Annotated in this window: 51 protein-coding genes and 1 pseudogene (1 of these 52 cut by a window edge); 12 read left to right on the top strand and 40 right to left on the bottom strand. The window is 36.4% G+C overall.

The genetic code is table 11. The features are described 5' to 3' along the window. On the bottom strand, positions 1–85 hold the 5' portion of the coding sequence (locus GTR01_RS10935; RefSeq protein WP_160137874.1) for a bacteriocin-like protein. It extends 200 nt beyond the left edge of the window; the window shows 85 of its 285 coding nt (coding positions 1–85); it begins with the start codon at positions 83–85; its stop codon lies beyond the left edge, outside the window. A 436-nt stretch (positions 86–521) separates the two neighbouring features. Between GTR01_RS10935 and GTR01_RS10930 the strand changes: the two genes are divergently transcribed. Then, the gene (locus GTR01_RS10930) at positions 522–1,313 is read left to right on the top strand and encodes an XRE family transcriptional regulator (RefSeq protein ID WP_160137873.1); all 792 of its coding nucleotides are present in this window, start codon (positions 522–524) and stop codon (positions 1,311–1,313) included. Between the two features lie 109 nt (positions 1,314–1,422). On the opposite strand, the gene GTR01_RS10925 is transcribed toward GTR01_RS10930, so the two are convergent. The 3 genes from GTR01_RS10925 to GTR01_RS10915 form a co-directional block, all read right to left on the bottom strand. Continuing rightward, complete coding sequence (locus GTR01_RS10925; protein WP_160137872.1) at positions 1,423–2,820, bottom strand: alkaline phosphatase; 1,398 nt, start codon at positions 2,818–2,820, stop codon at positions 1,423–1,425. Between the two features lie 77 nt (positions 2,821–2,897). After that, positions 2,898–4,097, bottom strand: coding sequence for a GTP-binding protein (locus GTR01_RS10920; protein ID WP_160137871.1), 1,200 nt, complete (start codon positions 4,095–4,097; stop codon positions 2,898–2,900). A gap of 6 nt (positions 4,098–4,103) precedes the next feature. Then, positions 4,104–4,442 (bottom strand): MerC domain-containing protein, encoded by a 339-nt coding sequence (locus GTR01_RS10915; RefSeq protein WP_160137870.1) that lies wholly within the window; start codon positions 4,440–4,442, stop codon positions 4,104–4,106. 88 nt (positions 4,443–4,530) lie between these two features. Here GTR01_RS10915 and GTR01_RS10910 point away from each other — a divergent pair, with 88 nt between their 5' ends. After that, on the top strand, positions 4,531–4,923 hold the full coding sequence (locus GTR01_RS10910) for a Fur family transcriptional regulator (RefSeq protein ID WP_160137869.1): 393 nt from the start codon (positions 4,531–4,533) through the stop codon (positions 4,921–4,923). Positions 4,924–4,943: 20 nt separating this feature from the next. Here the strand turns inward: GTR01_RS10910 and GTR01_RS10905 are convergent, their stop codons facing one another. Then, positions 4,944–5,819, bottom strand: a complete 876-nt coding sequence (locus GTR01_RS10905) for a helix-turn-helix domain-containing protein (RefSeq protein ID WP_160137868.1) — start codon at positions 5,817–5,819, stop codon at positions 4,944–4,946. 146 nt (positions 5,820–5,965) lie between these two features. On the opposite strand from GTR01_RS10905, the gene GTR01_RS10900 reads away from it, so the two are divergent. Then, a complete protein-coding gene (locus GTR01_RS10900; RefSeq protein ID WP_160137867.1) occupies positions 5,966–7,234 on the top strand; it encodes a M24 family metallopeptidase in 1,269 nt (422 codons plus the stop codon). Positions 7,235–7,422: 188 nt separating this feature from the next. Here the strand turns inward: GTR01_RS10900 and GTR01_RS10895 are convergent, their stop codons facing one another. Both GTR01_RS10895 and GTR01_RS10890 read right to left on the bottom strand, forming a co-directional pair. Continuing rightward, complete coding sequence (locus GTR01_RS10895; RefSeq protein ID WP_160137866.1) at positions 7,423–7,905, bottom strand: hypothetical protein; 483 nt, start codon at positions 7,903–7,905, stop codon at positions 7,423–7,425. A 456-nt stretch (positions 7,906–8,361) separates the two neighbouring features. Further along, positions 8,362–8,865, bottom strand: coding sequence for a GNAT family N-acetyltransferase (locus GTR01_RS10890; protein ID WP_160137865.1), 504 nt, complete (start codon positions 8,863–8,865; stop codon positions 8,362–8,364). A 154-nt stretch (positions 8,866–9,019) separates the two neighbouring features. Here GTR01_RS10890 and GTR01_RS10885 point away from each other — a divergent pair, with 154 nt between their 5' ends. After that, the gene (locus GTR01_RS10885; protein WP_160137864.1) at positions 9,020–9,523 is read left to right on the top strand and encodes a hypothetical protein; all 504 of its coding nucleotides are present in this window, start codon (positions 9,020–9,022) and stop codon (positions 9,521–9,523) included. Positions 9,524–9,762: 239 nt separating this feature from the next. Here GTR01_RS10885 and GTR01_RS10880 read toward each other — a convergent pair whose 3' ends face one another. From GTR01_RS10880 to GTR01_RS10820, 13 genes are all read right to left on the bottom strand, one after another. Further along, positions 9,763–9,990, bottom strand: a complete 228-nt coding sequence (locus GTR01_RS10880; protein ID WP_160137863.1) for a hypothetical protein — start codon at positions 9,988–9,990, stop codon at positions 9,763–9,765. Positions 9,991–10,208: 218 nt separating this feature from the next. Further along, the gene (locus tag GTR01_RS10875) at positions 10,209–11,729 is read right to left on the bottom strand and encodes a TSUP family transporter (protein WP_160137862.1); all 1,521 of its coding nucleotides are present in this window, start codon (positions 11,727–11,729) and stop codon (positions 10,209–10,211) included. 4 nt (positions 11,730–11,733) lie between these two features. Then, entirely contained in the window at positions 11,734–14,607 is a 2,874-nt protein-coding gene (locus GTR01_RS10870) for a TonB-dependent receptor (protein ID WP_160137861.1), read from the bottom strand. 413 nt (positions 14,608–15,020) lie between these two features. Then, positions 15,021–16,694 (bottom strand): assimilatory sulfite reductase (NADPH) hemoprotein subunit, encoded by a 1,674-nt coding sequence (cysI, locus tag GTR01_RS10865; RefSeq protein WP_160137860.1) that lies wholly within the window; start codon positions 16,692–16,694, stop codon positions 15,021–15,023. Positions 16,695–16,726: 32 nt separating this feature from the next. Beyond that, on the bottom strand, positions 16,727–18,436 hold the full coding sequence (locus tag GTR01_RS10860) for a sulfite reductase flavoprotein subunit alpha (RefSeq protein ID WP_160137859.1): 1,710 nt from the start codon (positions 18,434–18,436) through the stop codon (positions 16,727–16,729). Next, positions 18,426–19,271 carry a uroporphyrinogen-III C-methyltransferase gene (gene cobA, locus GTR01_RS10855; RefSeq protein WP_160137858.1) on the bottom strand — a complete coding sequence of 282 codons (846 nt, stop codon included), beginning with the start codon at positions 19,269–19,271 and terminating at the stop codon, positions 18,426–18,428. Before cobA ends, GTR01_RS10860 begins: the two co-directional genes overlap by 11 nt. 25 nt (positions 19,272–19,296) lie before the next feature. Next, positions 19,297–20,208, bottom strand: a complete 912-nt coding sequence (gene cysK, locus GTR01_RS10850; protein ID WP_160137857.1) for a cysteine synthase A — start codon at positions 20,206–20,208, stop codon at positions 19,297–19,299. Between the two features lie 27 nt (positions 20,209–20,235). Continuing rightward, a complete protein-coding gene (gene epsC, locus GTR01_RS10845; RefSeq protein WP_160137856.1) occupies positions 20,236–21,066 on the bottom strand; it encodes a serine O-acetyltransferase EpsC in 831 nt (276 codons plus the stop codon). Positions 21,067–21,071: 5 nt separating this feature from the next. Continuing rightward, positions 21,072–22,310, bottom strand: coding sequence for a sulfate adenylyltransferase subunit 1 (locus GTR01_RS10840; RefSeq protein WP_160137855.1), 1,239 nt, complete (start codon positions 22,308–22,310; stop codon positions 21,072–21,074). A gap of 105 nt (positions 22,311–22,415) precedes the next feature. Next, on the bottom strand, positions 22,416–23,324 hold the full coding sequence (gene cysD / locus GTR01_RS10835; protein WP_160137854.1) for a sulfate adenylyltransferase subunit CysD: 909 nt from the start codon (positions 23,322–23,324) through the stop codon (positions 22,416–22,418). A 13-nt stretch (positions 23,325–23,337) separates the two neighbouring features. Then, positions 23,338–24,051 (bottom strand): phosphoadenylyl-sulfate reductase, encoded by a 714-nt coding sequence (locus GTR01_RS10830; protein ID WP_160137853.1) that lies wholly within the window; start codon positions 24,049–24,051, stop codon positions 23,338–23,340. Between the two features lie 80 nt (positions 24,052–24,131). Beyond that, positions 24,132–24,548: an RrF2 family transcriptional regulator gene (locus tag GTR01_RS10825; RefSeq protein ID WP_160137852.1), complete on the bottom strand. Its 417-nt coding sequence runs from the start codon at positions 24,546–24,548 to the stop codon at positions 24,132–24,134. 105 nt (positions 24,549–24,653) lie between these two features. Continuing rightward, on the bottom strand, positions 24,654–25,508 hold the full coding sequence (locus GTR01_RS10820; RefSeq protein WP_160137851.1) for an AraC family transcriptional regulator: 855 nt from the start codon (positions 25,506–25,508) through the stop codon (positions 24,654–24,656). Between the two features lie 89 nt (positions 25,509–25,597). On the opposite strand from GTR01_RS10820, the gene GTR01_RS10815 reads away from it, so the two are divergent. Together GTR01_RS10815 and GTR01_RS10810 are read left to right on the top strand one after the other, a co-directional pair. After that, entirely contained in the window at positions 25,598–26,581 is a 984-nt protein-coding gene (locus GTR01_RS10815; RefSeq protein WP_160137850.1) for a polysaccharide deacetylase family protein, read from the top strand. 43 nt (positions 26,582–26,624) lie between these two features. Further along, a complete protein-coding gene (locus tag GTR01_RS10810; protein WP_160137849.1) occupies positions 26,625–27,017 on the top strand; it encodes a DoxX family protein in 393 nt (130 codons plus the stop codon). Between the two features lie 61 nt (positions 27,018–27,078). On the opposite strand, the gene GTR01_RS10805 is transcribed toward GTR01_RS10810, so the two are convergent. The 11 genes from GTR01_RS10805 to GTR01_RS10755 form a co-directional block, all read right to left on the bottom strand. After that, positions 27,079–27,579: a GNAT family N-acetyltransferase gene (locus GTR01_RS10805; protein ID WP_160137848.1), complete on the bottom strand. Its 501-nt coding sequence runs from the start codon at positions 27,577–27,579 to the stop codon at positions 27,079–27,081. A 396-nt stretch (positions 27,580–27,975) separates the two neighbouring features. Next, complete coding sequence (locus GTR01_RS10800; protein WP_160137847.1) at positions 27,976–28,131, bottom strand: hypothetical protein; 156 nt, start codon at positions 28,129–28,131, stop codon at positions 27,976–27,978. A gap of 86 nt (positions 28,132–28,217) precedes the next feature. Beyond that, the gene (locus tag GTR01_RS10795) at positions 28,218–29,270 is read right to left on the bottom strand and encodes a hypothetical protein (RefSeq protein ID WP_160137846.1); all 1,053 of its coding nucleotides are present in this window, start codon (positions 29,268–29,270) and stop codon (positions 28,218–28,220) included. A 19-nt stretch (positions 29,271–29,289) separates the two neighbouring features. Continuing rightward, complete coding sequence (locus GTR01_RS10790) at positions 29,290–30,273, bottom strand: DUF2931 family protein (RefSeq protein WP_228452214.1); 984 nt, start codon at positions 30,271–30,273, stop codon at positions 29,290–29,292. A 58-nt stretch (positions 30,274–30,331) separates the two neighbouring features. Beyond that, a complete protein-coding gene (locus GTR01_RS10785; RefSeq protein ID WP_160137844.1) occupies positions 30,332–32,047 on the bottom strand; it encodes a phospholipase effector Tle1 domain-containing protein in 1,716 nt (571 codons plus the stop codon). A 443-nt stretch (positions 32,048–32,490) separates the two neighbouring features. Then, positions 32,491–34,647 (bottom strand): zinc-dependent metalloprotease, encoded by a 2,157-nt coding sequence (locus GTR01_RS10780; protein ID WP_160137843.1) that lies wholly within the window; start codon positions 34,645–34,647, stop codon positions 32,491–32,493. An 81-nt stretch (positions 34,648–34,728) separates the two neighbouring features. Then, positions 34,729–35,994: an NAD(P)/FAD-dependent oxidoreductase gene (locus GTR01_RS10775; protein ID WP_160137842.1), complete on the bottom strand. Its 1,266-nt coding sequence runs from the start codon at positions 35,992–35,994 to the stop codon at positions 34,729–34,731. A 14-nt stretch (positions 35,995–36,008) separates the two neighbouring features. Then, complete coding sequence (locus GTR01_RS10770) at positions 36,009–37,007, bottom strand: 4-hydroxyproline epimerase (RefSeq protein WP_160137841.1); 999 nt, start codon at positions 37,005–37,007, stop codon at positions 36,009–36,011. Then, complete coding sequence (locus GTR01_RS10765) at positions 37,004–38,488, bottom strand: aldehyde dehydrogenase (NADP(+)) (protein ID WP_160137840.1); 1,485 nt, start codon at positions 38,486–38,488, stop codon at positions 37,004–37,006. Before GTR01_RS10765 ends, GTR01_RS10770 begins: the two co-directional genes overlap by 4 nt. A gap of 15 nt (positions 38,489–38,503) precedes the next feature. Then, a complete protein-coding gene (locus GTR01_RS10760; RefSeq protein WP_160137839.1) occupies positions 38,504–39,409 on the bottom strand; it encodes a dihydrodipicolinate synthase family protein in 906 nt (301 codons plus the stop codon). Positions 39,410–39,497: 88 nt separating this feature from the next. Then, complete coding sequence (locus tag GTR01_RS10755; RefSeq protein WP_160137838.1) at positions 39,498–40,382, bottom strand: AraC family transcriptional regulator; 885 nt, start codon at positions 40,380–40,382, stop codon at positions 39,498–39,500. Between the two features lie 187 nt (positions 40,383–40,569). Between GTR01_RS10755 and GTR01_RS10750 the strand changes: the two genes are divergently transcribed. The 3 genes from GTR01_RS10750 to GTR01_RS10740 all read left to right on the top strand — a co-directional run bounded on the left by GTR01_RS10750 (position 40,570) and on the right by GTR01_RS10740 (position 45,100). Next, positions 40,570–41,964 carry an aminopeptidase P family protein gene (locus GTR01_RS10750; protein ID WP_160137837.1) on the top strand — a complete coding sequence of 465 codons (1,395 nt, stop codon included), beginning with the start codon at positions 40,570–40,572 and terminating at the stop codon, positions 41,962–41,964. Positions 41,965–41,976: 12 nt separating this feature from the next. Then, positions 41,977–44,148, top strand: coding sequence for a S9 family peptidase (locus tag GTR01_RS10745; protein WP_160137836.1), 2,172 nt, complete (start codon positions 41,977–41,979; stop codon positions 44,146–44,148). A 346-nt stretch (positions 44,149–44,494) separates the two neighbouring features. After that, entirely contained in the window at positions 44,495–45,100 is a 606-nt protein-coding gene (locus tag GTR01_RS10740; protein WP_160137835.1) for a DNA-3-methyladenine glycosylase, read from the top strand. A 3-nt stretch (positions 45,101–45,103) separates the two neighbouring features. Here the strand turns inward: GTR01_RS10740 and mug are convergent, their stop codons facing one another. The 8 genes from mug to GTR01_RS10700 form a co-directional block, all read right to left on the bottom strand. Beyond that, positions 45,104–45,607: a G/U mismatch-specific DNA glycosylase gene (gene mug / locus GTR01_RS10735; protein WP_160137834.1), complete on the bottom strand. Its 504-nt coding sequence runs from the start codon at positions 45,605–45,607 to the stop codon at positions 45,104–45,106. Positions 45,608–45,706: 99 nt separating this feature from the next. Further along, positions 45,707–46,408, bottom strand: a complete 702-nt coding sequence (locus tag GTR01_RS10730) for a LytR/AlgR family response regulator transcription factor (RefSeq protein ID WP_185155118.1) — start codon at positions 46,406–46,408, stop codon at positions 45,707–45,709. Next, positions 46,389–47,462 (bottom strand): sensor histidine kinase, encoded by a 1,074-nt coding sequence (locus GTR01_RS10725; protein WP_160137833.1) that lies wholly within the window; start codon positions 47,460–47,462, stop codon positions 46,389–46,391. Before GTR01_RS10725 ends, GTR01_RS10730 begins: the two co-directional genes overlap by 20 nt. A gap of 115 nt (positions 47,463–47,577) precedes the next feature. Then, positions 47,578–47,973 carry a DoxX family protein gene (locus GTR01_RS10720; protein ID WP_160137832.1) on the bottom strand — a complete coding sequence of 132 codons (396 nt, stop codon included), beginning with the start codon at positions 47,971–47,973 and terminating at the stop codon, positions 47,578–47,580. A 121-nt stretch (positions 47,974–48,094) separates the two neighbouring features. Then, complete coding sequence (locus tag GTR01_RS24595; RefSeq protein ID WP_228452213.1) at positions 48,095–50,005, bottom strand: enoyl-CoA hydratase-related protein; 1,911 nt, start codon at positions 50,003–50,005, stop codon at positions 48,095–48,097. Positions 50,006–50,738: 733 nt separating this feature from the next. Then, positions 50,739–51,242 (bottom strand): TlpA family protein disulfide reductase, encoded by a 504-nt coding sequence (locus tag GTR01_RS10710; RefSeq protein WP_228452212.1) that lies wholly within the window; start codon positions 51,240–51,242, stop codon positions 50,739–50,741. A 1-nt stretch (position 51,243) separates the two neighbouring features. Next, positions 51,244–51,672 carry a rhodanese-like domain-containing protein gene (locus GTR01_RS10705; protein ID WP_160137830.1) on the bottom strand — a complete coding sequence of 143 codons (429 nt, stop codon included), beginning with the start codon at positions 51,670–51,672 and terminating at the stop codon, positions 51,244–51,246. A gap of 73 nt (positions 51,673–51,745) precedes the next feature. Next, the gene (locus tag GTR01_RS10700) at positions 51,746–52,021 is read right to left on the bottom strand and encodes a hypothetical protein (protein WP_160137829.1); all 276 of its coding nucleotides are present in this window, start codon (positions 52,019–52,021) and stop codon (positions 51,746–51,748) included. Between the two features lie 126 nt (positions 52,022–52,147). Between GTR01_RS10700 and GTR01_RS10695 the strand changes: the two genes are divergently transcribed. The 3 genes and pseudogenes from GTR01_RS10695 (at position 52,148) to GTR01_RS10685 (ending at position 55,868) form a co-directional block, all read left to right on the top strand. After that, the gene (locus tag GTR01_RS10695; RefSeq protein ID WP_160137828.1) at positions 52,148–53,251 is read left to right on the top strand and encodes a hypothetical protein; all 1,104 of its coding nucleotides are present in this window, start codon (positions 52,148–52,150) and stop codon (positions 53,249–53,251) included. A 125-nt stretch (positions 53,252–53,376) separates the two neighbouring features. Next, positions 53,377–55,056 carry an FAD-binding dehydrogenase gene (locus GTR01_RS10690; protein WP_160137827.1) on the top strand — a complete coding sequence of 560 codons (1,680 nt, stop codon included), beginning with the start codon at positions 53,377–53,379 and terminating at the stop codon, positions 55,054–55,056. Between the two features lie 9 nt (positions 55,057–55,065). Continuing rightward, a pseudogene (locus GTR01_RS10685) lies at positions 55,066–55,868 on the top strand (SDR family oxidoreductase). Between the two features lie 73 nt (positions 55,869–55,941). Here GTR01_RS10685 and GTR01_RS10680 read toward each other — a convergent pair. Continuing rightward, on the bottom strand, positions 55,942–57,543 hold the full coding sequence (locus tag GTR01_RS10680; RefSeq protein ID WP_160137826.1) for a T9SS type A sorting domain-containing protein: 1,602 nt from the start codon (positions 57,541–57,543) through the stop codon (positions 55,942–55,944). Between the last annotated feature and the right edge of the window lie 128 nt (positions 57,544–57,671).

Raw genomic sequence — 57,671 nt, 5'->3', positions numbered from 1 at the left:
CTAGTAAACCTCCGATTGGATCAAGTAATCCTTCTCCTGAAATTGATTTTAGTTCGTTTCTGTCTAGTTTTTTGAAATTTTTCATGATTAAAATTTTATATGATTAATACATAGCAAATATATGATAAATAATAATAAACTCATATTGTTTTGAATAAAATAATTAAACAATTTTATTATTTAATATTTCGTTAATATAAATGGGTAATTTTAAAAATATCGTTTTTTATTTGTATCTGTTTGATTTACTAAATTTTAAAAAACATATTTCAAATTTTAAATTTTAGAGTTAATATTTTTAATGTAAATGAACTTTTTTATGGTTAATATTTAATATTTGTTAAAATGAGGTTTTTGGTCTCAAAAATGAGTAGTGAATCTGTAAAAACGAGCTACTTTTTGAGTCAATTTAGATAGCTTTCGTTAAGAAGTAATAAAATTCTCCAAATTTTACGGTAAAAGCTGTCTTGATTATTGATAACAGGAAGCAAATTCGTATTTTTGCGGACATACTTCTATCAATGTCAATTTTTTCAAATAATATACGCTCTTTAAGAGCCAAGAGAAAGCTTTCTCAACAAAATGTAGCTGATGAGCTTGCCATCTCTCGAGTGAGATATTCTAAATACGAAAATGGAATTTCAGAACCTCCCATGGAGCTTCTTATAAAAATAGCCAAGTATTTTCATGTGAGCATAGATCTGTTACTATCAGTGGATCTTCAGAAATATTCCACAGAAGACATGCTCAAGCTTCCGGATAACAGAATTGTTCTTCCTGTAGCGGTGGATGATCTTGGAAATGATACCATAGAAATTATTCCACAGAAAGCTTCTATGGGATATTTGGAAGGATACAGTGATGTGGGATATATTGAGAGTCTTCAGCGCATTGCCCTTCCTTTTTTAAATAATGGAAAATATAGAGCTTTTCCGGCAGATGGAGATTCGATGCCACCCTTCAGAAATGGTTCCTATATTGTAGGAAAATATGTAGAGGGAATTGATGAGCTAAAACCTGGAAAGACTTATGTTTTCATCACCCAAAATGATGGTATTACCTATAAACGTTTTAAGGAAAATAAAGGAAACGCGATTTGTGTAAGTGCAGATAATACCTTCTATGAGCCTTATGATATTCCGTTTGAAGATATTGTTGAAATCTGGCAGTATGCTTCAGGAATTTTCCCGGAAGATTTTGAACCTGGAGATTATGAAAGTTACAATTTCAAGGAAATGTTCAGAGAACTAAGGCAAGATATCAAAGAATTAGATAAAAAAGTGTCTACACGCCGTAGAAAGTCTTCAAAATAAACGAATTTATCAGTTCGTCTTACCAAGCAAACAGGCTCTTCAAAATGAATTGGAGAGCCTGTTTTAAAACCAGCTAAAATGTAAAATATGATGTTAAAATACGTCCAATTTATATGGGAGAAGCCTTAATCATTAGATTATGCAGATCTGTATTTTTAATATAAGGCTGTAAGTACTGGCTTCCTGGCCCATAGGCCGCCACTTCTACATAATCTCCTGAATGATCCATGCTGATCCAGCCTACAGAATTTCTGCTTTTCTGAATGTCTGAATACAATTTAAAGGGTAGTTTTTTATAATTATAAAGTCCTTCTTCTTCTTTTTCCAAACCATTGTAAAAGCTTTGCAAATGTTTAGCTTCATCATCATTCAAAACCAGTTTGTTGGCTTCATATATCCAGTCTTTAATGTCTTTAGTGGAATGATCTTTATGGATTTTATTCAGGATATATTCATTGGTATATTGATAGGATGAGATACTGTTGAAGTTTTTGGTAGCGTCTTTTCCATAGATTGTTCCGGGATTGGCATTTCCATGATCTGTGGTGATAATTACCAAAGTATTTCCATCTTTTTCAGCAAAATCCATAACTGCTTTTACGGCTTCATCAAATGCCAGTTGATCATGAATCAATGCTGCGATATCATTGGCATGGGCGGCCCAGTCTACTTTTCCGCCTTCTATCTGAAGAACAAAGCCTTCTGTATGTCCCTTCATCTGATCAATCGCTATCGTAGCCATCTCTGCTAAAGTAGGGGTATTTCTGAATTCAGGAAGATGAGTTCTATCAATGCTGTAAGGCAAAGCTCCCGTATTGAATATTCCTAATATCTTCTCTCCTTTTTTTATGGTTTTTAAATCCGTACGATCTTTCAGGATTTGATAATTCTTTTTTCTATAGGTGGAATAGAGATCTTTTTGATCTTCCCTTTTTAATGGATTGAAAAATTCATCTCCACCTCCCATCAAAACATCTATTTCTAGTTCTGCATACATTTCTGCAATTTGAGGCTCGGCATTTCTTTTTGAGGAATTGACACAAAATCCTGCAGGTGTGGCATGCGTTACAGTAACAGTAGTAACACAACCGATCTTTTTTCCTGCTTTTTTATATTTTTGCCATATTGGGAGGTGGTTTTCGCCATTAGCTCCTATATTTAATACTCCGTTTTGTACTCTTATTCCGCCTCCAAAAGCTGAACTGGCTGCTGCAGAATCCGTTACAATTGAACTTGCAGAAGCAGTATCCATTAATGCTCGTGAAACCTTTTTGTGATGATATAAACTGAGCCAATGACTCTCTTTCCCCACTATATTTCTGGAATAAAGATCAGCCATTGAAAGGGTTCCAAGACTCATTCCATCACTGATCATGAATATAATATTTTTGGCTTTTCCGGTTGCGGGAGATTCAATATTCCTCTTAAAACTCCAAAGTTCAGAGGGCGATAAGGATAATAAACCCGAAAGCAATGCTGAACCTTTTAAAAATTTTCTTCTATCCATATATTGTATCAATAAAGCACTAAATTATTATATATTTTTATTTAATGAAACTTTGTTGCATTAAATGATTGTTAATTTTAAATATGTTCTGGAAATGGGTCTTCAAAATCTGTTTTTTGGTCAAATAATTCTTTTTCCTGGTCATTAATTAGGCAATCTCTGAGATCTTGTAAGATTTGTTCTTTATTAAGATATTGACCAATAAAAACCAGTTCATTGATTCTGTCACCCCAATTTTTATCCCATCTATTTTCAATAAATTCCTGATTTTCCACAAAAGAAGGATATTGCACCCTATGGCTCATCGGCATACTACTCCACCAGACTCCAGCTTTTTCCAAACGAAATGAACCACCTGCCTGAGAAAAGTTAAGTGCATCATTCGGTCTGGAAGCTAGCCAGAAAAGTCCTTTGGCTCTTAATATACCTTCGGGATAATGGTTAAGGTATTCCCAAAGTCTTTCCGGATGAAATGGTCTTTTATCTCTAAATACCAAAGAACCTATACCATATTCTTCTGTTTCAGGAATATGATGATCTGCCTGCAATTCTTTTTGCCAACCTGCTGAAGATTGCGCTTTATCAAAATCAAATAGTTTGGTATTTAAGATTTGTTTGGGATCAATTTGACCAAATTCTGACTCGATAATACTAGCTTCCGGATTAAGTTTTTTTAGGGCAGATTTTAAAAATCCGAGTGTTTCCGGATCAATCAAATCGGTTTTATTTAAAATAATAACGTTAGCAAATTCAATTTGGTCAGTAAGGAGGTTTACAATGGTACGGTAATCTCCGTCAATATCAGTAAGATCACGATCTGTTAATCGTTCATTAGAGGCAAAATCTTTCATGAAATTGAAACAGTCCACTACGGTAACCATGGTGTCTACATAGCTGAAACGGGAAAGGTCTATTCCACTTTCTTCATCAATATAAGTGAAGGTTTGTGCTACAGGAATAGGCTCACTAATGCCTGTGCTTTCAATCAAGAGATAATCGAAGCGGTTTTCATGGGCTAAGCGCTCTACTTCTACCATAAGATCTTCTCTTAATGTACAACAGATGCATCCGTTACTCATTTCTACCAGCTTTTCCTCAGTTCTTGAAAGGGTATTCTGATTTTCTACCAGTCTTGCATCGATATTAACTTCGCTCATATCATTGACAATAACGGCTACTTTCAAGCCTTGTTTATTATGAAGCACATGGTTTAATAAAGTTGTTTTTCCGGCTCCTAGAAAACCACTAAGTACGGTAACGGGAAGTTTCTTTTTCATATCTTCTTAGTGTTTGTGATTTTTAAAGTTGATAAGATGTGCCGTAATCAGTCCTGCCGCACCAATATAGATCAAGGGCAGATGAATTTCAAATATAAAGTCAATTAATATTGAACCCGCGATACATCCAATGGAAGCCCAAAATAGAATTTGTAGCCAATTATTGGTCATTTGTTTGGTTTGTCTGTATACGACAAGTGTTCCAATCAGAAGAAACGTCAGATCAATATATGGATTATGCGATATTCCTAAGGGAATGATAAGTAATAATGGGAAGACAATACAATGAATCAGGCATAGTACTGCTGCTGAGATTCCTACTGCATCAAGAATTTTAGACTTCATAAAGATCAGAATTTAAATTTGTTATTGTAACTTTGTTGCAAAGGTATATATAAAAATTTAAATAACGCAACTTTGTTGCATTAAAAATATGAAACAAGTTAGAAATACTCACGCAAAAACTGAAATTTTAAACCTTATTAATGGTTCTGAGGTGGCTCTAAGTCATTCTGATATTCAGAAGAAGTTAGGTGATTTGTGTAATAGAGTTACTATTTATAGGGTTTTGGAAAGACTTGAAAACGAGGGAGCTATTCACAGAATCGTAAATGTAGATGGGGTTGTTAATTTTGCAAAATGCAGTGGAAAATGTACTCATGAGCAACATTTTCATAATCATGTTCATTTTAATTGTAAAAAATGTCATTCGGTGACATGTATTGAAAACGCGATTCCTGAAATTAGCTTACCGGAACATTTTATTGCTGAGGAATACAATTTTATTATCAGTGGGGTGTGTCCAAAATGTACAATGGATGCATAAATAACTTTTAGATCTCTATTTTAATTTCCTCTGTAAGCAGAAGGAGTCATACCGGTATATCTTTTGAAAAACCGGCAAAATAGTGATGAATCAGAAAAATTTAGTATATCTGTAATTTCCATTACTGACAGATTGGTTGTTTTCAGTAACGATTTGGCTTGTGCTACAACGGCTTCATTGATCCAAGCCAGGATAGACTTCCCTGTTTGTTTACGGATGATGGTAGTCAAATACTTACTGGTGAGATACATTTTCTGCGCATAAAAGGAAACGCTTCTTTCTTCTTTATGATGATGGTATAATAGATCAAAGAAAACAGCTGTTAATTCCGCTGCTCTTGTATGTTGTTGATTCTGTTCATTATTGATATTATATACCTCTTTTATTTCTGTCAAAAGAGCTAATAAAAGGAATTGAAGAATATCTGCTTTACTCCTGCTTTCCTCTCTATGATAATGCATAGAAATACTTGCATGATGCTTTCTAAAGATCTCAAAATCCTTATCATTTAACCCGATACATGAGGTCTGCCTTATCTCGTTAAAAAGCATGTAGTTATTCGAAAGAGAATCTCTGGAAATACAATCAGGATCGAAAAAAATAGTGTCTATATGCAGATCTTCTGATATGTCTATCGGTTCCATCATAGAACCGGGAAGCACAACCATCAGCGTATTGGGCTCTAATCTTCTTTTTTGAAAATTTATTTTCAATTCAGCTCTTCCTTTTATACAGATGGCGCAGATAAAACCATTGACCGTATGCGGATAATTTGTTAATCCTTTTCGTACAGAATCTTCTGCTCTGTTTACTACGATTCCTTCTACGTTCTGCAAACTTATTTTCTCGGATACATAAGGTATACTGTAATTTTCAACATCTTCCACTCTTTTCATATCGTAAATTAAATTCTAGGTAAAGAAGGTTCTTATTTTTCAAAAAAACAAACGTATTGCACATTTATTCTTCTTTTGGGATAATATCCTTTGTTCACCGGTCCACTTACTTTGCATCAGCTTTAATAATTAATAAAGAAAGAGTTATGAAAACAAAAATGGAAATACCATTGCCTTTATCATTGAAAGAGCGTGATCGTCGTTGGGATATTGCACGCATCATCATGAGAAAAAATGAACTGGACAGCCTTATTATCTACGGAGATCGAGAATCTGCAGCACCTGCTCCGTTTTGTATGGATCATTATTTTACCAATGACAGACTTGGGTCTGTTGTGATTTTTCACAAAGAAGAAAAGCCAATTGTTGTCACTTTTGCTTCTATGATGGTAGCGGATCATATGCAGGCTGCCTTTCGTGGAGATCAGCAATGGATTGAGCCTGAACAAATCTATGTTGGTAAAACGGGTGCTCATATTGGAAATATCCTTAAAGAAATGGGACTTTCAGATACACCCAAGATTGGAATTATTGGTTTGGAACCTTATCCACCCTTTTACTTTGACGGAGCGCTCCCCCATCGTACATGGAAAGGGATTATGGAAGTCTTTCCCAATGCTGAAATAAAGCCTGTTTACATGGATTTTTTCAAGCTTACAGCTCCAAAAAGTAATGAAGAGTTAGCTTTAATCAGACATGCTGCCTATATTGGGGAAGCCATGAGTGAAGCCATGAGAATGACTGTTAAACCCGGTGTAAGCGAAGCTGAAGTAGCAGCAGCTATTACTTCAACATGTATTTCAATGGGTGGATTTACGGCTGAAATATTAATGGGATCCGGGCCTGAATATATTGGCTGGGGGCCGCCAGCGTGGCAATATCGGTCACAGCCTCCTAGAATCATTAAAGAAGGAGATATTGTTTTGTCTGAGATCTTTGCGTTGTATGGGATGTATGAAACACAGCATCAGGCTGCAGTGGCTGTTGGGAATATACATCCGAATCTTGAACGTGCTGCTCTTGTTGCGCGTGCGTGTTATGAAGCAGGAGTTGATGTTTTGAAATCGGGAATAACTTTTGGCGAAGTTGTGGATGTCATGGAAAAGCCGCTTTTAGAAGCTGGCGGATGGCATGTACATCCTTTAATACATAGTATAAATCCTTATGGTTCGATTGGATTTGGAACTGCTCCGGGGATAGAAATATTACCACAAGCCACCCGATACGGAAATGTGGGAAGATTACCCAACCCTGGCAGAGATTTAGTATTACAGGAAGGAATGTGTTTTGCTTTTGAGCCCAATTGTGCTTTTGGAAACCATCTTGCCAATATCGGAGGAACTGTAATTGTAGGCAGTGACAGAGGGATTGAACTCAATATAAACTCTACTCATCTGATGAGGGCAGAATATTAGTGAAAATTGCAAGATAAAAAAGTTTTTCTAAAAAAATAGACTTTCCTATAGGAAGGATTGTTTCTATCTAATTAAAATGCCACGAATGCCCTAATTATTGTATTTGTGGCAAAAAATAATAGTGTCATAAGGGCATAAAAAAGCCTCCTTAAAACTATTTTAAAGAGGCTTTATTTTTTTGATATCTGCTATAAAGGAGAGATATACACTTCTATTTTAGTTCCGTCATAGTTGAACGTTCCATCGGAATTGATTTTCCCAAGAACCCATTTCATATCTACCGGAACAGACCATGCGGAACCTAGTGCAAATCCGTTGACGGATCTGATTTCATTGCCGTTTCCTGTTGTAATGGCTGAATGAAACCATGTTTTGTCTATAGGTCTGTAGAAACCAATGGCTTTTCCTTTAGGAATTGGAGAATATCCATCCCACTTTTTTCCTCCGGTATAGTTGAAGGTTTCTAACCATTTCTGGCCTGCAGAACCTGCTAATTGATCAGGGCTGATGCTGGCTCCTCTCATGTAAAGGGCATAAGCAACCACATCGTGGCATACTCCATTGCTGTACTTTGAAATATTTTCTGCTCCTGAAAGAACGGCGTGAGCGACGGGAGCTCTTTCAGATAAAGATAACTGAGCCTTCCTAGCTCCTTCTGGTGTTACTGACATATTAATGTGATTTGTTTGGTTAGCGTAAAGATAAGCTTTTTTAAATTAATGGAAATTAAGTATTGATAATGAATGGATTATAATAGAGGCTGAATATAAATATTGGTGTTTTTCATTCGTATTATTGAATTTTAATTTAGGTGGGTTTTTATGTATGTGTCTGGATTATTGCGTGTTAAAGCTGAATTTAATCATGTAAATAAGAATCCTGAGTTTCTTGATATTGATTTTAAGAATGTTAAAGCATTTCCAATTCCTGTTTTTATGTTGATGGGAAGACACGATTATACCACTCCATCAGAACCTGCGGCGCAATGGCTTAAAAATGTAAAATTTCCTTTTAAAAAAGGAATATGGTTTGAAAATTCATCCCATCTGATTCCTTTTGAAGAACCAGGAAAAATGGTTGTTACTTTATTGAATGATGTTCAACCCTGTCTGAAAATAAAAGAATCTTTATACTTCAAGTTGAAAAAGTCCCATGGTAGCATTATGATAGTGATCCGGACGACCTTCCGTATCGGTCATTTTCTTATCACCCAGATAGGTAAATCCACACTTTACATAGTAATCTGTTAACCTTTGATTTCCTGCTGTGGTATCCATTCTCACATATAATTTGTTGTATTGGGGAGCAAATTGTTTTGCCCATTCTACAATCTGTTCTACAAATTTTTGTCCACGGAAGTTAGGATTGGTGGCAATTCGGTGAATGTAGATAGCCGGGTCTTCATTTTTTTCTGCCCAAACCTGGTGATCATCAAAAGTAATACTCCATACACAGGCTATCTGGCCATCTACTGTAATTTTAAAATGTCGGTTTTCATTGATTTCTGTTTCGATCATATTCCGATCAAATTCAGGCCATTGTACGCCAGATACGGTTTTCTTAAAATCAGAAGCCATTTTGTATAAACCAAGGACTGCCTCCATATCCTGCAAAGAAGTATTCACTATCATTATTCCTGTTATGGGACGAAGTTACGAAAAATGCATGGGAAACTTTCCTTATTGTTATTCAGAATGGGTATAAATACCGTTTGATTCTATCTCGTGCATTGGGTGACATCAATAAAAAGACTAATTTTATCGGCCGAAAAAGAAAAAACCTAGTATGCCGACTGATGCTTCCCATAAGCTGATTCCGATGACAACCTTTGTGCTTGAATATTATGCCCACGAAGGATATGCCGATCTTCAGACCTTGAGTTTGATGAATAATTATGCCAATTTTTTAAAACAACCCCTTACATTGGGAATGTTTGTTCCTGTAGATCCCTCAGGAAATGTATTAAAGGAACCCAAAAATTATGCTTCATGGAAATCATTGGAGCATAATGACAGCAATGATGAAAGAACAGATATGGCAGGTTTTGAGGAATATGGTGAATATCAGAAAGCTGAGCGTAATTGTATGTTTGAAGGCTTCAGAGTAGATTATAATGGATATTCAAAAGTAAGAATTGTAGCTTCTTACGATACTTCTATAGAATTATCATTCAATAAAAACGATCTGAAACCTTCTGGTTTTAGCGATGTAGAATCATTAAATGTTTTTGATGACATCTTTTTGACTTCTAATGCCTTAAAGCTGATCGGGATAAAGGACAGAAAATAAACTACTTATTATTTAAAACGCCAGTATACAAATCTATTTATTTTCATAAATTATTTATTCAAAAAACTATGTATCCATATGGTTTTAAAATGCACCAGATAGGCACATACATGAATGGTTTAGTTTATAAAAACTTTGCGTTAATTTAAAATACTAATATCTTATTTCTCAATGGGAATACATACAAAAAAACCTCTATCAACACTGGATAAAGGTTCTATATTTATATAATTTTAGTATTATCTTACACATTCACCGGAACGGCATTGATATCCTGATGGGCATAGACCATTAATACAAGGTCCTGCAACATCCGGATAACATCTTTCATCTGCTCTGCAATGGGAATTGGGTGGACATAAACCAATAAGATTTCCGATGCAGACTCCTACCGGAAGGGGCAAATTGATCTCAATACCAATTTCTCCGGCAATATTCTTTAGCGTTTTTCTGTTTAATTTTTTCATGAGTTTAGTTTTAATGTTAAGCCAAAGGTAACTATACTTTTATGGAGTTTATACAGTACTTTTACTGAATTTAAATGGTTGGGAGCTGGAGGCTGGAAGTTCCTGTTCAACATACTATTTCTGAAAGTGGTGCAAATAAATGTTTGTTGAAAGAATACCAGAGGACTATCACTGTTTTTCGGGCTTTAGAAACGTTCCTCTTCCAGCCTCAGGCTTCCTTATTTTAAAAATGATTTGAAGATTGTTACCAGGCTCATCAGAATAACAACAATTCCCACGACCACAAACATTTTCTTTGTAGGGAGTTTGGAGGTCAACATGGCGGAAAATGGTGCTGTAAAAACTCCACCCAACAGAAGTCCCAATACAATATTCCAATGATGAATCCCAATGGTGAAAATGAAAGTGATGGCACTTGTAACCGTTAATAAAAATTTAGCGACCGTTGAACTTCCCACCACATAGCGCGGAATTCTGCCTTCTTTAATCAATGTTCCGGTGACTAATGGTCCCCAACCGCCTCCAGCAAAGGAATCAATAAAACCACCAACAAGTCCCAGTACTCTCAGATTGGTTCTTTTTTGGGTTTTGATACGGCTTTTGTTTTTGTCCTTAAAAGCATTTCTGAGAATATTTACTCCTAAATACAAAGTATAACAGGCAATGATGGGTTTTACGATATGAGCATAATGTTCGCCATAATGTGATAAGGTTAATGCTCCGATGATAGATCCCACAATTGCCAGCGGAAATAATACCCAAACCATTTTTTTATTAACGTTTCCCAGTTTATAATGACTAAATCCTCCGGCAGCAGTTGTAAAAGACTCTGCTGAGTGAATACTGGCACTTACAACGGGTGGTGGAACATTCAGTAATAGTAATATCGTTGTACAGATAACACCATATCCCATTCCCATGGATCCGGCAACAATTTCAGCCATAAAGCCGGCAAACAGCATCCAGTAAAAAATATGACCATCTTTACTGAGAAAAGCTTGAATATCATTAGAAAGATCAAACTGATAGACTACAAGACCAAAGATTCCGATAAGCAGCATGACTCCTATGATGGCTAAATAAATATTAGCTTTTCTTTGGGCTGTTTTAGTAATGCTGATGAGTTTTTCAATCTCAAGATCGGCTTTTGCTGGGGAGAGTTTTCCATCAGATAAATATTGAGTGGTAATTTTATTCAGTTCTGTGACTTTGTGATTAAAATCTCCTTTTAGCTGATTGCGAATGTTCTGCATATTATCAAGGACAAGATCCATTTCATCAGGAATGGTTTCTGTGAATGTTTCTCTGAGTCTTTTCGCAATGGTGGGAGATTTTCCATTGGTGGAAATGGCAATTTTAAGACTTCCTTTTTTAACAATGGAACCTAGATAGAAATCACATAGGTCGGGTTTATCTGCAATATTAACCAATACGTTTTTTTGATGGGCATCTTCACGAATTTGAGCTGCTAATTCAATATCATTGACAGCAATAATGGCCAGATCAGCATCATTAAAATCGTCATCATTATAGAGTCTTTCGTATAATTTTATATTAGAAAATTGACTTTGTAAAGCTCTGACTTCCGGACTGATTTCACGGGCTACCAGTCTTATGGGTGTTTCGGGAGAGTTTCCCAATACTGATTCCAGTTTTTCCAAAGCAATTTTTCCACCACCAATAATCAATAACGATAATGTTTCAAGTTTTAAAAATACGGGATATAAGGAATTGCTCATTTCATTACAGTTTTAAGTCATACGTAAAAGCGAGATAATATAAACCTCCAATTTCAGGGCCTGCTGCATATTGGAAGTAACGTCTGTTCAGTAAGTTGGTCGCTCCAATTTTTACATTTGCGTGAATTTCAGGAATTTTCCAGCTAGCCTGGGCATCGATAGTATAGTATGCAGGAATTTTTCCTGATGCTAAAGGGCTTTCCCAGTCAAAACCACTTTGCCATCTTGCTACCACTGTAAAACCAATATTTTTGATAATCTCTCTGTTTCCTACACTTACATTAACCATCCATTTTGGCGTGTTAAAGGCTGTAATAAACAGGTCTGAAGTATTGTTGGAAGCCAGATCGTTGTAAGATACATTGGCATTGACATTGTAATTTTTAATCACATTGTATCGAATCCCCAATGAGCTACCATAACTTTTGTAAGTGCTGTTGCTGTTGGTATAAACTCTGTATCGGTCTTGTTTACTTCTGTCGAGCATTGCTAAAACGGCTGTATTGCTTCCTACCTGACTATTTTTAGGAACAGCTACTTCTACCTGTCCAAGAAATCCTTCATAGATGTTATAGTAAAAATCCCAATCCAGAGCCAGTTTGTTATTAAAGAAAACAGATTTATATCCTATTTCAAATGAATTGATCTTTTCAGGCTGTAGTTTTTGCAGATTGGCAACAGCCAGGAGTTGCTTGTTGTCCTGAGCAGCCTGGCTTTGGCTTTTTCCGCCATCTACATCAGCATTCACAGCAGAAGTAAATCTGTCGATGGAAGCAAGAGTATAAGAATTTTCCAGGTACCCCAAGCCATCATTCACTTTTGAAAGACCACCTACTCTTCTTACATTTCCATTATTCACGAAAGAAAGGGCTTCAAATAAGGATGGAAAACGGTATCCATTTTGAAAAGAAGCTCTGAAATTGTGCTGTTTAACTGGAGAATACACAACACTTATTCTCGGATTGAGTTTGGCTTCAAATTCAGGGTTTCTATCGATGCGGAGAGCCGCATTGATTTTTAATTTTTCATCAAAGAAAAGCTTGGTAATCTGTACAAAAGCTCCGTATTTCTGATAAATCACATCCTTACCAAAAGTCCCATTGGATAAAGGAATATTTCTTTCATTAACAGGTCTGTTGAAGTCTACAAAGTTGTTCCCATCCGGAGTGATGCTGTACAGGCGATAGTCTATTCCGGCCAGAAGATTAAAAATCTTTACAAACCGACTAAGATCATAGGTCAGTTCGCCTTGATAAAACCTGGATTTCTGCTCCAGTTTTGCTCCTCCCGTTGGTGGTGCTCCTATAATTCCTGCATTGGCAGAATCCCAATTGTTGATTCCGATGATGGTGTTTTTTAACTGTTCAAAGGCTGCAGTTCCGGGGATTACTCTATTTTTGTCAGCTTCGCGACGGGCAATAATAAGAGCTTCATTGAGGTTTGTTCCTGCATTCAGATTATTCTGAAGTGCTGTCTGGAAGATACTTTTCCAATTATTGTTGGAAAGATTGGTTAGATCCAGATTATCAGCTAAAGGTTTCAGATTGTAAGAATCTCCTGTGTTTTCTATAGAAACATAAGCTCTAAATGTTAATTCTTTTCCGGTAAGTTCTACTTTATGGTTTTGAACGGTAGCATTTTGTAAACGGATTTTATTTCCTCGCTGAAAAGTTCCATCAAGCAATCCGTAACGGTAAACATAAGATGCTTTCCACTGATCTCCAAAACGATAGTATAATCCGGCATCGAATTTTATATTCTTTACTTCCGGGCTTACAAGATCTTTTTCAAGATATCCGGTTCTGGAAACATTGAACGTGGTGGGCTTTCCATTATAATCTACTTTTACCGCTACTCTATTGTTTCTTTCATCACCATATTTGTTCCAAAGGTCTTCTGCAGGATTATTGGCTAAAGAAAAATTTGGGTTGGCAGTAATTAAGGAATTTGGATTCTGGTCGGTATGATTATCTGAAATCCAGTCTACACCTGTAAAATAAGAGGCGTTTACTTTAACGGCAAAGTTTTTATGAAATACTTTGGCAAATCTGATGGCACTTTCGCCCAGAGAACTGATTTTGTGATTGACATTATCTACGTGATTCACTCCGCCCCGAAAATATACACTTACTCCTTCTGAGGTAAAGGGATCTTTGGTCTGTAAACTGGCTAATCCATTGATGGCATTCATCCCATATAACGCAGAGGCTGCTCCCGGAGTGACTTCCATAGACTGAATATCCAGTTCTGTAGGGCCAATTGCATTTCCGAGTGGAACTCCTAATGTAGCAGACTGTACATCTACGCCATCTACCAACTGCATAAATCTGAAATTGTTAGGAGAATTGAATCCTCTGGAATTAGGAATTTTCAACGTAAGGCTGGATGTTAGAAGCTGTAATCCTTTTACGTTTTCCAGAGTTTCATAAAAAGAGGCTGCCGGACTTTCGCGGATGGTTTTGATATCAATCTTTTCAATCGCGATCGGAGATTTTAATATTTTTTCAGGAATACGGGAAGCAGAAATAACAACATCATCAATAATGGTATTCTGAGGATTAAGTCCGATGGTAAGTTTGTTGGAAAGCGAAAGGATCTCTACTGTCTGACTGGAAAAGCCATCTTTGTGGATAATCAAACGAAAAGGAATGGTTACCCTTGTTCTGATCTTAAAATTCCCAAGCTGATCTGTTGATGCGGTATCCTGTGTGTTTTCAATCTGTACTTTTACTGCATCAAGTCCTTTTTGGGTTCCTGTATTTCTGATGATTCCGCTTAATTCTATAAGCTGTTGTGCTTCTGCAAGGTTGCAGAATAAAAATGTGAATAGTATAACTCCTGTTTTAGGCAGGAAATATCCCTGTCTTTTGTTTTTCATTGTTCTTCTATTTTGGGTGAGTAAGAATGGAGCTGTTTGAAACTTTAATTTTTAAAACACAAAAGTTATAATACTGAAGTTGCTTAAAATAAAAGCTTTGTGTGTACAAAGTACACTTTGAGTATTATGAGAGTTTTTTAAACCATTAAGATATAATAAGAGGATAAGAGTATTAAGAAGGAGATTTGCTTTAAGTGGTGCTTAGGTTAATTTTAATTTTCCTAAAAATCTTAATTGTTCTTAATGGTTTATTTAAACTGTAATTTTTATGTTTTGTAGTATCAAATAGGGTTCAAACAGTTTGTATGTTTGTTATTATTAAAAATCAACAACACATACACATTCGCTCACTTAGAAGAAATGGTTGATGTTTTTTTAGTTTTTTCAGGTCATAAAAAAGGCTTGTCATATTTTCAGTTTAAGGTTTGTAAGTAACGGTATGAAAAGTCACCAAATGTTTCTTCTGTATGCTTTTCATTTACATAGATTCCGAAAAGTTCATCCAGCGTGGTCAGAATTTCTTCTTCACCAATATTTTCTCTGTATTTTGTATTCAGACGCATTCCCAATCGATCGCCTCCAATATGAAGATTGTATTTCCCATAAGCTGTTCCTACAAATCCGATTTCGGCATTAGGAGAACGTCCGCATCCGTTAGGACATCCAGTCATTCTGATCGTAATGTCATCTTCTAAAAGGCCATATTTTTCAAGAATAGGTTCTATTTTGGTAACCAGGGACGGCAAATAACGCTGTGCTTCCGCTAAAGCCAATGAACAGGTATTCAAGGCTACACACGCTACAGAGTTTTTACGCAGGGCACTTGCTTTTTCGGTACTCTCTAAAATTCCATATTCTTGTAAAATATTTTCTATAGTTGCTTTATCTTCTTCTTTGATATCGGCAACAATCAGGTTTTGATTACAGGTAAATCTGAAATTCACGGGTGCTGTCTGAGCAATCTTTAATAGTCCGGATTTCAAAGGATAGCCTTCAATGTCAAGAACTCTTCCATGTTCTACGAAAACGGTGTAAAACCATTTCCCTTCATGATTTTGAGTCCAGCCATAGCGGTCTTTTCTCTGTTCAAACTTAAATTCTCTGGCAGGTTCAAAACTGAAGCCTGTTCTTTTTTCTACTTCAGTTCTGTACTGATCGATTCCAAGTTTATCAATGGTATATTTTAATCTTGAAAGTTTTCTGTCACTTCGATTTCCGAAATCTCGTTGTACGGTAATGATTTCATAAACGGCTTTTAAAGCTTTTTCCTCAGAATCTACAAATCCAAGAACAGAGGCAAGGCGAGCATAAGTAGCTTCGTTTCCATGTGTTGCTCCCAATCCACCTCCTGCTGCGATATTATATCCTACGATCTCGTTATTTTCAATAATAGCAATCAGGGCAATATCATTAATGAAGACATCTACATCATTGTTAGGAGGAACCGCAATTCCGATCTTCAGTTTTCTTGGAAGGTATCTGTCCTGATATAAAGGATCTTCTTCCGTTTTTCGATCTACAATTAATTCATCATCAATCCAGATATCATAGTAAGACTTGGTTTTCGGAAGACACATTTCACTGATTTTACCTGCTAACTCATAAGTCTGCTTATGCAATGGGGATTCTGATGGGTTGGCTGTACATGTCACATTTCTGTTGACATCACCACAGGCTGCAATAGAATCAAGATGATTGATATTAAAGCTCTGAATGGTTGGTCTTAAATGGGACTTTAAAATACCGTGCAGCTGAAGCGTCTGACGGGTTGTAATTTTAATGGTTCCCGTAGAATGGTCATTGGCAATATCATTCACTCCTATCCATTGATCCGAAGTTAAAAATCCGCCGGGAAGCCTTAATCTGATCATATAAGAATACAGCCATTCCAGTTTTTTGGAAACACGTTCTTCCCTTCTGTCTCTGTCATCCTGCTGGTACATTCCGTGAAACTTGATTAAAGTCTGATCATCTTCTCTTATCGCTCCGGTAAAATCATCGGCAAGGCTTTCCTTTAAGGTTCCTCTGAGTCCGTTGCTTTGGGTTTTAATTCTTTCTACAGGGGAAAGATTATCTTTATGGTTCATAATTGTTTTTCTTTTAAGGGTACAGGTACTTTTTAATAAACATCTTTAGCATATCGGCCATTGAGCTCCATTTCTTCCAGATAATGAACCGCTTCTTCCTGACTGCGTTTTCCCTGATGCTGAATAATATTGAGCAGGGTATTTTCTACATCACGGCTCATAGGATCTTTGGTTCCGCAGACATAGACGGAGGCTCCGTTTTCCAGCCAGTAAAAGACTTCCTGTGCTTTTTGCTCCAGTTTATGCTGAACATATACTTTCTCAGCAGTATCTCTTGAAAAGGCAAGATCCAAGTGGGTTAAACTTCCTGTTTTAAGGAAATCCTGAAGTTCCGCCTGATAAATAAAGTCTGAAACAAAGTTCCTGTCTCCAAAAAACAGCCAGTTCTTCCCTTCTGCTCCAGTAGTATCACGTTCCCAAAGGAATGATCTGAAAGGGGCAATTCCTGTTCCCGGCCCGATCATGATTACATCTTTATCTGGTTCCGGCAACCTGAAATGTCCTGCATCCTGAATATAAAATTCAACTTCTCCGCCTTCGCTAAACTGGCTGAGATAACCGCTGCACAGACCGTTGTGTTTCTGGTGGTCAATAAAGAATTCCGATCTGGCAACGGTAATATGGATCTCATTTTCGCCATGCGCTTCAGGAGAAGAAGATATGGAGTACAGCCGTGGTGCCTGAGCAGTAAGGATCTGAATGACTTCTTCAAATTCCTCTGCGTTTTTCACAGGATAAATTCTTAATAAATCCAAAAGACTTAAACGAACTTCCGGAATAGAATGCCCTGTAATCTTAGCATATTGAACCACTACGGTTTTTAATAAATAACTGATATTAAGGTGTTTGAGTAAAAGTTCTTCTACGCTTTCTGTAATTTTTGCAGTTTCAATCTGTTTTTTTGGATCTACGCCTGTTATAGCAATAATTTCACCCACTACAGATTTTGAATTGAAAGGAATAATTCCCAGCGCAGCACCAGGCTGATAACTTAAAGCCTCCTCCGTTTCTATTTCAATATGATAGGTTTCTTTTTCAGAAGTAATATCGTTCAGATTGATAATCGCAGATACTGTACCCTGGTATTTTTTTCTTCCTGTTGAAGCTTTCTGAGCAGATGGATTTTTAACACTGCTGGCAGAAGTATTGTTTACCGCTTCAAAAACATGATCAATCCAGTTTTGAGCATCCTGTTCGTAATCAATATCACATTTTTTTAATGTAATGATACGTTGTGCTCCAAGAATTTCAAATCGGGAATCTACATCCTCTCCTGTTTTGCAGAATAGAGGATAGCTGCTGTCTCCCAGTGCCAGAACCCCAAATTTTAAAGTACTGAGATTGATTTCATTTTCATAGATATAATCATAGAATTTCTTGGCCAATACTGGTGGATCTCCTTCTCCTTGTGTACTGATAACCACAAAGAAAAACTCTTCTTTTGCTAAGTCTTTAGGCTTATATTGAGAAAGATCGGCTAATTTAACCTGAATTCCTTTTTTCTTGATGATTCCGGCAAGAGCTGTTGCCAGTTTTTTACTGTTTCCGGTTTCTGTACCATAAGCCAGCGTGATTTTCTTAACTGTATTATGTTCCGGCAGCGCCACCTGTAAAGGAGGCTGTATCCCTGTAAGAGGAGTTCCTGCTAATCCTGCAAGGTATCCGCTTGCCCAGATCGATTCATCTCTGGAAAAGTCACTGGAGATCTGTTTAAGAATATTTAATTTAGTTTCAGACAGCATATTCGAAGAAATTTTGAGTTTTTGGTACTAAGCTTCCGTTTTCAACTGATTTAAAATAAAGACCTTCCTGTTCTGCATTTTCCAACCAGGAAAATTCTTCATGAAGGTTCACCACTTTTCCTATCACTACTAATGAGGGCGAGGCAAAAGCTTTATCACCAAGTGTTTTACTGAAATCCTCAAAAGATGAGGTATACACTTTTTGATAAGGGGTTGTGGCCTGTTCAATCACAGCGATTTTTTTCTCGTTGGAAATATTTAGTTCAATGAACTTTTCTACCAGATTGGTCAGGTTTCCTTTAGACATATAGAATACAAGCGTATCCTGAGTGTTGGCAAGATCCTTCCAGTATTCATCTGTCAGAATTTCAGACTTATAATATGTCAGAAAACGAACGGAGGTGGAATATCCTCTGGCTGTTAAAGGCATTCCAGCATAGGCCGCAGCTCCCAAAGCAGCTGTAATTCCGGGGATAATCTCAAATGGAATATGATTTTCTTTCAAAGACTGAAGTTCATCCAGAATATTAGAAAAAATAGACACATCGCCACCTTTAAGTCTTACGACTGTTTTGTTCTGTAAAGCATAGTCTACCATTAGGGTATTGATAAGTGATTGAGGGGTAGACGCATTTTTACTGCATTCTTTGCCTACATAGATAAGCTCTGTATCTTTATTAACATAAGTCTCTAAAATTTCAGGACTTACCAAACGGTCAGCAAGAACAACGTCTGCTTTGGCAATAGCTTTTACGGCTTTTACTGTGATCAAATCAGGGCTGCCAGGCCCTGCACCGATAAGGTAAACCTTAGGTGATTTTATTGTTGTGTTCATTGAAATCGGTGTTAGTTAAAGGATTTTAGAAGAGTCCTTCAATAGACAGATACCTTTCTCCGGTATCATAATTGATGGTAAGAATTTTAGCTCCGGATTGTATTTCCGGTAATTGTTTTGCGATAGCGGCTAAAGCGGCTCCTGTAGAAATTCCTACAAAAAGACCTTCTTTTTTAGCCGCATTAATAGCATATTCATAGGCTTCATCCTTCCCTACTGTAATCACTCCATCCAAAAGGGTAATATCTAAAATGGAAGGTACAAATCCGGCTCCAAGACCCTGTAATGGATGCGGTGCAGGACTTCCACCGCTTAATACGGGAGAAAGTTCAGGTTCTACTGCAAATACTTTAAGGTTGGGAAGCTGTTGCTTTAGTGCTTTGGCAATCCCAGTAATGTGTCCGCCGGTTCCCACTCCTGTAATCACATAATCTAATCCTTCTGGAAAATCTTTTAAAATTTCCTGAGCTGTAGTTTCAACATGTACTTTTACGTTCGCAGGATTGTCAAATTGTCTCGGGATCCATGAATTAGGTGTTTCTTCTGCTAATTCGTTAGCTTTCTCGATGGCTCCTTTCATTCCTTTTTCTCTTGGTGTAAGCACAAATTCAGCACCATAGGCTTCCATGATCTTACGGCGTTCTATACTCATACTGTCTGGCATTACCAGAATCAGCTTATATCCTTTTACTGCGGCTACCAATGCTAATCCGATTCCTGTGTTTCCACTGGTAGGTTCTATGATAACACTGTCTTTATTCAGTAATCCTTTGGCTTCTGCATCTTCAATCATTGCCAGAGCAATTCTGTCTTTAATGCTTCCTCCGGGGTTGCTTTTTTCTAATTTGATCCAGATCTCATGATCTGAATTGAATAAGTTATTGATCTTTACGACTGGTGTATTTCCAATGGTTTCTAGGGCATTCTGAAATTTCATATCAATACAATTTTTTGTTTTTCTGTTTTATATTACAAAGGTTAATGATTCCGGTAAGGGGTTATTATCCTTTATTCTTATTTCACTTTTGTTATAGACCAGTGAATTGGGCGGTACATCTTGTGTGATCCAGACATTTCCTCCAATAACGCTTTCCCTGCCTATGGTTGTATTTCCACCCAAAATAGTGGCTCCTGAATAGATAATGACATGGTCTTCAATATTCGGATGTCTTTTCTGGTTGGCTTTTTCTTTAGAGACATTCAACGCACCGAGGGTTACTCCCTGATATATTTTGACATGATCGCCAATAACGGTAGTTTCTCCGATGACAATTCCGGTTCCGTGATCGATGAAGAAATATTCTCCAATCACTGCTCCCGGATGAATGTCTATTCCTGTTTTGCTGTGTGCATATTCTGAAATAACACGGGGTAAAACAGGTACTTCCTGATTCCAGAGCTGATGCGAGATCCTGTATACATAGGTTGCAAAATATCCTGGATACGCAAGGTATATTTCTTCCAGAGAGTCTGCTGCCGGGTCAAATTCAAGGATAGACTGTGCATCCTGAACGAGATGACCATAAATTTGTGGCAAGGCCTCAAAAAAAGCATTTACCTGAACTTCGGTAAGGTCTTTATCTCTTGTGATTGTATTAATCAGGACTGAAAGATGATCGTGCAGTTTAGCAAAATCCTGCTTCAGTTGATCAGGAGTATTGACTTCTTGTGGAAGAAATAATACTTTGTACAATTCTGTTACAAAAACCTTTACTCTGGCTCTGTCAAAGAATCCATGGGTTTTATTCTGTTTGTTCTGATGAATTCTTTCTATAAAATGATGGTTAACTGACATGTTCTTTACTGAATTATACAGGCTGCAACCGTTGAATTAGAAGTTTCATCTACCAAAATTGCAGAACCTGTTCTTTTGTTATTGATAAAACTATCATAGACCAAAGGTTGTGCCGTTCGCAGAGTTACTTTTACCACTTCATTCAGTTTGATATCCCCTTCTGCTTTTTCCTGGGTAAGGGTATTCACATCAATCTTATAATCAATTTCTTTCACTACAGCTCTTATCAGTCTGCTGTTTTGCTGTAAGAGGTATTTATTACCAGGCTGCAATGATTTTTGATCAAGCCAGCATAACAGCACTTCAAGGTCTTTTTCTATGACAGGCAGCTGTTCTTGGGTGGCAAAAATATCTCCTCTGCTGATATCTACATCGTCGGTTATATGAATCACAACAGGTTGTCCTTCAAAAGCTTCTTCTTTTTCAATTCCGTTGACTTCGATTTTAGCAATTTCAGTTGTAATGCCTGCCGGAAGGATTTGGATTTGATCTCCTTTCTGAAACTTACCGCTTAAAACCTGTCCTGCATATCCTCTGTAGTCATGCAATTCTTCAGTCTGAGGACGAATGACATATTGAACCTGAAAACGGCTTCCACTATTTGATTCTTCACTCAGCGTTACATTTTCCAGATATTCTAAAAGAGAAGTTCCCTGATACCAATCAGTATGAGCTGATGCTGAAACAATATTGTCTCCTTTCAATGCTGAAATCGGGAAATAGCTTACCTCATTTAATCCAAGACTTTCCGCAATTTTAGCATAATCTGTTTTAATGGTTTCAAATACTTCCTGTGAATAATCCACCATGTCCATTTTATTAATGGCTACAGCGACTTTTTTCAGTTTTAATAATGAAGCAATGATAGAATGTCTTCTTGTTTGCTCGATTACTCCCTGACGGGCATCAATCAGAATTACCATCAAATCGGAGTTGGAAGCTCCGGTAATCATGTTTCTTGTATATTGTACGTGACCGGGCGCATCGGCAATGATAAATTTTCTTTTTGAGGTTGAAAAATACCTGTATGCAACATCGATGGTGATCCCCTGCTCCCTTTCAGCACGTAAACCGTCCGTAAGAAGAGCAAGGTCTACCCCGTCATCATTTTTATTTTTAGAATGTTTTTCCAGTACTTCTAACTGATCCTGTAAAATACTTTTACTATCGTATAGCAGCCTTCCGATCAGGGTACTTTTACCATCATCTACGCTTCCTGCTGTTATAAATCTTAATATATCCATCTGTTTTTGTTTATGAGTAATGAATAATAGGTAATGAGTAATGGAGAATACCATAAGTAAAAAGTTGTTAATCTAATTACTTATTACTCATTGCTAATTACTTATCTAAAAATAGCCTCCTTTTTTACGATCTTCCATTGCTGCTTCTGTCACGCGGTCATCAATTCTGGTTTCACCGCGTTCAGAGATTCTTGTGGCTACAATTTCTTCAATCACAGCATCAATGGTTGTTGCTTTAGATTCTACGGCTGCGGTACAAGTCATATCTCCTACGGTGCGGTATCTTATCTTTTTTGTAGTGATTATATCACTGGTTTCAAGAGAGGCGTGATGAGAATTGGCGATCCACTGCCCGTTGAGGTCTACCACTTCCCTGTCATGCGAAAAGTAAATGGAAGGAAGTTCAATTTTTTCTCTTCGGATATAGTTCCAGATATCAAGTTCTGTCCAGTTGCTGATCGGGAATACCCTTACATTTTCTCCTTTATGGATTTTTCCGTTGAAGATGCTCCATAATTCCGGGCGTTGAAGTTTTGGATCCCACTGTCCGAATTCATCACGAACAGAGAAGATTCTTTCTTTGGCGCGGGCTTTTTCTTCGTCTCTGCGAGCGCCTCCGATACAGGCATCAAATTCAAATTCCTCAATAGTATCCAGTAAAGTAAAGGTCTGCAGCCAGTTTCTGCTTGGGAATTTTCCTTTAGGCTCTGTTAAACCTTTCTGTTTGATGGTTTCTTCTACTTTACGAACGACCAAATCAACTCCTAATTCATTCACAAGCTGATCTCTAAAGTTCAGTACCTCAGGGAAGTTGTGTCCTGTATCTACATGAACAAACTTGAAAGGTATTTTTCCGTAGCGAAATGCTTTGGATGCTAAATGCGCCAGTACAATACTATCTTTTCCACCGCTGAATAAAAGTGCCGGACGTTCAAACTGTCCTGCTACTTCCCTTAAAATATAAATAGATTCAGCTTCCAACTGATCCAGGTAATCTAAATGATATGTTGACATGTTTTTCTTTTTTTTATTGATGAATATGTAGACCGCATTCCTTTTTGTTAGCATCTTCCCACCACCAGCGGCCTGCTCGGAAATCTTCTCCTTCCTGAATGGCTCTTGTACAGGGCTCACATCCGATGCTTACGAATCCTTTTTTATGAAGATAATTGTACGGAAGCTGATGAGTTTTTACGTAGTCTATCACCTGTTCTGTGTTCCAGTGAAGAAGTGGATGAAACTTAATGATCTGGTTATCTTCATCCCATTCCAATGATGGCATATTCTGCCTGTTTGGGGAATGCTCAGCTCTTAAACCGGTAATCCAGACTTTATATCCTTTCAAAGCAGATTTCAGTGGATGTACTTTACGAATAGTACAGCATGCTTTTCTCTGCTCTACGGATTGATAAAAAGAATTGGGCCCGTTTTCTGATACAAATTCTTTCAATTCTTCAGTATCCGGATAGTAAGCTTTGATCTCTTTTTTGAAAAAAGCTTTTGTAGAAGCCCAGGTTTCATAAGTCTGTTCAAAAAGTCTTCCCGTGTCTAATGTGAAAATCTCTACATTCAGGTTTTTTACCAAATGAGTGATGACCTGATCTTCGTAACTGAAGCTTGTTGAAAACACTACTTCACCCGGAAATATTTCTGTTAGTGATTTCAAAATATCCTGTTGAGAAGACTCTTCTAAGATTTCTTCTTTTAATTTTTCGAATTCATTTTTCAGACTATTTTCCATTTCCATTCAATTTTGTTGATGCAAATATATATAAAATTCTATAACTCCTATCAAAATAGTAGAATTTAAATGAAAAAAAATTATTTTTTATCAATAAACTTGTTCAGAGTGGCCTCCATCATGCTTTTTCTGGTCTTCTCACGAACGATCATAAGTTCGTTTCTAAGGTAACATTCAGCTTCATCTACACAATCGTCACATGCTTCATAGAAGTTTAAAGATACGCAAGGAGTTAATGCAATGGGGCCGTCGAAAATACGGTAGATGTCTGCCAGTGATACTTCATCAGGTGATTTTAGCAAGTAATATCCACCTACTTTTCCTTGTTTACTGTTAACAAGTTTAGTTCTTTTAAGCTCCAAAAGGATTTGCTCTAGAAACTTTTTGGGAATGTTTTCATCCTGTGCAATAATTGAAGTGGACAGATAGCCTTGATTGTAATTTCTTGCTAATCTGACCATTGCTTTCAGCGCATATTTGCAACGTTTGGACATCATAATTTACGCAAGTTATGACAAATTATCTGATTAATGAAATGTTTTTATTGAAGCAAAATATCGTTTCATCAATAAAGGAGGTTTATCTATGGTGCTTTGAAACACTTACGAAGTTTTATTCTCTTTTTTAAAGGCAGATGGAGATTGGCTCCTGTAGATTTTGAATATTTTATTGAAATGACTAACATCATTAAAACCAAGCTTATCTGCAATTTCACTGATGTTATAATGGCTTTGAAGCAACAATTTTTCTGCAGTCTTTACTTTATATTGGATAATATGCTGCTGAATAGAAAAACCTGTTTCTTTTTTGATATAATTGCTGATATAATTGGGGGAAAGCATAAATTCTTTGGCCATGTTATCTATTTTCATTCTGTCTGTATCCAGAAAATTGACATTTATATAATAGAGGATTCTATCAATTCTGCTTATATTTTTAGAAACCCATTTCTGATTTGTAGTGTTACTCATGGTATTTCTGATGAGAATAGTGAGAATTCCTGAAAAGAGATCTGCAGTAATTTCTTTATTATACAGATCTTTATGGCTGAATTCATGCAGGAGAATACCAGAAAGCTGAAGCAGGTGTTCTTTATCTGTTTCACTTTTAATCACAGATTCGTAAATAAAAGATCGGTCTTCCATCAGAAGCTGAAGCATTTTTTTAAGCTCATTTCTCTTGTTCATCAAAAAGTTTTTCCAAATATATTCTTCTGTAAATTTTATATAAATGAATCTGGTTTTGCTCTTAATGGTAAATTCATGCGCATCACTGGGTCTGAGAAGAAACACATCTCCTTTTTGGTATGGGAACGTAATGCCATTCAGATGATGAGAGCCATTTCCGTTTTCTATGATAATCAATTCGTAGAAGTTATGATTGTGATATTCAATATCCCAGATTTCCTTTTCTACCCTGAAAATATTGAAGGAATTGAAATTGACAATTCTTTTCATGCATAATGGATTTTTACAAATTTATGATTAATTTTTACAATAATAGCAGGTGGATAAATAGTCAATTTTGCAATATAAATACATTTAAAATGAAATATATAAGACAATCTGTAATGCTGCTTGCGGCAACTATATTTTGGATTCCTGGTTTTAAAGCTAACGACAGACAGCGAAAAGGTAATCCTGAAGAAAAAAATCTTCCAGTAACAAAGAAGAAGCATTGGCCCAATGGAGCTCAATTGGTCATTTCGGTATCCATGCAGTTTGAAACGGGAGGTCAGCCTGATGGAGCCGAAAGCCCCTTCAGTAATACCCCACTTCCTAAAGGCCAGCCGGATCTCCCTGCAGAAAGCTGGTACCGTTATGGTGGAAATGAGGGAATTTACAGAATGCTGGATCTATGGAAAGAATATGACATCAAAGTAACTTCTCATGTAGTAGGAACAGCTGCTGAGAAATATCCGGAAATAGCAAAAGCTATTGTAAAAGGCGGACATGAGATTGCAGCTCATGGAATTTCCTGGGATAACCAATGGAATAAGGGGTATGCTGAAGAATTACAATTTGTAAAACAAGGTGTGGATGTTGTTGAAAAGATCACAGGGCAGAAAGCTGTAGGATACAACTGTAATTGGCTGAGAAGAAGTCCCAATACGCTGAAAGTACTGCAGGAGCTGGGATTCCTATACCATATTGATGATCTGAGCCATGATGAGCCTTTTATTACCAAGGTGAAAGGGAAAAATTTCGTAGTGATTCCGTATACCCTTAGGAATAATGATATTGTCAATATTGAAGGAAAACACTGGAGTCCCGATCAGTTTCTTACTCAATTAAAGTTTGAATTTGACAGGCTTTATGAGGAAGGAGGAACAAAAAGAAGGATGATGAGCATCAGTTTCCATGACAGAATAGGTGGAACTCCTGCAATGGTTCACGCGATGGAAGAATTTATTAAATATACCAAAGAGAAACAGGGTGTTGTCTTTATGAGAAAGGATGAGATTGCTAAAATGGTGATAAATGATCCGGATACTCCTGTTGATAATAGCGAAGCAAAGTTTAATGATTAACAATTTACCTTTCAGATTAAAATAATACTCAAAATATATTTCTATGAATAAAAAAACAGCCTATTTCTTCCTTCGATTATCGATGGGAATTAATTTTTTCGGACATGGACTAGTCAGATTAGCTAAACTTCAGGATTTTGCTGACGGAATGGTGAAAAGTTTTGGAAAAAGCTGGCTTCCCGAATTATTTGTGCAAATGTTCAGTACTGCACTTCCCTTTTTAGAATTTATTATTGGGCTTATGCTTATCATTGGTTTCAAAACAAGAATTGCAGCTATGGCAGGTGCTTCACTGATTATTCTACTGCTCTTTGGCAGCAGTACGGTTGAAAATTGGGAAGCTATGGGGGTTCAGATGATTTATGCAGGATTGTTTTATATCCTGATTTCCAGATTGGATGATAATGATCTCTCTCTGGACAGCAATAGTAAATAATAAAAGAGAAAGTAAACAGAAAAGATCATTCCGTTTACTTTCTCTCTTTCAGTTTCTTACTCTATTCTGATTCTTTTGAATATAAAAAATAAGCGAGCTCTCTGTTTTCTTCTATCAGATTTTCATTTCTGTTAAATCCGCATTTAAGAAGCACCTTTTGAGAACCAATATTATCAAGATCTGTTACGGCAACAATTTCTTTCTTTTCATCTGTTGAAAGGCAATGGCTGGTAAGGGCTTTGCATATTTGGGTTCCGATTCCTTTTCCCCAATAGTTTTCTCCAAGGATATATCCAATTTCTGCCTGATTAGGATTATGATGAAAAGCTCTGGCCAGACACATTCCAACAAAATCATTATTCTGAGCATCAAATATTCCCCATCTGCTGAATGGCCCTTCTTTATAATCTAACAAAGCTTTTTCAAACATTTCTTTAAATTCTTCAGGAGATTTGTAAGGCAGATAACGGGTAACGTTTTCGTTTTTAAACAGGTCTAAAAATAAATGGAGTTCCTGAGGGATAAACTCCCGTATGATGATGGTATCGTTTTTATAGTACATAAGAATAATTTGCGTTTGAAATTAATGAATAAAATTACGTAAATAAACTCACAATTGCCGATAAAACCTGATAATATTCGTCATAAAACAAAAAATGGACTTAAAAAATTAAGCCCATCTTTTATTCAACAAGTGAATACTAGTATATCAATATCCAGAATAAGTGTTCTAACCATTTTGTATATATCTTTTTCCAGATGTTTTTTCCTAATAAGAATCCTTGTATTTATTATTATCATCTTTAAACATTCTCATGCTGTCTATTTTTAGTAGTTGATTATCAATAAAGACTTCATAACTGTCATTATCCGGGGCAATTCTGAATTCTATATTGCTTTTTCCGCCTGCTTTTTTGAATGCTTCATTTGTCGTTATCCGTATGTTGCTGAACTTAAGCTATACTACCACCATTCTTTTGGGAGCAAAACCAAACACCAATGTAGAAAAACTGTCATAAACTTTTCTCCCTCCAGATTCAAAACCTCTTCCTAACTTCCTATATTCCTGAGTCTCCCCTTCCTTATCCTCAACTCTGGAATAAGCTCGTTCCATATAATTCTCTATGCTATTCACCGGAAAGCCTACATCCCAATGATAATGGAGATTTTCATATCTTGAATAGTAAGTAATATCTACACCTATTGGTGTTCCATACTGCTCTTTCCAGGTTTTTCCAGAATCGTTCCATTCACTGACATAGGTTTTATATAGACCGTACTATCTTTTGCTTTTTTGTCATTATTTTCCTCTATAAATGCTTTAGGTGTTTTTAAACATTTCATATTTAAAAAACTATTAATGTTCTGTTTGAATTTAGCATTTGAATATATTATAGGACTTATTTTATCATACCTATATAAAATATTAAGACTTTCTTGATCACTTTTTAATATTTTCTTTCTCGTATACTGATTGGATAATTTATTATAAGAATACTGTTTAAGATCAATAGTCTCACTCACAACCGGTTCATATTCTTCATTAAGATATATAACGTTTTTATCGAAAACAGAATCTATCTGATCTATTCCAGTTATAATTTTTTTAATTTCAGTTGTAAGATGTAAATCTCTCTTTTGTATATTTTTATTATCAAAATGTAGTTTTCCATTTTTAATAAGAAATATTCCATTTAAAAAGGACACATCCGGATCTGCAGGAAGGTATTCCAATAAAAGATCTGTATACTTCTTATCATTATTAAAATAAGTCAATAAATTGGGGTCGTCTTCGGATCTGACTATAAAAAAATTATCATTCGTATAAGGCAAAAAGTATTTATGAGACCGACAGTAAACAGATTCTTCTTTTTGTACAGATTTTAGCAGTGGTTCTGTCTCTTTTGTGGACGAATTTCCAAAGAAAATGCCATATCTTAATATATTTTCATTAAAAAGTATCCGATCATTTCCGGAGTTTCTTCCATACAATAAAAAAGTATTATCAGGATGATCTACTTTAAAAATTACCTCATCATCCATCACCTCGACTTTTCCTTTAACTGCAGTAGCATACCCGAAAATAAGAAACTGATTTTTATTAAAAATATAAAGGCCTGATTGGCTTCCCTTTAAATAATATTCTCCCTCCAAGTTAGGAATCTTTTGCCCCAAACAAACAATACTACAACATATCCCTAAAATATATAGTCCTTTATTCAATGTCGCTGATTTAAAAATTTTCTTACTCATATTGTACCTATCTTTTTTCCTAATAAGAATCTTTATATTCATAATTATCTTTAAAAATTCTCATGCTGTCCATTTTTAATGGCTGATTATCAATAAAGACTTCATAACTGTCATTATCCGGAGCAATTTTGAATTCTATATTTCCTTTTCCGCCTGCTTTCTTGAATGCTTCATTTGTCGTTTCCCAATCAAAAAAAGCCTTGCCTACATATTGTTCTCCTTTGCCTGTAGTCCATACAAAATTTAATTGTTTAGGAATAGCCCTGGCTCTTTCGGGTGGACTCAGCACCCAAGGACGAAACATAATTTCGCGCTCCGCATTGTAATACTCCATATATATTTTAAGTAATCTGAAATTGGAATTAGAAGAGGTAATTTTAGGCTTCCAGTTATATCGGATACGGTAGTTGTCCCATTGTACAGGAGAGGCATCAGGATTAAAATCCCTTGCTTTTACCTGCTCACGATTCATCGTCCATGAGGCAAACAATTTTTTCTCTAATGCTTTATCGTCCTTAATGACCTCTGCCTGATATCGCCCAAGTTCTATTCTTACACTACTAAATTGTAGCCATACTACAACCATTCCTTTGGGAGCAAAACCAAATATCAGATCCGTAAAACTGTTATAGGGATTCCCGCCTCCGGATTGAATTTGTTTACCAGGTCTTTTGTATTCTTCTAAAGGTTCGGAGCTTTCTCCTTCTGATACGGCATAGGCACGCTGCATATAATCTTTTACTTTCTCTACCGGGAAATCCACATTAAGCCTGTAGAAGGTGTCTTCATATCCGGAATAATACGTGATGTCTGCCCCAATAGGGGTTCCGTGCTGTTCTGTCCAGCCCTTTCCTGAGTCTCCCCAGCTTCCTGAAGTACCTCCGTAAGGTAGACCGGCAGGAACTCCTTCCAGGGTTTTGATGTAATCGGATACAAATTCTATCTCTAGCTTATTATTAGGGTGGCATATCTGCACATTATATTCCGGGAGTTCCTGTTTCATCTGACAACTGATATTCTGAGTTAATATAAATAAAAATAAAATGAGGTGAATAAATGTTCTAACCATTTTGTATATTTCTTTTTCGGTGTTTATTTTCCAGGGCGCCTTTCTTTTTGGGGCCATTATCATAAGGTTTTACATCCAATCCTATCTGGTTGGCCTTTACTGACCAGTGGAGGTATTGCCCCCGCAGGATTTTCAGGTCGTTTTCATCAATTTTATCCAGATAGCTTATCTTTTTAAGACCCTGCACATATTCTGCAGCCGAAGAATGAGGCTGCTCTACATAGCCATTGCGAAAAGTATTGCAGGTATTCATATAATTTACCAATTGACCGTACACTCTATGAATAAACGGATCTTCTTCGGTACTATGTTTCTTATTAATCCTTTCATTTATATACTCCACTCCAAACTGAGAGGAATAATGGAACATCTGATTCAGAGGGATCCTGTCGTAGGTATTGTACAATTTCCGTCTGCCGATCAACCCGTAATACATCAGTCCTTTGTTCCAAATTTTGTCATACCCTACATCTTTCTGATAAAAATGTCTGATTTCCAACTGGTCTTCATTATACCAGCCTTCTTCCACTACTATTTTTTTGAAGGCTTCACATTCTTTATGGGTTTTAGGATTTTTGTATACATCATAAACCTCACAATACAATACGGATAATTCTTCACTGTCATTGAGGTAAGAGCCGCCAATGTCGGAGTGTACCCCGGGAAGGGTAAACTCCAGACCATGCAGACCCGCACTATCAATATTGGTTAAATCAAAATTATCCCGGTACTCATCGTCTGAGGCCAGCTGCAATACAAAATAAGCTTTTTTCACAGCATTCAGACCCAACTGCTTAGTGTCATCTTCAATAAGAGGCATTCCTGCTACTTTTTTTCCTCTGTGATCTACTCCATAAGAGGCTACCGTATCATACAACCCAACAAAATTAAACAATATTTTGTTTATGGTTAACCCTGTGTAGGCAAGGCATGCCCCAAAATAGCCATATTGTTCTACAAGAGGATGATTCCGCTTTACTCTTTTTTCTCCGCCAGGTACAGGATAAGGCGGGCGGATGATTTCGTAATCTGACTTCAAAGCTCCGGCAATACCTGCTGCAGGGTCTTCTCTTGTAAGAGCAGGAGACGTAGCAATATGCAGGAAGTGCCTTGCTGCCGTTGCCCCGCGGCTAAAGCCGTATACATTAACTTTTAATGTACTTATAACAATATCACTTTCTTCATACTTTTTTTTCAGAACCTCCGCTCCTTTTATACATCCTTTTACTACTTTGGCCTGCACCCCAGTGCTTCCCATCCCCAACGCCACTCCCGGAAAAACAGTATCCGATTCAAGATCCTCTGTGCCTATGCCCTCTATATACCAGGATAACTGATTTTGGGCATCTGGATCTATGGCATCGAATCCTCGCGCTATATTGGAATATTCATTTTCATAGCTGTCATCATTCTTATTTCCTGTTTCAAGGTATACCTGATGATTTCTTGAGGTTGTATTCCTGGCTTCAGTATTGGTTTTATTGTTTTGGGTTCCATCAAAAAAAAGATTGAGACTCACATCTAAAAAATTGACAGGTTTATCATTAGGATGTATTGTCTTTGCTTTATTATAGCTAACCCCGGATTCTGTTGCCGATTGTTCCAGAGCGTTTTCACTATTGAAATTGATGTTTCCCTTAGAAAACACCTTATAATCACCTTTTACCTCAATTTTTATTTTTCCCTCTACGAAATATTCTATGCTCATGATAATAGTATTAAAAATTATTCTTTCACAAAATCATATATCTTTTTCCGATCTGTAGCATATCAAAGAATGTATTTTTATACAACCTTGTATTAATAAAATAGCAGGAATCATGCAGAAAGCGATTGAAAATAGAGATCATTTGTGTTGTTTTAGTGTTTATTCAAATATAAAAAATATTTTAAATAAATCACATATTATGGAATATATATATATGGACTTATTATAAAAAATGGACTTAAAAAATTAAGCCCATCTTTTATTCAACAAGTGAATAGCTAACATATCAATACTAAATTATTTCATTAAATGTATCTGTTTAAAAAGTCTTAAACCAGTTTTGTAACCGCTTTGAAGCAGTAATCAGGAGGCTACTGGCCAAGAAGGGTTCCATTTCCAGAATACTGCCCACCTTCAATATTGTATCGATATTGCGTTTGATCCTATTTTTTAATGAATTTTTGGGAAGATTTCCCTAAGGAAGTTTCAATATCAATTAAATAGGTTCCGCTTAGGAAGTGTTTAACATCAACCTTATCACCCATAACTTTAGCATTCATTTTTCTTCCGGACATGTCGTAAACAGAAATTGATTTAATTTCTCCTTTTGTTTTAATAGTCAATACATCAGAAACCGGATTTGGATAGATGGATGTTTCTGAGTTTGTTATATCAATGTCGGAAGTGGATAATGGTGATAATGATGATGGACAAGGCGTTGTAATACTGCCATAAGGTTGTGTATTATAGGCAAACTCAGTTACAGAATAACCTGAACCATTGGCTCCGACACTCAGTTTGAAATAGCCGTTAATATTATAACCTTCGAATTGGTTTCTAAAACCAACATAAGCTGTTTTGCCAGACCAGGTAGTATATGTAGGGGTGTACACGTCAAGTTGCCCGGGAGTACCAGTTGGATACCCTATATTATTTGCATTACTTATAGTGGTGCAAGACGGAATTAAACTAATATTTCTTGTCCCTACCCCACATACTAATCCTTTCCAATAGGTTTCCAATTTTAATTGATTTGCTCCATAGTACCAAGCTCCATACCCTGCATCATCACTAAGCTCCGGGTTAATGATAAAATATTTCCAAGGTGCTCCGGAGTTGGTTGTTACTGTTGTTGGTGTTGGGTTGGCATAACTTTCCAAAGGAGTTCCTGTAACTATTTTATAGGGATCTTTGTAAGAAAAAGTTAATGCTAAAGATGTAGTTGATCCTAATGAAGTTACGCCTCCTGTTATAGCCGGATTTAGGAATGTAATTGAAGAATTCAGAACCTGACCTTTAGAATGACTGGTTGCTGCACCATTGATGGTAAGTGTAGCTGTAGTAGGGCTTGTAACTGCTATAGTTGCTGTTAGTCCTGCTGGTAATGAAGAATTGAAATGTGTACCTCCAATAAGAGTTGTTCCATTTGGTACGGCAAATGTTGCTCCGTTTAGGGTAATGGTTGATGTAGGAGCAGATGTTACTGTTCCATCTAATGATACAGCTCCATTATTGTTTAAGTTCTCTGTAAAGGTACTGTTACTAAGGGTTAATTTAGGAAGAGTATTGGCAACTCCGGTTGCGGCTAAATTGGCCGGCTGCCATAAATTTATTCTTGACGGGTGATTTAATGCGGCTAACATTCTATTAACTTGTCCATTGGTAAACATTTTATAACAACCAGCGGAACCGTTGTATCCCATATAGTTTTCAACGTTCACTTTTTGTCCAAGACAATTGTTTCCACCTGTACACCCTAATCCGGAAGAATTATTTTCTACAGGGGTGTCAGCAACTCCGTCACCATCATTACTAGGGTTCGCAGTTGAACAAAGAACATTGAACGTGTGTTGAAGATTTAACCAATGCCCAAATTCGTGAGTGAATGTATCAGAAAACTCGTTTGAAGCTACAGTTCCTGCAGCATCATATATATAACGGCCATTATAAACAACTCTTGCTGTGTTTACTGAAGTCATGTATGAATCCGGATACCAGGCAACTCCTGATTGATATAAATCTTTATCAGCATATAGATCATTTTGTATATACACATTCATATACTTTGTATTATCCCATGCATCTGCGCCAATTTGGGCATCATATCCGCCTCCGTTGCCATATCCACTTTTGAAAGGGTGAAATACCACTCCGCTTGTTGCTTTTCCGGTTGGGTCAATTTTAGCTAAGCGGAATTCAATACTTAATGTGCCCCTAATAGGCTGAAAGTAAGAATCTATAGTGTTTGAATCGGTATTAATTCCATTGAAATTTAAGTTGATTTGTTGCAGCAAGTCAACTACTTTTTGGTAATTTACCTTTACATTACTCTGAGATTCTCCATACACATGAAAAACCACAGGTATGATATAGGTGGGAGCATTGACCTTTTGATTCAATGGAGTTTTGTTTGATTCCATTTTTTTTACAAAATCTTTGGTGAATTTTTCAAAATTTTCATATTCAGCCTTAGATTCAGGGTGCCGTTCAAAATGTTTTTTCATCATTTCATCTGCTTTACACTCATGAGGTCTGTTTTCTTGAGCAAAACCTATTATTGGAAATAGGGAAACAAGTAATAGTAATTTAAATTTTTTCATAAATTTTGGATTTGTTTGTTAATAAATTATTTGAATAATCAAATTGTTTTTGGCATAATTTTGTGTGTTATGTGATGTTTTTTAATTAAATCTTTCAGGGTTGAATATCTTTATCTCAACCGTTGGCGTTTGGTCATTGGCAAGTTCTGAAACCGTTTTTCCAAAAATGGGTCCCAAGCTTAGTCCCATCATACCACCGCCGCCTGCGATGATCAAGTTTTTTAATTGGGAAGATTGTCCCAGATAGGGAAGTCCGTCAGGAGCACAAGGTCTGTAACCCAACCAGATTTCCGATTCTTTGGGTAATTTAACCTGAAAATCTGGCAAATATTTTGGGATAGATTGGACAATTCCTTCTACTCTTTTCATATTAATTTTATCCTGATGAGAAGCCAGTTCCATAGTTCCTCCAAAACGGATTTGTCCATTCATAGGGGTTACCGCTACTCTTGCTTCTAATAATAATGCAGCATGCTCCAATCTATGGATTGAGTTTTCCGGAGTATGCATAAAAGAATACCCTTTCCCTGGCATCAATTGAATTTTAATCCCTGCTTTTTGGGCAAGTTCCGGCAAAAATGAACCTCCAGTCATTACAAAACGGTCTGCTGAAAATTTTTTACCATTTGCTATTATCGCATGTATGGTGTTTCCTGTAATTTCATATCCCGTTACCTTGTGCTGTGTGTGGAAAATAACGCCACTACTTTTAAGGTAAGAGATCATTTGCTTCATCAGCTTTACAGGATTCATGTGACCATCACATTTGTAATTGATTCCTCCCATGACATCCAATTGGGTATTGGGTTCCAATTCCTGAATTTTCTTTTTATCCAGAATATCTACAGGCAATCCTAAACTGATGGCTTTATGGGCTAGCTCTGTTTCCTCTTCTGCTACTTTTTCCGTTTTATAGAGCATTAGAATTCCGTTTTGATTCAATTCAAAATCAAATTCAGGATTTTGAGCAATTTCATTGTAAAGACTGCTGCTTGCCAAATTGAGATCCCTGATTGCTGTTGCTGAATAGTCTACATGTTTCTGATTGGAATGTTTCAGAAATTTAAGTCCCCAGGATAACAATTGAGTACTGAGTGAAGGCTTCACATAAAACGGACTTTTACTGTCAAACATCCAGCGGATCCCCTGTGCAACAACTCCGGGTGCGGCTAATGGGGTAAAATGGCTGGGGACAATCATTCCTGCATTGCCGTAAGAACAATTGTTGCTAAGGTCATTCTGTTCCAGTATTTCTACCTGCCAGCCTTTTTGTAAAAGATAATATGCTGAACTTAGTCCTGCTATTCCTGCACCGATAATCAGTGCTTTGCCTTTATTTTGTGTCATACTTTTTACAAACTTTACATTACCTGAAAGCCCTGCCAATAAGGATCTTCATCATCAATAATAATCTGATTATAACCGGTAATTCTTGCCCAGCCTTCTACTGAAGGGATAATAGCCGGTTTACCATCAATGGTGGCTGTGCCCTCAATTCTTCCTATAAACTGAGATCCGATATAGCTTTCATGGATAAATTCTTCCCCTTCTTTTAGTTTACCTTTAGCATACCATTGAGCCATTCTTGCTGATGTTCCTGTTCCGCAAGGGGAACGGTCTAAGGCATTTTCACCTACTAATACGGCATTTCGTCCACTGGCTTTGGGATCTTTGGGATTTCCCGTCCATTGAATATGGCTTAATCCGGAAATATGTTCATTTTCAGGATGGATGAATTGATATTTTTCATTAAGTAATTTCCTGATAATCTTTCCATAATGGATAAGCTGACTTGCTGTAAAGTCAGAAATATCTCTAAAGTTTTCCTGAGGATCAATAATGGCGTAAAAATTTCCTCCATAGGCAACATCGGCCTTTATATGCCCAAGATCGGGACATTCGACTTCAAGATTTTCAGCATAGAGAAAAGACTTCACATTGGTTAGTTTTACCGATATTACTTTTTTTCCTTCCTGTATATAATCTATGAGAATAAGTCCTGCAGGGGTTTCTAAACGTAATTTTCCAGGAATTTTAGGAACTACTAAACCTTCTTCTATAGCAATGGTAACTGTTCCGATAGTTCCATGTCCGCACATCGGTAAGCAGCCACTGGTTTCAATGTATAGAACTCCAATATCATTTTCTTCATCAACAGGAGGATAAAGAATACTTCCACTCATCATATCATGTCCGCGAGGTTCAAACATTAACCCTTTTCGAATCCAATCATATTCTTTCATGAAGTGAAGTCTGCGCTCCATCATAGAGTTTCCCTTTAAAATTGGGGCACCTCCTGCAACAAGACGTACAGGACAGCCACAGGTATGAGAGTCTATGCAAAAAAATGTTCTGTTCATATTGTTTCTAATTTTAATGATCCTGAATGAATTTCTCCATCCACCATTCTGCTAATTTGTAATGGATTTTCGTTCTTCAGTTCGTCGGGTAAAAATTCATCCGGCCAATTTTGGAAAGAAATGGGACGAACAAATCGCTTAACTGCATCTGGGCCTACTGAAGTAAAACGGGAATCTGTTGTAGACGGGAATGTCCCTCCGTGCTGCATAGCATAAACAACTTCTACTCCTGTAGGCATTCCGTTGAATAATAATCTTCCGCATTTATCTTTCAAAAGACTGATTAATGCTGAATTTTCATATACATCATCACGCGTTGCTGCTACAGTAATGGTTAGCTGGCCTTTTAACTTTTGAGCAATGTGTATGAATTCTTCCTGATTTTCGCAAGTGACAATAATTCCAAAAGGGCCGAACACTTCTTCACTCAATACAGGATTATTGATAAAGCTTTTGGTATTTGTTTTTATAATCACAGCGCTTCCCTTTCCGTCTTCTGCTTCAGCCGATGCCATTATTTCAATATCGGGTTGTTGTAATGCAATAGATTTATGTTTTTCAAAGTTGTCATATATCCCTTTGTGAAGCATATTAGAAGGGATAGTTCCTCTAATTTCATTTTTTATTGCAGCAATAAAGCGATCCAATGATGCTCCTTTAAGAGCAATAAATACCCCTGGATTGGTACAGAATTGCCCTACTCCTAATGTTAATGATGAAACATATTCCTTGGCTAAGGTTTCTGCTTTATTTTCCAGTAGGTTTTGTAATGCAAAAACCGGATTGATACTTCCCATTTCTGCAAAAACCGGAATAGGGTTTTCACGACGGTTAGCAATATCAAACAACGCTTTCCCGCCACTAAATGAACCGGTAAATGCTACTGCCTGAATGTCCTGATGCTGCGTTAAATAAGCACCAATCTCATAGGTTGTTCCGGTAATATGGCTAAAAATACCTTCAGGCCATCCGAATTCTTTTACAGCACTCGTTATAACATCAGCCATGATTTGAGAGGTCTTGGGGTGACCCGGATGTGCTTTTACAATCACAGGACATCCTGCTCCTATGGCACTTGCAGTATCACCACCTGCAGTGGAAAAAGCAAACGGAAAATTACTGGCTCCAAAGACCACCACAGGCCCTAATCCTATATTATATTTTCTGAGATCTCCTTTCTGTTTCTCTGGCTGGGCAAGATCAATTCTTGGTTCTGTGTATATTCCGGAGGCTACTGCTTTTGCATAACTTCGCCATTGGCCTACTGTTCGGGCTTTTTCACCTGTAAGTCTTGCCAGAGGTAATGAAGTTTCAGAATGAGCAATGGTGAAAAGTTCATCTCCCAACGCTTCAATTTGATCGGCAACAGTATTCATCAATGCTGCCCGTTCTTTTATTGTTGTATTTTTCAGGAATTGATAAGCTTCAGAAGCCATCTGAATGCTCAGATCAATATTTTGTTTTGATGTTTCTTCGATCATAGCTTTTTTCTGATATTAGTTCAATGCTGGGCGGTTGGTTCTGCCCTCTTCAATAATCTTATTGATTCTTTCAGCTTCTTCACCCTGAAGTTCAAGACGTGGGGCTCTTACATGTGGATTGCTTATTCCTTCTGCGGTGGCCGCCAGCTTAATGTATTGAATAAGTTTTGGATGGATATCAAGCTCCAACAGGGGCATAAACCATCTGTAAATGGCTACTGCTTTATCGTATTGACCTGTTTTAGCATACTTATACATAGCTATTGTTTCGTTGGGAAAAGCATCTACCAATCCTGCAACAAGTCCGTCAGCACCAAGCATTAATGTTTCAAGACAAATAGTATCTACACCACCAAGAATTTTAATTCTTTTTCCAAAACGGTTGATCATTCGGGTTACATTGGCCAGATCTCTTGTGGATTCTTTCACTGCCTGAATGGTTGGATATTCAATAAGCTCATCAAACATTTCTAAGGTTACATAAATACCATAATCAACAGGGTTGTTATAAATAAGAATGGGAAGATCTGTAGCACTAGCCACAGCTTTAAAATATTCTACCACTTCGCGGCTGTCTGCTTTGTAACGCATTGGAGGGAGAAGCATTAATCCATCCGCTCCCAGTTCTTTTGCTTTTTGGGCAAAACCTACTGCATTTTTGGTAGTATTTTCAGAAAGGTTCAGAATAACGGGAATTCTGCCTTGTGTAATTTTTTTAGCATATTGGAGAAGTTCAAATTTCTCTTCGGTTTCCAAGGCACTGGCTTCTCCTAATGTTCCGGCAAGGATAATTCCGTGAACTCCGGCTTTAATCTGGGCTTCTGTATTAATCTCAAACATTTCAAAATCAATCTTTCCTTCTTTCGTAAAAGGAGTTAATACAGCAGGATAAATTCCTTCCCAGTTTAGTTTTGTACTCATATCAAATAATATTTATTCAAAACTAAGTGAATTTCAAAACGGTAAATGTTAATATTTTAATAAATACTGACCGTATTTTAACATGTAGTTATTTGTAGTCAAAAGTAGCTTCTTTATAATGCTTCAGATATTCCTTTGGAGAATATTTCATAATGGATTTAAACACCCGGTTGAAATTGGTTAAACTATTGAATCCGCTGTTAAAAGCAACAGAAGAGATGCTGTACATACTGCTGGAGGTTAATAATCTGCAAGCTCTTTGTACGCGTAACTCATTCAGATATTGAATATAGGTAATCCTTGTTCGTTTTTTAAAGGATCTGCAAAATGCCTGTGGAGTCATACACGCTTCTTTTGCAATGGTATCAAGGGTAAGTTTATGCTGGGTAAAATTTTTCTTAATATAAGTCTGAGCATCAATAATCCTCTGATCATTGTCAGAAATATGGTTGGGCAGGTTCTTTTCTGAAGATAAAGGAATATGTAGATGCCTGTTTTGCATCAGGTAGTTTAAAATCTTTATAAAATCGATGATCTGTTCTATACCTTGGGTCTTTTGTAAGGCTGCCATGCTTTCTCCTACACTCGATTTTAGTTTTGAAGCAACCTGAAATCCTATTTTTGAGTATTTAATGAAATTTTTAAGTTCTTCAAATTCAGGGAGATCAAAAAAAGCGGCTATTTTTTTATCAGGATCAAAGAAAATAGAGATTGCATGAACCTTTTGTTTTTCATTCTCATTAAAATCTCCTTTGAAAACATGCGACTGATTGGCTCCCAGATAAAAAATATCTCCGGGTTCAAAGCTGAAGAGATTCTGCTCTATAGCCAATGTACCATGTCCTTTAAGAATCCACATAATCTGTGTTTCTGTATGCCGATGAAAATAAGGATAGAAATTAGGCATAATATCCTCTTGGATACGGATACTTTTGTTGGTGTCGGCAGGAACTGAAAACTGAAGACTCTTCATACAATCAATACTTTATGGGATTAATAAGTGAGAAGGTTAAAATATTGCCGAATTTAAGCAAAATATGAACATTATATATCATATTAAAATCTAAACTTTACATACTCATTATTTTAATGAAGAAAGGGCTTCAAATAGTACAAAATCGTAACTTTAAACTTTTAAAATAAAAAGTATTCATAAATATATGTTTTCAGCACAAACTTATCAAGACAGAAGAGCCGTATTACAGAGTAATGTGGCCAGTGGACTTCTATTATTTCTAGGAAATATAGAGAATCCTGTAAATTTCGAGCACAATCCTTATTATTTCCGTCAGGATAGTACTTTCCTTTATTATTTTGGAATTCAGGAACCGAAAATTGCAGCAATTATTGATATTGATGAAAATAAAACCATTGTTTTCGGAGATGAACTGAGTATAGATGATATTGTATGGATGGGCAGACAGGAAACGCTGAAAGAAAAGAGCCAAAAGTCTGGTGTACAGGAAACTTTACCCTATTCGGAACTTTCTCAGTATCTACTGAAAGCGCAGACATCCGGTAGAAAGGTACATTATCTTCCACCGTATCAGTCTTCGAATAAAATTTTACTGACAGAGCTTTTAGGAATTAAAATTGCTGAATTACAACCTTCTGTGGAGATGATTAAAGCTGTGGTAAAGCAGCGTTCTATAAAAGAAGCTCAGGAAATTGTACAGATAGAAGAAGCGGTGAATGTGTCTAATGAAATGCATCTGCTGGCGATGCGAATGGCAAAAGCAGGGGTTAAAGAGTATGAAATAGCCAATGCGATTCAATATCTTGCAGCGAATAAAGAATGTCAGATGTCTTACCCTCCGATTGTTACCATCAATGGTGGAATATTACACAATCATTACCGTCTTAATACCTTGAAGGAAGGAGATCTTTTCCTGAATGATTCCGGAGCAGAAACGGCTATGGGATATGCAGGAGACTTGACAAGAACCTTTCCGGTAAGCAAAACATTTAGTACGAAACAAAAGGAAATGTATGAAATTGTTCTGAATTCATTCAATAACGCTCATCATCTTTTGAAGCCGGGCGTTAAATTTAAAGATATTTATCTGAAAGCATCCCAGTATCTGGTAGAAGGACTTGTTGATTTAGGATTAATGAAAGGGAATCCTGAAGAGGCTGTGAAAAATAATGCCCATACTCTGTTTTTCCAGTGTGGACTGGGACATATGATGGGATTGGATGTACATGATATGGAAGATCTTGGAGAACAATATATCGGATATACTGAAGACGAACCAAAGGATACCAAAACTTTTGGTCTTAAATCTTTACGTTTAGGAAAAGCTTTGGAACCTGGATTTGTAGTAACTGTAGAACCTGGTATTTACATGATTCCGGAACTTATTGATATCTGGCAGAATGAGAATAAAAACGCTGAATTCATTAATTATGATAAAGTAAATGAATATAGAAACTTCGGCGGAGTGCGTGTTGAAGACGATTTCCTGATTACCGATGATGGCTACAGACTTCTTGGAAACGGATTGATTACAACGGTTGAAGAAATTGAGAATTATAGAGCAGAATATTTAGCTTAATCAATAGCATACATGAAGAATATAAAAAAAATAACGGCTATAGCCTTATACTTTCTGTGTTTGTCACCATTTGCTGCACAAAAAACACAGTGGACTCCTGATGGTAATGCTTATTATTCATTTACTAAAAACGGTGTTGGAATTGTTGATGTGCTAAATTCTGGCAAAGATCAGACCTTTTTAAGTAATAATGAATTAATTCCTTCAGGAAGTTCTACTGCTTTAGAGGTACAAAGTTTTCAGGTTTCGCCGGATGAGAAAAGTTTATTGCTTTTTACAAATACCCAAAAAGTATGGCGCGACAATACTCGAGGAGATTATTGGATTTTTGATAAGAATACTAAAAAGCTTACTCAGCTTGGGAAAGGACTTCCGGCTGCATCATTGATGTTTGCCAAATTTTCTCCTGATGGCAAAAAAGTAGCTTATGTATCTAAGCATAATATATATATTGAAGATCTATCCAATAATCAGCTTACTAAAATTACCAATGATGGTACAGACGGAATGATTAATGGTACTTTTGATTGGGCTTACGAGGAAGAATTCGGGACTCAGGATGGCTTCAGATGGTCTCCTGACGGAAACAAAATTGCTTACTGGAAGCTGGATGCTCGAGGGATAAAAAACTTCCTGATGATTAATAATACAGACAGTCTGTATTCATTTACCGTTCCTGTAGAATACCCGAAAGTAGGTGAAAATCCTTCAGGATGCAGCATCTGGTTCTATGATCTTGCCTCAAAATCTTCGAAGAAAGCAAACATTGAAGGTGACGAAGTACAACATTATATTCCCAGAATGGAATGGGTGCTAGATTCTAAATCTATTATTCTACAGCAACTGAACAGAAAACAGAATCAGAGTAAAATTATGGTAGCAGATGCTCAGTCCGGAAGCAGCAAAACCATTTATACAGAAACAGATAATGCATGGATTGATATCAAATCCCGCTGGAATGAAAATGACCCGAGTGGATGGGACTGGATCAACAATGGTAAAGAGTTTTTGTGGCTTTCTGAAAAAGACGGCTGGAGGCATATTTATAGAATAGATATGAATGGTAAGGAAACATTGATTACAAAAGATGCTTTCGATGTTATAAAACCTGAATTTTTTGATATTCCGAATAAACAAATTTACTTTTTAGCCTCTCCTACTAATGCCACTCAGAAATATCTGTACAAAGTAAGTATGCAGGGCGGAAAGGCTCAAAGAATAACACCTGAAGCATATTCCGGATCCAATCAATATATGATCTCTCCCAATGGAAAAATTGCTATGTTTAGTAACAGCAGTGTAAATTCACGTTCAGCAGGAGCTGTGGTATCATTGCCGGAGCATAAAGAACTTGTGGCAGCAAAGAGTATTTCAAAAGCAGATCTTGCAAAATCTAAAGCCGAGTTTTTCCAGATAACAACCCAAGACGGAGCTACATTAGACGGATGGGTAGTAAAGCCTAAAAATTTTGATCCTAACAAAAAATATCCGATTGTTTTCATGGTGTATGGTGAGCCGGGTTCACAGACGGTAACAGATAATTTTTACACAGGCAGAAATAGTTTATATATTGGTGATATGGCTCAGGATGGCTATTTATATGTTTCCCTTGAAAACCGTGGAACTCCTGCTCCTAAAGGACGTGAATGGAGAAAATCGATTTACCGAAAAATAGGACAGCTTAACATTCGCGATCAGGCTATGGGAGCAAAAGCATTGTTTGCAAAATGGCCTTACGCGGATACTTCCAGAGTAGCTGTTTGGGGCTGGAGCGGTGGTGGTTCTTCCACTTTAAACCTTTTAGGGCAATATCCTGATATTTACCAGACCGGAATTGCCATTGCTCCGGTAGCTAATCAATTATTCTATGACAATATCTATCAGGAACGTTATATGGGACTTCCGCAGGAAAACAGAGAAGATTTTGTAAACGGTTCTCCATTGGCTTATGCAAAAAATCTAAAAGGAAATCTTTTATTGGTGCATGGAACAGGTGATGATAATGTACATTACCAAAATACAGAAGTATATATTAATGAACTGGTAAAATACAATAAACAGTTTCAGTTGATGTCTTATCCTAACAGAACTCATTCAATCAGTGAAGGTGAAGGGACATCATTGCACCTGGCCACTATGCTTACTAAATACTTAAAAGAACATTGTCCTCCGGGAGGAAGATAAATTATGCAATAGAAGTCTCACAGGAATGTGGGGCTTTTTTTTGAGTAAGGAAGCTGGAGGCTGGGAGCTGGAAGTACTTGAGGACGGATGGCAATATTTTTCTTTTTATCAATTGTAAAGAGATGTTCGAATTGTGATTTTTTTGAGTGGGGAAGATGGAAGCTGAAGTACTTTAGATCAGGTAGTGAGGCTGTATTTCCTGGTTAATGCATGTTTTAAGAAGTTAAAAATATCTCCAGACGTTATATGCTGAATAGTAACTTCCAACTTCCAACTTCCATCTTCCAGCCTTTCATTTAACAAATTATCACTAATTTTGGGTAAACCTATCTCTAAAATAAACCCGTTGAAACTACCACTCTCCTATTATTCCAATCAAGATGTTCTTTTTCTGGCTCAGGATCTTTTGGGTAAAGTACTCTTTACTAAAATTAATGGCGAAATAACAGCTGGAATTATTGTAGAAACTGAAGCCTACAACGGGATTTCGGACAAAGCTTCTCATGCTTATGGTGGCAGGCGTACGGATCGTACAGAAACATTGTACAGCCATGGCGGTGTTTCTTATGTTTACTTATGTTATGGAATTCATCATCTTTTTAATGTGGTGACTTCTGTGGAAGATGAACCTCATGCTGTTTTGGTGAGAGCTATTGAACCTTTAATCGGAACAGAGATTATGGAATACAGGAGGAATATGCCGGCTTCCAAGGCGGCAATCTCTTCCGGGCCAGGATCTGCAGCGAAAGCTTTAGGAATAGATCGTTCCTTTAATAAAAAAGATCTGCGGGGACACGAAATCTGGATTGAGGATCATGGGATTCAGTATCCTGTTGATAGTATCATTGCCGGATCTCGTATAGGAGTTGCTTATGCAAAGGAAGATGCATTGCTGCCATGGCGATTTTTTGTGAAAGGAAATAAATATGTAAGTAAACCCAATAAAACCTAGAGGTTACAATGGATGAGTGACCTGATAAAGCTCTTTATAATGAATAACAAGATCATCCAGAGAAAAACCTCGGTTTAAACCGCTGGTATTAGGCAATATCCAAACTTTTACCCCACAAAAATCTTCTGATTGTAAACCCCACTGAATTTCTTTCTTTTTGGAAAAGGCTTTATAAGCGGCTTTACCCAGAAAAGCAACATATTTGGGCTTGAATTCGGTGATTTTGGTTTTGAAACTTTCAAGAGCATCATCAAACTCCTTTTTTGAAAGCTCATCAGCCCGGGACGTAGCTCTTGAAACAGCTGTTATTAAGCCACACCCGAAATCTAAAATAACAGTATCATTCACCGCTTCAATTTCATAAGGAGTAAATCCGGATTGATGGAGAACTTTCCAAAAACGATTGCTTCTCCCTGAAAAATGATGCCCATCATTTGAGGATTTTAATCCTGGATTAATTCCACAAAAAATAACATCGAGATTAGAAGTAATGATATCTGTTAACATATTTGAATAGATCCATTTTATTTTTACAGCTTAAAAGTATATCAAATATTTCGGCTTTTCAGACTTAGATCGAGAAGAATCAATATTTCATCACAGGTATCATAAATCAATAAACGGTTTATAAGTACGTCCAATAGGAAGTTTCTTTCCTTTAATCTGTACAACGGCTGCTGATTTTACTTCTATTTTGGGTTTTGAAATAATATAAGATTTATGAATACGGGCAAACATGCTTGGGTTAAGGCTGGCTTCTATTTTACTGATTGGCATTTTAAAGGTAAAAGTGTCCGTTTTGGTATGGATGTGAATGTATTCCCTTAAACTTTCAATATAAAATATGTCCTGAAGAATAATCTTTACCTGTTTTTTACCACTATGAATAAAGATGTAATCACGTTCAGCAATTTCCAATAAAGCATCTTCAGCTTCCATGAGATACTTGAATTTCCCAACAGCATTCACAAAACGGTCATAAGGAATAGGTTTAAGCAGGTAATCTGTAATATCCAGTTCATAGCCTTCTAAAGCATATTGATGATAGGCTGTAGTGACAATCACTAATGGTGGATTCTTGAGTTTTTTTAAAAAATCAAAGCCTTTTATTACGGGAAGATGCAGATCTAAAAACATAAGATCTATTTGATGGATCCCCAAAAGGCTGCTTGCATGAACAGCATCAGTACATTTGCCTACAAGGTTCAGTTCAGAATCCCGGGAAATAAAGGTTTCCAAGATTTCTGCAGCAATGGGCTCGTCTTCTACAATAATGCAGTTGTATTTTTTAGGAGCTTGATGTATCATTGAAATCGATGTTGAGTTGTACAATATATCGGTCGCTTTTATCTTCTACAGTAAGAGTATGGTTGGGATAAAGCAGTTCAAGCTGTCTGCGGATATTTTTTAACCCTATTTTAGTGGAATGAATATGATTATTCTCTTCTTTTGAATTCTCAATATAATACGTGAGAAGACCGTTTTTTAATTGAATATCAATAGAAATGAAGGCTTTACCCAAACTTTCGGAAACACCATGTTTAAAGGCATTTTCAACGAATTGAATAAGAATAAGCGGTGATATTTCCTGAGAAGGGTCATCTATATTTTCCTCTAAACTGACGTTCAGATGATGATAGCGTATTGTTTGGATTTGTATAAAATCCTTTATGTTTTCCAGATCTTTTTTTATGGAAATATTTTTTTCTGCAGCATCATACATATTGTATCGCATAATCTTGGAAAGCTTGAGAATTACCTCAGGGGTTTCGTCTGCTTTTTTAAGAGCCATTCCATAAATATTATTTAGGGTATTAAACAGAAAATGAGGATTAATCTGTGCTTTTAGCATGGTAAGTTCCTGATCCAGCTTTTCAGATTTTAATTTGGAAATTTGCTCTTTCAAAAGATTTTTTTGTCTTGTAATTTCAACCCCGAAAATAAGTCCGACCATAAAAATAAGATCCATAAAGGAGTTGAATGCTACTAAACCATTTATGTATCCCGATGGCTGCTGCTGATCTACCATTTCTGTAACCCCATAGATATAAGGATAAATGATATAATGGGTAAAAAAACGATGTGCCAAAACGGCCAAAACGATGATGAAAATAGAAATCAAATATCTGAAAGTCTTCCTGACAGATTGTTTTTCATAGACATACAATAAGGAATAGGCTAGCGGAATTTTTACCAGAAGATAGCCTAGTTCCAGAATAAGCGTATTCTGAAGCCGTATTTGCCATTTGAAATTAGGAAACTGATACCGAGACCAGTAAAAATCAAGATAAGCTTCCAGTATAAAATACAGTACCCAAAAAAGCGAATGAGTCTGTAGCTTGGATTTTCTATTTGATTTCAAGCTTGTTATGATTTAAAAATACAAATTAATAGTTTTATTCAAATATAAAAATATAAAGACTATAAAAGCTGCTCTTTCATCTACGAACGGTTTTATTTAAATCATTTTTGCGGTATTAAGGATTATTAACCTGCTTTTTTTGTATACGAATTTGTGGAAACATAAGATTCAGGAAGCAAAAGATCAACAGAATATTAAATTCAATACCGTTGGTACCTCCTCCTACCACATACCAGCCATTATCCCAATGAACATAATAGATTCCGAATACAAAGATTATAATATTACAAACTGCTATCGGTCTGATATAATGATCAAACCACAATGCCGGAACTGAAAAAAGATGAGTAAGTTTAATACCCCAGGCCAAATAAAGTCCTATAGGACTGAAGCCAATGGTATTCAGATAATGAAGTCCAAAATTATTCACATCACCACTGAAGATAGAAACGACACTATGCATCAGTAAAATGACTGACAGCACTGCACGAAGGAAGAAATTCTTTTTCATGAAACCAAAAGTAGACATCAGAACTGTAAAGACTGTTCTGATGTCTATTAATAGCTCTAAAGTATATATAAAACACCTTAGTCACTAATGAGAAAGGTGTTAACTCATGAAATATAAACTTCTATATTCCTCTAAAATAAGGAATTCGCTTTTCAATAAAAGCGGTGATGCCTTCTTTATGATCTTCTGTTTTGATAAGTTCGTTGAATAAATATGCTTCCTGTTTCAAACCATCAGCAATGCAAAGCTCCGATCCTTTGTCTAGTGATTGCTTGGCTTTTGTAATTGCAGAAGGGCCTTTGGAGGCAATCTTGTTGGCTAATTTTAAAGCCTCATTCATTAATTCCTCTTGTGGTACAATCTGATTCACAAATCCAAACTCTTTACAAGCTTGTACAGAGTAAAGTTCTCCAGAGAAAATCATTTCTTTTGCTTTATATAGACCAATGGCTCTAGGCAAACGGAGAGTGCCCCCTAAACAGGGTATGATACCAAACATAACTTCTGGTAATCCAAACTTTGCTTTTTCACCGGCCAGAATAATATCACAAGATAAAGCCAGCTCACAACCTCCTCCTATCGCGACTCCATTTACCGCCGCAATGACAGGAAAATGTAACATTTCCATCGCATTGATGGCTGCTTGCGCCACTTCACCGAAATCTTTTGTTTCCTCCCATGTCATTTCTTGCATTGCCTTGAGGTCTGCGCCTGAAACAAATGCTTTTTCTCCGGCTCCTGTAATAATCAATACACGAATTTCCTGATCTCTTTTGACTTGCTCGGCAAAGGACTTTAATTCATTTAAAACTTGTTTATTTAAGCTATTCAAAAATTGAGGACGATTGATGGTTAGAATACCAATATGACCTTCTTTTTTGTATAGTAGATTGGTAAAGGTCATGGTCTGTTTTTTTAGATTAAAAATACTATGACCATCCTTAGTGCTTGCTTTGAACTGAATAACTGGTTGATCCTCCATAGAATATTTGGGATCTAATAAAGACCACCACCATAATATAGAAGAAATTTCTTTTGGCGGGTTTATAGATTGTTCATAAGTACTGATGATTATAAAGTCACGTCCTTTTTGGTCATTAGCTACTTTATATCGTTTATTGGTACTGCAAAAAATAAGGTTTCCTGAGATAACATCTTCCAAACCTTTGAAGTATAAAGCATTGGGTTCGTATATGTATGGATATTTTTGTTTTAATGATTGATATAAAAGAAGAATCTGATTACGAAGATCTATTGCTTTAGATATAGCCTGTTCTTCATTAAGATCCGGATAGGTAATAAGATAGATTTGGATAATGTTATTATAATATCCGGTATTATAAGCTTTTTCTTTTTCATAAGAATAAATATCATTATCAAGAAGCGCAGCAAAAGCAATAGATTTGGTTAAAACCTGTATAACAGGATTGTTAGATTCCAGAGTACTTAGCTGTACATTGTTTACACATTGTGCCAAAGCGAACGGGATGTCCATTCCGCCACTTGCCATTCTCACAGCACAAAAAGTAGAGAGATCAGGATATTTATTTTGAATCTTATATGCATTTTCCCATTGTATCCCGGATACAAAGTATCCAACAGCTTTCATCAGGTTATTGATTTGAGGGATTCCTGCCCAGGAACTTAATCTGGCTTTAAGATCTAGAAGTGCATTTACAATGGGACTTTCAGGAAGAAGCCCAAGGTGAGAAAAATTTTGATAAGAAGGTTCTTCACAGATATATTTTAAACTTGTAAAAAAATTGATGAAGTCTGGAAGGTTTTTATGAAGAGGTACCTCTTCTCCTACATCATCTAAAAGACATACCCAAGAGCAAAAATCTGTGATATCTCTTACTTGAAAATGTTTGATGTCCGGATAGCTGAGTGCTGTAAAATAAGTACCGGCATTGGCTGCCTGATATTCATTTTGTATTAATCCATACTGTTTTAGCCAGCCTATTGACTCCTGTAAGGCGGTTTCTGGTTTTTTGACTTCCGGTAATGGAAATTCATGAATGATTGTGTTCATAATATTTTAATGATTTAGGTTTTTTGTTGTATAGTGCCCAATAATGAGGGCTAATGATTTCTCTTGCATGAATTCATAGAATTTATGCAAGAGAAATATAGCCGAGAATATGCCCATAAAATAGAATTGGGTTTACAGGATTCAGATCAAATTTGTAGTTTTTGATGTTGACCTATACATTACTTCAATACCTGAACAGACGGGATGATTGCAGGTAAGACTCCAATAAGGAATGTCTTTACTCATTGAGGGAGTTTTTTTAAATTTCATTTTCATTTTGTTGTGGTGTTATTGTGTAAATATAAATATAATTAACATTAATTCAATTATGATTGCTTATTATTGAATAAAATATGGTACTTTTTAATATACTGCTTTTGAAGTATGCTTTTCATTAAATTAAAATTCTGAGTGCTTCTTGAATACTTTTATGGGCATCCAACTATTAAATATTTGTTACAGAAATAATAGAGAAATTAACATTTATATTATTCCCTTTATTGTGATTTTATATATTTAATTTTTATTTTTGCAACGTTAAATAAAACAAATCATTAAAACTAGACTAAAGAAAACCGTTTATTTTCTGATCTGGAGTAACCATATTCCCTCTAAGGTTCCTTTTGATTAGTATGATAAGCTATTCAGTACCGATTCTAATACACAAATACCAACTAAAAAACAAAAGAGTGGTCATGATGACCACTCTTTTATGTATTCTTTATCTTTTCTCTTAATTCTGGCTTAAGCTTTTCTTTAAAAAATCTTCAAGTTCCTTTTCATGAAGATTTTTAGCAATAATTGTTCCCTCACTATTAATGATCACATTAAATGGCAGTTCATCAATTTCATAAGCTTTTGCAACAGGGCTTTTCCAGAATTTCAAATCACTGATTTGTATCCAGTTGATATTAAAACGATCTATGGCTTTCTGCCAGCTGTCTTTATTTTTATCTAAAGAAACACCCAGGATCTCAAACTTGTTAGCTTTCACCTGATCCGAATAAGTTTCGTATAAAGTCTTCAATTGAGGTTGTTCCCCTACACAAGGTGCACACCAGGTCGCCCAAAAATCAATAAGAACCAGTTTCCCTTTTAAACTTGAAAGTGAGAATGAGGATCCATCTGCTCTAGACATGGTAATCTCGGGAGCCTTCTTCCCTACTTCAATTTTGTTTTGAGCCAATGTATATCCTGAAAATAGGATTAAAAAGACTATTGTAAAACCAGTTTTCATATTAATCATTTGTAGGATAATCTTTATCTAGCCAATCGGTTTTGATATTTTTAGGCAGATTTAAAAGTTTGGCATTTTTAAAGCCCAATTCCATTAATAAGTTAAATGCTGGTCGAATGTTCGGACATTTTACAAAAGGGCAGCATCCACAGTAGATCACAATTTCTTTATTTTTGGGAATGTCTTTAAGATAATTTCTTAATTTTTCCAGATTTTCAGGTTCATGAGTGGGGCCAATATCTACAGACCCTTTAATAATAGCTTCAGGGCCTACTGAAATAATCAATATATCCTTCGTCTTGTGCTTTACAATTCTGGATGCCAATAATGCCGGATCCATCAGCTGGCTGTCTTTCCATGGATCTTGTGTTTGCTGTGCCTGACTGAAAATGGAACAGACAAAGCACACCATAATAAATAAATACTTCATGCTTCTATTTTTCACAAATATAAAGGATTTGCTTAATTTTAAAGAGGTTTTTGGAGGTGTTCTTCTGCTTTTATTAAGTGTTTTTATTCTTTTTAGGAGTAATATGAACTACATTGGCGGCTCCGGGTTCTATAATCAATTGGGTTCCCAATCCTCTTTCTTGTTCACGTCCCTGAATGGCAGAGCCTGTTGATAATGTCAATTTTCCTTTAAAAACCGGATGCGGTGGAATCAATGATACTTCAATTTCCTCTTCTTCAAGCTGTATAATAATAGAATCAACATCAATACGATGACGGGTTCCATCTTTAGCGATTGCAAATACCGGATAAGGCTTGGATTCTTTCATAGTAATATGATTTTTAACAAAGATAAAACTTCAAATGATTTCGCTTTTTGTATTTTAGTGGAGAAAAATGAATCATAATCAATCATTGATCGTGATTTCAACAATTTTAAAGCATTCTTTCATTCTATGAAAATCAATCCTCCGGATCATTGGGTAAAGTTTATAAAGGCTTTTGCTAAAAAGTTTAAAGATGATGTTGTTTATGATGTAGTGCGGGTCTTCAGAACTGAAGAAGAACTCCAGGAGCGCTATGATACCTATAACTTTGAAGAATACCTTCCTGGATATATTCCTGTGGCGGATGATTCCGGAGGACAGGTTGCTGTTATTTCAAAAGACAATAGCAATACAAAAGTCTATTTAAGTTCCTATGGTGTATTGCAGGAAGAACATTTTGAGGTTTTGGATCGGGATCTACTCCACTGGATGCAACGAAAGTTTCCATTTGATAGACAACAAAATAGAATTTCAGATATTGAAATTGAGACTGGGAAGGAGAAAAATACTACTTTATTTCAGAAAATCTCTTCCTACCCTTTTATTCTGAAGTTTTTAAGTAATCCTATCAGGATTGAAGGACTTGCCTTGCCGGAAAACTATGCTTCTGCTGAATATATTTATTATTTTCAGGACGGATATCTTTACAACTCAGTAGAGAATAAAATGCTGACAGGTAATGCTTCGGGAGAATTCAGATCAAGCTGGCTTGTTTTGGCATCTAATTATTATGCAGATCCTTTTTTTATTGATTTGGATGAGTTTACAGATGGTTTTCCAGTTTATTTTGCCTACCATGGACAAGGAAGTTGGGAGCCCATACAAGTTGCTGAAAGCTTACATATCTTTCAGGAAATATTGGATCAGATTCAAAAATTAAGATCTGATAAAGAAAGATTGATTCATTATTTTGATGAAAATATAGATTTGGAAAACCCTTTATGGAAAGAAGTATACACCAATATTGAGGAAGAAGATGATGACATGGTGTCAATAGAATCTTATGAATCAATAGGTTCGGAAACCAATTTATACATTACCGATATTGGGCCCAATAAGATGAAGGTCATAGCATTGCTTAAAAAAGAATTTGCTCTCTCCGGATCGGAAGCCCTTGAGCTTAGTAAAAAATCAAGAATATTGTTCAGGACAGGATATCGTAAATGGTTGGAGGCTGACGGTAAACAATTGGAAGACTTGGGTGCAAAGGTTGAATGGGAGGCGCTGAACTAAAAATTATTTTGATATTTTTATGTATCTCACAGTATAATAATTCTTTCATTTTTAAAAGAAGGCCTTATTGAGCGCAAATAATTTATACATTTATATAAAGTATTGTGAATCAAAAAAACTTTATCATGGAAGAAACATTCCAGCCTGATGCCATTATTATAGGAACCGGTTTAGCAGGACTTACTGCAGCGATGGAAATTACAAATGCCGGAAAAAAGGTGTTGTTACTTGATCAGGAGACCGAACAAAATATCGGCGGACAGGCTTTCTGGTCATTTGGTGGGCTTTTCCTTATTAATTCTCCTCAACAACGAAGAGTGGGAATTAAAGATTCTTACGAATTAGCTCTACAGGATTGGAAAGGGACGGCTGGTTTTGACCGTGAAGAAGATTACTGGCCTCGTAAATGGGCAGAAGCGTATCTGAAGTTTGCTGCCAGTGAAAAATATGAATACATTTCTAAACTGGGAATTAAGCTAATGTTTATGGTTGGTTGGGCAGAACGTGGTGACGGATCGGCCAACGGACATGGAAATTCTGTTCCCCGTTTTCACGTAAGTTGGGGAACAGGTACAGGGGTCATAAAACCTTTTGTGGAAAAAGCCTATCTAGCTAAAGGAAAAGGTCTGTTGCAGATGAAATTTCGGCATAGAGTTACAGAACTGGTTGTTGAAAATGGAAAGATAACGGGAGTGAAAGGCAATATTCTTGAAAATGATACTCAGGAAAGAGGGGTTGCTACCAATAGAAATATAATCTCACAATTTGATTATTCTGCTGTTCATATTATCATTGCTTCTGGCGGCATAGGTGCCAATCATGAACTGGTAAGGAAAAACTGGCCCGAAAGATTAGGAAGCCCTCCTGAGAATATGGTTTGTGGAGTTCCTGCCTATGTAGATGGTAAAATGATTGGCATTGCTGAAAATGCAGGTGCTCATATCATCAATCGTGACCGAATGTGGCATTATACGGAAGGTTTACAAAACTGGAATCCCATCTGGCCTAATCATGGAATCCGGATACTTCCCGGCCCTTCTTCCCTATGGTTTGATGCTAAAGGGAAACGTCTTCCAGCTCCATTTCTTCCTGGATTTGATACTTTGGGAACTCTTAAGTATATTCAGGATACAGGATATTCTTATTCCTGGTTTATTCTGACCCAAAAAATCATTAAAAAAGAATTTGCTCTGTCTGGTTCCGAACAGAATCCGGATATCACCAATAAGGATTATATTCTTTTCCTGAAACGAATGTTTGGTAAAAAAGCTCCTGATCCTGTTGAAGCTTTTAAAGAACATGGTAAAGATTTTATTGTCTCTGATAATCTGAAAGATCTGGTAGAGAAAATGAATCAGCTGGCAGGTAATCACCTTCTGAATTATGAAAAAATAAAATCTCAGATTGAAGCCAGAGACCGTGAACTTGACAATCAATTTTCAAAGGACACACAGGTTAATTATATCAGAAGTACGAGAAGTTATATAGGAGATAAACTGGGAAGAGTTGCGGCTCCGCATAAGATTCTTTCTCCTGAAAATGGCCCTTTGATTGCGGTTCGATTGAATATTTTGACGAGAAAAACACTTGGTGGAATAAAAACCAACCTTAACGGACAGGTATTAAGAGAAGACGATAGTGTTATTGAAGGACTGTATGCTGCTGGTGAAGTAGCTGGATTTGGAGGTGGCGGAATGCATGGATACCGCGCATTAGAAGGAACGTTTCTTGGTGGATGTATTTTCTCAGGAATGAAAGCCGGAAAGTATATTGCCGGATTAGAAAAAGATAATTCAAATCTATAAAGACACGGAATGAATAACTATTATCATAACAAAGTCGTTTGGATTACAGGAGCATCATCAGGAATTGGGGAAGCTTTGGTAAAAGAACTGGCGGAAAATAGCACTGCAAAAGTGATTCTTTCTTCCAGAAATGAGGAACAGCTGTATGAAGTCGCTGAAAGTATTGGACTTACCGTTAATCAATATACAGTAATCCCTTTGGATCTGAAGAATTATAAGGAAATGCCGGAAATAGCTGCCAAAGCAGTAGCAGCCTTTGGAAAAATTGATATTTTAATTAATAACGCAGGATTATCCCAACGTTCTCTGGCCATGGAAACAGATATAGAAGTGGACAAGCGCTTAATGGATGTTGATTTTATTGGAACTGTTGCCTTAACGAAGGCTGTTATTCCGTATATGATAAAAAATAATGGTGGGCAGATCGCTGTAGTTTCAAGTCTTATGGGCGTATTCGGAGCTCCGATGCGCAGTGGCTACGCTGCAGCAAAACATGCTCTTCATGGGTTCTTTGATGCTTTGCGTGCTGAATTATATAGTCAAAACATTTCGATAACAATCATCTGTCCCGGATTTATACAAACCAATATTTCTATTCATGCCGTAACAGGTGATGGTTCAACACAAGGAACGATGGACGATGCCACCAATAATGGTATGCCTGTAAATGTCTTCGCTAAAAAAATGCTGAATGCCATTGAAAAAAAGAAAATCAAAAAGCTATTGGCGGTAAAGAAGTATTAGGCGTTTATCTGAAAAGGTTCTTTCCTGCTTTGCTCGCAAAGATCATCCGGAAGGCAAAAGTTGTCTAAAGAAATTTTTATAATAACATAAATGCAAAAACCACACAAGAAGTGTGGTTTTATGAGTATTTTTTTTTAGGAATTATTCTATAATGAATTTCTTAGTTATTTTTTGATTGCCACCTACTACATTCAGGAAATAAACTCCTTTTTCAAGACGACTTGTGTTGATTTTCGTATTTAATCCTTCTAATTTCTGTTGATGAACAGTTTTTCCCAGCATATCGGTAATCGTAGCTTCCATAGAAGATGTATAATAATCAAGTTTTAAAGTAACATGATCTTTTGCCGGATTTGGAAATAGGTTAATGGCAATCTTATCATCTTTCTCTACCTCGTTGGTAGCCAGATTATCCGAAGCAAGTTTTACCACCCAAATATCATAATCTCCATGATTTCCTGTAACATCTCCATTATTTGATTTAGAATTACCCAGAATGACATATCCCCCATCTGCGGTTTGTATAACAGATGAAGCCTCATCTGTGTCTGATCCTCCTAAGCATTTTTGCCATTTTATATTTCCTGTTGCACTCAATTTTACGGCCCAATAATCAAAAGAGAGAGGAGCTTCTCCAGGTCCTGTATTTGTAGGAGGGTGATATCCTACTACCTGACCGTCATTTGAAATTGTACTTCCTACTACCAAATATCCGCCATCAGTAGATTGGATAATAGAAAACGCCTGGTCGAGTTTAGATCCTCCCAAAGCTTTTTGCCATTGAATATTTCCTGCTTCATTTATTTTAACTACCCAAAAATCAGTTCCGTCATGATTCTCTGTTACATCTCCATCATTAGAAAAAGCATGACCTGCTACAATAAACCCTCCATCTGAAGTTTTAACCATAGACCAAGGTAAATCCTGATGCGATCCCCCAAAAGATTTTTTCCAGAAAATAACTCCACCATCAGAATTTAATCTTATGATCCAATAGTCCTTTCCACCGTGATTTCCTGTAACATCGCCATCATTGTTTTCAGCATATCCTGCAATGGCATATCCACCATCACTGGTTTGAACAACAGAAGTAGCCCTGTCATCCCCTGTTCCCCCTAAAGATTTTTTCCATTGGATATTTCCATCAGAATTTATTTTTACAATCCAATAATCTACATAACCATTATTTCCTGTTACATCACCAGTGGTCGAAGTAGAGTTCCCCACAAATATATATCCACCGTCTGTTGTAGGAACCATTTGGTTAATCACATCATACTTTGTTCCACCAAAAGTCTTTTTCCAGTAAATGACTCCAGCATCAGAGTTTAATTTTAAAACCCATCCATCTGTAAGACCTTTATTACCTGTTACATCACCATTATTTGAATCAGTAGTTCCGGCAACAACATATCCACCATCAGCAGTTTGAATGACAGAACTTGCGTAGTCATTACCTGATCCTCCCAGGGATTTTTGCCATTGGAGATTTCCTGTTGAATTTAATTTTAGAAGCCAGTAATCTTGATTTCCGTGATTTCCGGTTACATCCCCATTATTCGAATTAGAAGCCCCACTAATCATATATCCACCATCACTGGTTTGAATAATAGTATGTGAACGATCAGCGTTTGTTCCTCCAAAAGATTTTTGCCATTGTATTGCTGGAGCCTGTGCCATACTAAAGCCAGAAAAAAAGAAAGCTGCCAATACAGGTAACGTTTTTTTGAAATTGAATTTCATGGTTTTTTAGTTTATTTTAATTTTGAAGTGCGAAAATATAAATTATAATGGAATAAATGTTTAAGTTTTGCATTTTTTCAATGTTATTCAGTTGGTTTCATCTTTACCTTTTTAGACATGTAGCATGT

The organism is Chryseobacterium sp. c4a, assembly GCF_009900745.1.
In the GTDB taxonomy this organism is placed as follows: domain Bacteria; phylum Bacteroidota; class Bacteroidia; order Flavobacteriales; family Weeksellaceae; genus Chryseobacterium.
Note: the sequence above shows the minus strand (reverse complement) of the source record. Positions and strands in the feature narration are given on the sequence as shown.

Bases quoted from the DNA above. Each gene is read 5' to 3' on its own strand.
- GTR01_RS10930 (WP_160137873.1), top strand. From the start codon at position 522: ATGTCAATTTTTTCAAATAATATACGCTCTTTAAGAGCCAAGAGAAAG.
- GTR01_RS10925 (WP_160137872.1), bottom strand. From the start codon at position 2,820: ATGGATAGAAGAAAATTTTTAAAAGGTTCAGCATTGCTTTCGGGTTTA.
- GTR01_RS10920 (WP_160137871.1), bottom strand. From the start codon at position 4,097: ATGAAAAAGAAACTTCCCGTTACCGTACTTAGTGGTTTTCTAGGAGCC.
- GTR01_RS10915 (WP_160137870.1), bottom strand. From the start codon at position 4,442: ATGAAGTCTAAAATTCTTGATGCAGTAGGAATCTCAGCAGCAGTACTA.
- GTR01_RS10910 (WP_160137869.1), top strand. From the start codon at position 4,531: ATGAAACAAGTTAGAAATACTCACGCAAAAACTGAAATTTTAAACCTT.
- GTR01_RS10905 (WP_160137868.1), bottom strand. From the start codon at position 5,819: ATGAAAAGAGTGGAAGATGTTGAAAATTACAGTATACCTTATGTATCC.
- GTR01_RS10900 (WP_160137867.1), top strand. From the start codon at position 5,966: ATGAAAACAAAAATGGAAATACCATTGCCTTTATCATTGAAAGAGCGT.
- GTR01_RS10895 (WP_160137866.1), bottom strand. From the start codon at position 7,905: ATGTCAGTAACACCAGAAGGAGCTAGGAAGGCTCAGTTATCTTTATCT.
- GTR01_RS10890 (WP_160137865.1), bottom strand. From the start codon at position 8,865: ATGATAGTGAATACTTCTTTGCAGGATATGGAGGCAGTCCTTGGTTTA.
- GTR01_RS10885 (WP_160137864.1), top strand. From the start codon at position 9,020: ATGCCGACTGATGCTTCCCATAAGCTGATTCCGATGACAACCTTTGTG.
- GTR01_RS10880 (WP_160137863.1), bottom strand. From the start codon at position 9,990: ATGAAAAAATTAAACAGAAAAACGCTAAAGAATATTGCCGGAGAAATT.
- GTR01_RS10875 (WP_160137862.1), bottom strand. From the start codon at position 11,729: ATGAGCAATTCCTTATATCCCGTATTTTTAAAACTTGAAACATTATCG.
- GTR01_RS10870 (WP_160137861.1), bottom strand. From the start codon at position 14,607: ATGAAAAACAAAAGACAGGGATATTTCCTGCCTAAAACAGGAGTTATA.
- cysI (WP_160137860.1), bottom strand. From the start codon at position 16,694: ATGAACCATAAAGATAATCTTTCCCCTGTAGAAAGAATTAAAACCCAA.
- GTR01_RS10860 (WP_160137859.1), bottom strand. From the start codon at position 18,436: ATGCTGTCTGAAACTAAATTAAATATTCTTAAACAGATCTCCAGTGAC.
- cobA (WP_160137858.1), bottom strand. From the start codon at position 19,271: ATGAACACAACAATAAAATCACCTAAGGTTTACCTTATCGGTGCAGGG.
- cysK (WP_160137857.1), bottom strand. From the start codon at position 20,208: ATGAAATTTCAGAATGCCCTAGAAACCATTGGAAATACACCAGTCGTA.
- epsC (WP_160137856.1), bottom strand. From the start codon at position 21,066: ATGTCAGTTAACCATCATTTTATAGAAAGAATTCATCAGAACAAACAG.
- GTR01_RS10840 (WP_160137855.1), bottom strand. From the start codon at position 22,310: ATGGATATATTAAGATTTATAACAGCAGGAAGCGTAGATGATGGTAAA.
- cysD (WP_160137854.1), bottom strand. From the start codon at position 23,324: ATGTCAACATATCATTTAGATTACCTGGATCAGTTGGAAGCTGAATCT.
- GTR01_RS10830 (WP_160137853.1), bottom strand. From the start codon at position 24,051: ATGGAAAATAGTCTGAAAAATGAATTCGAAAAATTAAAAGAAGAAATC.
- GTR01_RS10825 (WP_160137852.1), bottom strand. From the start codon at position 24,548: ATGATGTCCAAACGTTGCAAATATGCGCTGAAAGCAATGGTCAGATTA.
- GTR01_RS10820 (WP_160137851.1), bottom strand. From the start codon at position 25,508: ATGAAAAGAATTGTCAATTTCAATTCCTTCAATATTTTCAGGGTAGAA.
- GTR01_RS10815 (WP_160137850.1), top strand. From the start codon at position 25,598: ATGAAATATATAAGACAATCTGTAATGCTGCTTGCGGCAACTATATTT.
- GTR01_RS10810 (WP_160137849.1), top strand. From the start codon at position 26,625: ATGAATAAAAAAACAGCCTATTTCTTCCTTCGATTATCGATGGGAATT.
- GTR01_RS10805 (WP_160137848.1), bottom strand. From the start codon at position 27,579: ATGTACTATAAAAACGATACCATCATCATACGGGAGTTTATCCCTCAG.
- GTR01_RS10800 (WP_160137847.1), bottom strand. From the start codon at position 28,131: ATGGAACGAGCTTATTCCAGAGTTGAGGATAAGGAAGGGGAGACTCAG.
- GTR01_RS10795 (WP_160137846.1), bottom strand. From the start codon at position 29,270: ATGAGTAAGAAAATTTTTAAATCAGCGACATTGAATAAAGGACTATAT.
- GTR01_RS10790 (WP_228452214.1), bottom strand. From the start codon at position 30,273: ATGAAACAGGAACTCCCGGAATATAATGTGCAGATATGCCACCCTAAT.
- GTR01_RS10785 (WP_160137844.1), bottom strand. From the start codon at position 32,047: ATGAGCATAGAATATTTCGTAGAGGGAAAAATAAAAATTGAGGTAAAA.
- GTR01_RS10780 (WP_160137843.1), bottom strand. From the start codon at position 34,647: ATGAAAAAATTTAAATTACTATTACTTGTTTCCCTATTTCCAATAATA.
- GTR01_RS10775 (WP_160137842.1), bottom strand. From the start codon at position 35,994: ATGACACAAAATAAAGGCAAAGCACTGATTATCGGTGCAGGAATAGCA.
- GTR01_RS10770 (WP_160137841.1), bottom strand. From the start codon at position 37,007: ATGAACAGAACATTTTTTTGCATAGACTCTCATACCTGTGGCTGTCCT.
- GTR01_RS10765 (WP_160137840.1), bottom strand. From the start codon at position 38,488: ATGATCGAAGAAACATCAAAACAAAATATTGATCTGAGCATTCAGATG.
- GTR01_RS10760 (WP_160137839.1), bottom strand. From the start codon at position 39,409: ATGAGTACAAAACTAAACTGGGAAGGAATTTATCCTGCTGTATTAACT.
- GTR01_RS10755 (WP_160137838.1), bottom strand. From the start codon at position 40,382: ATGAAGAGTCTTCAGTTTTCAGTTCCTGCCGACACCAACAAAAGTATC.
- GTR01_RS10750 (WP_160137837.1), top strand. From the start codon at position 40,570: ATGTTTTCAGCACAAACTTATCAAGACAGAAGAGCCGTATTACAGAGT.
- GTR01_RS10745 (WP_160137836.1), top strand. From the start codon at position 41,977: ATGAAGAATATAAAAAAAATAACGGCTATAGCCTTATACTTTCTGTGT.
- mug (WP_160137834.1), bottom strand. From the start codon at position 45,607: ATGTTAACAGATATCATTACTTCTAATCTCGATGTTATTTTTTGTGGA.
- GTR01_RS10730 (WP_185155118.1), bottom strand. From the start codon at position 46,408: ATGATACATCAAGCTCCTAAAAAATACAACTGCATTATTGTAGAAGAC.
- GTR01_RS10720 (WP_160137832.1), bottom strand. From the start codon at position 47,973: ATGAAAAAGAATTTCTTCCTTCGTGCAGTGCTGTCAGTCATTTTACTG.
- GTR01_RS24595 (WP_228452213.1), bottom strand. From the start codon at position 50,005: ATGAACACAATCATTCATGAATTTCCATTACCGGAAGTCAAAAAACCA.
- GTR01_RS10710 (WP_228452212.1), bottom strand. From the start codon at position 51,242: ATGAAAACTGGTTTTACAATAGTCTTTTTAATCCTATTTTCAGGATAT.
- GTR01_RS10705 (WP_160137830.1), bottom strand. From the start codon at position 51,672: ATGAAGTATTTATTTATTATGGTGTGCTTTGTCTGTTCCATTTTCAGT.
- GTR01_RS10700 (WP_160137829.1), bottom strand. From the start codon at position 52,021: ATGAAAGAATCCAAGCCTTATCCGGTATTTGCAATCGCTAAAGATGGA.
- GTR01_RS10695 (WP_160137828.1), top strand. From the start codon at position 52,148: ATGAAAATCAATCCTCCGGATCATTGGGTAAAGTTTATAAAGGCTTTT.
- GTR01_RS10690 (WP_160137827.1), top strand. From the start codon at position 53,377: ATGGAAGAAACATTCCAGCCTGATGCCATTATTATAGGAACCGGTTTA.
- GTR01_RS10680 (WP_160137826.1), bottom strand. From the start codon at position 57,543: ATGAAATTCAATTTCAAAAAAACGTTACCTGTATTGGCAGCTTTCTTT.